Source organism: Limnoraphis robusta BA-68 BA1 (assembly GCF_034932365.1).
Classification (GTDB): Bacteria; Cyanobacteriota; Cyanobacteriia; order Cyanobacteriales; family Microcoleaceae; genus Capilliphycus; species Capilliphycus robustus.
Window position 1 is genome coordinate 145,034 of record NZ_JAYGHR010000003.1, and the last position, 57,671, is coordinate 202,704.

Below are 57,671 nucleotides of genomic sequence, written 5' to 3' on the forward strand. Positions count from 1 at the left end.
ATGTTTACAACTTCTTTGTGTCTTTGTGTCTTGGTGGTCAATTCAAGGCTAGACCCTAATGAGCAGGTTAATGTTTACAACTTCTTTGTGTCTTTGTGTCTTGGTGGTCAATTCAAGGCTAGACCCTAATGAGCAGGTTAATGTTTACAACTTCTTTGTGTCTTTGTGTCTTGGTGGTCAATTCAAGGCTAGACCCTTGTAAACAAGCCAGCGCGACCTGCTATATTATCTGTTAGTCCTCTTAAAAGGACATTAATTTTTAGATGGGGATTTTAATCCCAGACTTGCCCAAACATTGATAAGATTAACAATATGGTGCGTCAATTGTTCTGGTTTTTTGTTGGGAATTACAACCCTAATTGTTTGACGCACCCTACTGATTTGTGTTTACCGCTCAACAATTTTCAATCTTTGCGTCACTAATGTAATCCCACCCGGACGCATTAAAATAGCAGAAATCCAATTATTTCCTGGTGTATTGGGTGCAGTTCCGAGTTTAAAAACACCACCCGAAGCTAAGAACTCTAACTCCAACGGAAAGTCTGTTAAATAGGCTCTGGGTGTGACTCGTTCTTCAATGGCTGTTCCGATCATAATCTCATTCCCCAGAGGTTCTTCAACGATCGCATCAATGCTATATTCTTGACCTGCTTTTACCTGTTCTGGTACACTTAATATTACCGTTGGCGGTTCTTCTCCGCTTGTTAATTGATTGCGTTCGGTTAATACTTCTTGCTGAACAACTTTTTGATTTTCCACCCGTTGCTGTGAGGTAATGCTGGAACTCAGTTGAAATTCTCGACCCCCAAACTGTTGAGTTCCGGTAATTTCAGTGACTGTTGTTGCCAGAATAGCCGAGCCGTCTTGTTGCCAAGATTGCAATTTTGTCTGATAACTTATATTAGAATAATCTTGCCAAAGCTGAGTTAAAACTTGCTCGTAACTGCGACGATCTAAACCATCCGTTGTGGTAAACTCTTGACTATAAAATGCCATCACTCCGGCAACATCTTGACGATTGGCTGCGGCTTCTATTCCTTGAATTAAACTTGTTAACTCTGGAGGTGCGGTTTCTGGCGGTTCTTGGGCGCGAACCCGACTAGAAGCAACCCCTGTCAGCCCCCACAACAGGACACCCAGTAGAACAGAAAGCATCAAAGAAGGTTCTCGACGGCGACGAGATAGAATAGCCGGACGTTGCAGAGAAGGAAAAATCGTCATAATTAACGGTTTTGTTGTCAATAATGGGAACAATAAAGGTTTAAATCAAGGTCTGTACAACTATTAACCTCAATGCACAGTTGCAAGTTTTCCGGGAATAGTCCCCAATAATGGTAACTTAAAACTTATAGCTCTATCAGGATACACCCAACTCTAAACATCCATGCGATTATTAATTGCAGCGAGTGGTACAGGCGGACATTTATTTCCAGCGATCGCAACCGCAGCACAGTTACAGGATTATCAAATTGAATGGCTAGGCGTACCTGACCGCTTAGAAACTCAACTTGTTCCTCAGCAATACCCGCTTCATACGATCAGCGTTCAAGGGTTTCAGCAACGCTTCGGTTTAGGAACCCTACGAACCTTCAGCCGTTTAACGGGTTCCATTCTACAAGTTCGCCGTCTCCTCAAACAAGGAAACTTTCAAGGGGTTTTCTCAACAGGCGGTTACATCGCCGCCCCTGCTATTTTAGCGGCTCGTTCGTTAGGTTTACCAGTAATACTGCATGAGTCCAACGCCAAACCTGGAAAAGTCACCCGTTTACTGAGTGGATGGTGTGACTTGGTAGCCTTGGGGTTTGACTGTTCAACCCAGTATTTACCTCGCGCCAAAAAAATGGCGATTGTGGGAACTCCTGTCCGTTCTGCCTTTTTAGCCCAAACTGAACCCTTATCCGTTTCTATCCCCGAAAACGCGCCGCTTATTGTGGTTGTCGGGGGGAGTCAGGGGGCGGTAGCGGTGAACCAGCTTGTACGAGAAGCCGCATCCGCTTGGTTTAATTTGGGGGCTTGGGTGGTTCATCTAACCGGAACGAATGATCCCCATAGCGAGAGTTTAAAGCATCCGCAATATTTAGCGATGCCCTTTTATGACAATATGGCGGCGTTACTCAAACGAGCCAATTTAGCCATTAGTCGCGCAGGGGCGGGAACCCTCACCGAATTAGCCGTAACTCAGACACCTTCGATATTGATTCCCTATCCCTACGCCGCAGAAGATCATCAAACCTATAATGCCAAAGTATTCGCGGAGGCGGGTGCAGGATTATTACTGCCACAAAACGATCTAACAGGCGAAATCCTAAAAAGCAAGGTGTTGCATCTGCTCAAATCTCCTCAAGAATTGCAACAAATGGCGGAAGCAACGGCATCCTTAGCCGTGATTAATAGTGCTGAACAATTAGCAGATTCTATTGATCAAGTTTTGAGTCGTCCGGGCAACGGATGAGAAACAAAGAAAAAATTACTAATTCTTGGGGTTGCCCTTAGTTGGGTTTAACGGCTTTGATGCGAATGCGTTTATAGTCAGCGATCCAGCTTCCATTTTGACAGAGTTTCGAGTGCAACTTCTTCTCAATTCGCTTTAAAATTTTCTCCTGTTGTTCAGCCGGAATATTCTGAAAGAAGCAACTCGCAAACATTTCAATCCAATTTCGCAGACCATTTTTTCCTTCATCTAAAGGAGTCGGTCGATCAAACAAAGTCGCTAGTTTTAATTGAAAACCTTGACGTTCCAACAGTGTGGCATATTCTGCGATACTGGGAAAATACCAAGGATTGAAGCTTTGATTTTCTGGATATCCAGCCTCATCTAACGCTTCACAGATGCCATTAATAATCGTTTCAACATTTCCTTTACCGCCAAATTCTGCCACAAACCGTCCGCCCGGTTTCAAGGCAAGCCAGACTCCTTCGATGACTTTTTCCGGCTGTTTTAACCAATGTAAAACGGCATTGGAAAACACGCCATCAAATTGTTCACTCATTCCTAACGAAGCGGCATCAACGACGGCAAATTTCAGAGTAGGATAAGAATGACTGGCTCGCTCGATCATGGAAACGGCGCTATCGACTCCGACGACTTCTGCTCCGCAAGCGGTGATCCGATAGGTCAGATGACCCGTTCCACAACCCAAGTCGAGGATGTGTTCTCCATTCTGGGGATGAAGCAGTTTCAGCAGATCAGTTGCCAGGTGAGAGACATAACGGTGACGATGGTCGTAAAGATGGACATTCCAATCATTCACGAAGGGGGTCGGTGTGTTGTTGGCTGTCTGGATGCTCATTAGACGCTTAGGAGTTGGGTCTTTCCTTAACAGTATGCAGTATTTATTGATGAAATTTTTTTAAGTTTAACAAAGTTTAAACGGCTAAGTCATGGGGTCGCTTCGGTAAGGGAGAAATCCTGATTGAGTATACAAGAGGTTTTCCTCGGTTTCACGACAATTTAGACAATTTAATCCTGATGCTGATCACTTTCTTAAACAAAATCAGTATGAATACTTATGGATTTCAGAAATTCTTTAGTATTGAGAAACTGAAAAAAAGTGCTGAACCAGCAGTGTGTTGGTGTAGATTTTACCCGATCGCTGAAACGGATGCCCAATCAAAGCTTTTAACAAATTTTACAATTGATTTGGGCAATTTCCAACAGTAGAGAGATTGAATTCCCGCTCATTTTGTGATAAAAACTACAGATTGTTGGCTAGATGGGAATCTAATTGCTCGAACGGGAGGCGCTTCATGTCAGGTAACGAACTTCAAGCCGATTTTTGGATCACGGAGTACATCACACCCTGGGATATTTATGCTCACGGGGTTACGAACGTACTAGCCTACAAAAAAACAGAATTTCAAGAGATGTACATCGTGGAAACAGGGGCCTATGGTAAAGGCTTGGTTCTAGATGGCAAATGGCAGTCTTGTACCGGAGATGAGTTTCTCTACCATGAACCTCTGGTTCATCCGGCGATGATCGCTCACGCTTCACCCCGTCGGGTGTTGGTTTTGGGGGGCGGAGAAGGGGCAACCATTCGGGAAGTCTTGCGTTGGAAAACCGTTGAACAGGTGGCGATGGTTGATATTGACGGAGAAGTGGTTGACGCCTGCCGAGAATATCTGCCGGAAATGCACGAAGACGCCTTTGATGATCCGCGTCTGCAACTGGTGATCGGCGATGCGTTAGAATTTCTCGATACGAACGATGAGCCTTGGGATGTGGTGATTTCTGATCTGTCTGACCCCATCGAAGAAGGGCCATCTTTCAAGCTGTTCACCAAAGAATATTTTGAAAAAATTCGCAACTGTCTGGCGCCGGATGGTTTTCTCGTCATTCAAGCAGGCCCCGTTTCGCCGGGAAGTATGAAGCTTCATGTTCGCCTGGTTCATACCGTTAACGCGGTTTTTCCTCATGTTGTTCCCTACAGTAGCTATATTTCCACCTATGGGGCGCCTTGGGGGTTTGCGGTGGCGTCTGGCAAACCCATTAATACTCGCCCTGATCCCCAGGAAGTGGATCAACTGATCGCTGAGAAAACGACAGGTGGGTTACGGATGTTTGACGGGGTGGCGCTTCTGGGGATGATGCAGGTTCCTTTGCATATCCGCAAAGCGATCGCAGAGGAAACTCAAGTTTACACCCTCGCTGAACCGCCGAAGTTCTTTGGCAAGGGAAGCGCTCAACAATAAAACCGATAACTCCCCTTTTGATCTCTCCCTAACCCTCTCCACCTCACCGCAACGCCCTCTCTATCCCCCCTGCCCCCCTTTGAAAGGGGGGTTAGGAGAGGGAAAAGGTGTCCCCGACGGGACTATTTATTAATCGAGAGGGGCTGGGGGAGAGGTTCTAAGCAAATGTTTACCGACGAGCGAAACAGCCCTGGGGTTGGGTGAGAGTTGGGCGGGTTTATCAAGGTTAATTGTAATAGACATAGATTTTGACAGAACCCGCCCCTACAACGCAATTTATTGATCTTCTTCTCCCCTCACCAGTTTTTTCTGTAGGGGCGGGTTCCGCAATTATTTGTGTCTCTAACCAATAACCTCAATAAACCCGCCCTTCTTCTTCCCTCAACGCAACCCCTTCAACACCTCATCAGTAAACGGATTTTCACCCTTTTTCAGAGACTCTATCCAACCTTTTCGCTGTGCTTTATTCTCCTCATCACTCGTCCATTCAACGAACGTTTCAAAATCCTGAATCGCCCCCTCAAAATCACCCGTTAACGCCCTGGCAACACCCCGACTATTGATATAATCTTCATTTTTAGGCTTGAGTTGAACGGCATTTTCACAAGCAAACATCACCTTCGACCCTTGCTTATTCAGGCTACCATTCCAACACAGTGTATACCAAGACCTAGCAGAAATTTTTAAATCTGCATCTAATTTTTGAGCCTTTTCAAACTGAGCTAATGCTTCATCTATTTTACCATTTCTTGCTAAATTACTTCCTTCCGAAATCGAAGCAATAGCATTGGCTTTATTCTCCGGGTCAAACGTTAAACTGGGGTCAAATTCTAACGCCGTTTGAAATGCTAAAATCGCTTTATCAACTTTATCATTCCTGGCTAACGACTCTCCACTTCTCACTAAACTCGCTGCGGCTAACTTTAAACTGAAGTTCGAGTCAAGTTTAACGGCCTGTTTAAACCGATCAACTGCTTCATCAATATTACCCCGTCTTGCCGACTGTTCACCCTGCAAAAACCAAGCCGTTGCCGAAGCTTCTACCCCACAAAGACGCCGTTCCTCCTCGGTGACATTGGGGTTATTTTTCAGGTAGTCACTCACCACTGTACAACCTTCTGCGATCAGGTCATCCAGATCAACCGTCCACAGTTTCACGGTGTTGTCATAACTCGCAGTTGCAATCATATCCCCATTGGGGCTGAATGCCACACCGATGACAGAACTCTCATGCCCCTGCAAAGTCTTCACCAAAGTGCCATCGGGCTTCCACAGTTTCACGGTATTGTCCGCACTCGCAGAGGCAATCAATTCCCCATTCGGGCTAAATGCCACAGCGCTGACCCCATCCTCATGCCCCTCCAAAGTCTTCACCAAAGTGCCATCGGGCTTCCACAGTTTCACCGTCTTGTCAACACTTGCAGAGGCAATCAATTCCCCATTCGGGCTAAATGCCACACCCAAGACAAAATACTCATGCCCCTGCAAAGTCCTCACCAAAGTGCCATCGGGCTTCCACAGTTTCACCGTCTTGTCTAAACTCGCAGAAGCAATCATATCCCCATTCGGGCTGAATGCCACAGCGATGACAGTATTCTCATGCCCCTCTAAAGTCTTAACTAAAGTGCCATCGGGCTTCCACAGTTTCACCGTCTTGTCAACACTCGCAGAGGCAATCATATCCCCATTCGGGCTGAATGCCACACCGTAGACCCAATGCTCATGCCCCTCCAAAGTCTTCACCAAGATGCCCTCGGGCTTCCACAGTTTCACGGTATTGTCCCCACTCCCAGAGGCAATCATATCCCCATTCGGGCTAAATGCCACAGCGTAGACAACATTCTTATGCCCTGTGAGCGTCTTCACCAAGATGCCATCGGGCTTCCACAGTTTCACGGTATTGTCCCAACTCGCAGAGGCAATCATATCCCCCTTCGGGCTGAATGCCACACCGATGACAGCATCCTCATGCCCCTCGAAACTCTTCACCAAAGTGCCATCTAGCTCCCACAGTTTCACGGTATTGTCCCCACTCGCAGAGGCAATCAATTCCCCATTCGGGCTAAATGCCACAGCGCTGACAACATTCTCATGCCCCTGCAAAGTCGCGACTTCAGTCCCATCTAGCTTCCACAGTTTCACCGTGTCCCCACTCGCAGAAGCAATCAATTCCCCGTTGGGGCTAAATGCCACACCGTAGACCCAATTCTCATGCCCTGATAGCGTCTTCACCAAAGTGCCATCGGGCTTCCACAGTTTCACGGTATTGTCCCCACTCGCAGAGGCTATCATATCCCCCTTCGGGCTAAATGCCACACCCCAGACAACATCCTCATGCCCCTGCAAAGTCTTAACTAAAGTGCCATCGGGCTTCCACAGTTTCACGGTATTGTCCCAACTCGCAGAGGCAATCATTTCCCCATTCGGGCTAAATGCCACACCCAAGACAGAATTCTCATGCCCCTCCAATGTCTTCACCAAAGTGCCATCGGGCTTCCACAGTTTCACCGTGTTGTCATAACCGGCAGTTGCAATCAATTCCCCTTTCGGGCTAAATGCCACAGCGCTGACAAAACTCTGATGCCCCTGCAATGTCTTCACCAAAGTGCCATCAGGCTTCCACAACTTCACCGTCTTGTCAAAACTCGCAGAGGCAATCATTTCCCCATTCGGGCTGAATGCCACACCCCAGACTTCATCCTCATGCCCATTGATGCTATTCTGCTCTTGGGGTTGATCAAGGACTTTGTGAAGGACATTCATCACCGTCCCCTCTGTATTCACTTTTGACCAGAGAGAAGGTGGGAATTTTTTCAAGTCTTGGCTTGCTTCCAGTGCTTCTACAATTGATTTGAGTCCTTGCTTAGAGGAGAGTAATTCCTTTGCATTCGCACTGATGAGACGGATTTCTGTTAAGTTGAGATTGTCATCGGCTTGTTTGAGATAAAGAGCCGCTATCGCTGAAGATAAACCCAATATTCCTATCGAAATCAAAGCCGAAATAATAGTGGCGCGTTTTTTGGCTTTCGTTAAAACATCATTAGCTTGTTTTAAAATCTCATTGGCTTGTTTTTCTGCGGCTAATGTTGCCTGAATTTCTCGTTTATCCAGTTGTTCACTGGCTGCCAAATACTGATAATCTTGGTCACTCAAACTTTTTCCCGTTGCCCAGGTTTTCGCCTCGGTTAACGCTTCCCCTTTCAACAACCGGGACTCATCGGTTCGACCGGATTTTTCCCAAGCGTTAATGGCTTCGGCGTAGGGTCGTAATTTTGCCAGTTGTTCTTCGACCCAATTGGGGTTAAAAACTGCTTGATAAACTGAGTTATATACTCGCAATTTCCCCCCGGTTTGCACGACTAAACCCGTCAGTCGCAATATCATTTGTTCCGGGCTATTATCGGCGGGAATTTCTTTGTTTTGTAGGATTTGTTGATAGAGTCCTAATAAACGTCCGGTGCGTTTTTCTTCCGCTTTCAACAGGCGATCGCGTAGCGTTCTTAAATGTTCGGGATTGTCTTGATATTCCCACTGATTAATAATTTTTTCCCGCACCAATTCCGCCACCCAGTCAGCCTCATTTCCCGGTTTGATTTCCGCCGAATTTTCCCGAATCAATTTACAAACTTTCTGCGTTAAAAAGGGTTGTCCGTTCGTCCAATACAGCACCGCTTCTAACACCGCTTGGGGATTTTCAGTTAATGAAATAAACCCATTTTTGAGCGGTTCTGCTTCGTTTATTTGAAAGCCATTGAGTTCAATTGCGTGACCAATATTAAAAGGGGTTCGTCGTTGGTCTTGTATTAAATCTGCCGGAGTTGTTACGCCTAATAACGCAAAGGTTAAACGTTGATAAATGGGTTCATCTGCGCGTTTGTTGTAGCAGTCTCGAATAACCGCAAAAAAGTCATCAATATTAAAAGGTAAGCTGAGAATACTATCAATTTCATCAATAAAAATAACAATATTTTGAGAAACAAGTGGTAAGAGTTTATCGCTAAAAAATTTACTAAATCTGCGAATAATAGACAGAGAGTTGAGACTTTCCCACCATTCCTCTAAATCAAATATTTCGTAGAGGTCTAAATTATCTATTATCGCATCAATCACGCTCAAATACCACTGTTCCGGCGTAATATCAAACGTTCCTATTCCGGTAATATCTATTGCCACACAAGCAACATCTTCGCTTTGGAGTCGTTGCATTGTCCGCACTCTCAAGCTAGATTTTCCCATCTGACGACAGTTAAAAACGTAGCAAAAATCACCTGCTTTTAGTTTATTATAAAAGATGTCATCGGCTTGTCTTTTTACATAAGTCGGGGCATCTGGGGGTAGACTTCCTCCCACTTGATAGCTAAAATTCGACTCAGATGAATGAATCATTATATTAGTCCGGTTGATTAACAATTTTACCATATTCGATGAATTAATACTCTTAAAAAAAGTTTTAAGAAAACTTCTGACTTCTGATTCTCCCTAGCCCCCCTTAATCCCTCCGCCTACGGCACCTCCCTTAAAAAGGGAGGCGGGGGGGAAAACAGGGGCAAGATTGAAGTTTAAGTCCCCCTTTATAAGGGGGATTTAGGGGGATTCTTCCAAGGGGAATTTAGGGGGATTCTTCCAAGGGGAATTTAGGGAAATTAAGTCCCCCTTTTTAAGGGGGATTTAGGGGGATTCTTCCAAGGGGAATTTAGGGAAATTAAGTCCCCCTTTCCAATGGGGATTTAGGGGGATTCTTCCAAGGGGAATTTAGGGAAATTAAGTCCCCCTTTCCAAGGGGGATTTAGGGGGATATCTCCGGGGAATTTAGGGAAATTAAGTCCCCCTTTCCAATGGGGATTTAGGGGGATATCTCCGGGGAATTTAGGGAAATTAAGTCCCCCTTTCCAAGGGGGATTTAGGGGGATTCTTCCAAGGGGGATTTAGGGGGATTCTTCCAAGGGGGATTTAGGGGGATTCTTCATTCTGATTAACTGGGAATCGTAATATATTGACCCGGTTCCAAATTTTCCGGTAAAATATTACCATTAGCCGCAGCAATTTTAGTCCATAAATTTCGATCCCCATAAAATTGTTCAGCGATTTTAAATAAAGTGTCACCTGCTTTGATTGTTTTGATAACATAAGTTCGAGACATGAGTTTTCCTTCCTGTGGTCATTGAGGTAGAGGTTGTGTCACTTAAATGAGCGACACTAATATCAACATCACCATTTTTTAGAGATGTTCCCTTCAGGATATTCCGACTTACTGCACCTAAGCAAATCAAGAATTTAAAGGCTGAATGCTTCTTCAGTATTGGGTTTAAGCAGTGGGGGAAATGATTTAACTTCGGGGATTCCCCGAACTTTATAAAGTCGCTTTGCTTAAAAATTCTCGCGCTTCGATTCGACTTGTCTAATATTAACATTCGGGTGGGTATCAGCCAATAATTTGTGTGAAATATCTTTGATAAAATCCTTAAATACTACTTGCTACAAATGATTGATAATATTACCGTAGGGGCGGGTTCTGTACAAATGTATGTTTCCCGCAAGTAACCTATATAAACCCGCCCCCTATTGCTGTTTGTATTTCATCTGTAGGGGCGGGTTGGGAGGTAATATTATTCCTAAAAGCGATCGCTAAAATTGAGTAATGTGCAGAAGTTCGCGAGATTCTTGCTTCACTAAACCATCAATCGCTGCATTTTGCAATTGAATAAACGCCTCAAAGTCTTCTCGACCATATTTAGTCGTTTGTAGAAGATTTCTTAACTGCTTTTCAGCATCTAGCGTTAAATAACCTGTCTCTAAGGTTTTTTGGACTAACTCGTGTATTACACCCATCCCCAAGTGTCTCCTGTATCGGAAGCTTTTCAGATCTACTGAATACAGCTTCTATTCTAGCCTAAGCTGCAAAAAAATTTATAATCTCTGGTATATTTTGCCCGAAAATTTATAATCCGAATTCAAGGAGTTTAGAATTCAGATGTTTTTAATTTTATTCAAAAAAAGATTACGGTTTTTTCCAAATTTTTACCTGACCATCCCAACCGCCACTAATGATTGTTTGTCCATCGGGACTGATATCAACCGCGTTGACATAGCTAGAATGTCCGGTTAAATTCCCTTGTAATTGACCTGTTTCTAGATTCCAAAGTTTAACGGTTTTATCCCAACTTCCACTCACTAACGTGCGATTATCGGCACTAATCGCCACTGACCAAACCCCATCGGTATGACCACTCATTCGACGAATGGGTTGTGCAGTTTGCAGGTTCCACAGTCCAATGGTAGCATCGGCACTCCCACTCGCTAAAATTTGACCATCAGGACTAATCGCTAAGGATAAAACGGGGAGAGAATGACCTTGTAACGTCTGAATTAATTCTCCGGTTTCCAGATTCCAAATTTTAATAGTATTGTCTTTACTGCCACTGACTAATCGTTTACCATCAGGACTAATCGCTATGCTACTGACAAGCTGAGTATGTCCGATTAAAGTCTTTAATAATTCCCCTGTTTGGATATCCCAAATCATCACTGTATTGTCCCAACTTCCACTCGCAAGTTTACGACCATCAGGACTAATTTCTACAGATAAAACTGCGTTTGAATGTTCGCTTAAGGTGTGTAATAAGGGGGAAGTATCGGTGTTTAAAGCCACCATTAGATCCCAGAGTTTAACCGTTCCATCATCACTAGCCGTTGCTAAAATTTGACCGTTTGAACTGACAGCGATCGCATTAATTGAGCTACTATGACCTTTCCAGGTTTTCTTCAGTCCACCTGTGGCTAAATTCCACACTGAAATACTGCCATTACTATTGCCACTAATCGCATAAGGAGCTACAATTTCTACAGATAGAATCTCGCCTGAACTTTCCTCTAAACTGGTCGCTAAAGCATAGGTTTGATTGGCATTAGAAATACTGCGATTAGCCGGAGTTGGAGCGGGTAAATTCGCGGTAGGTTGAGGCGGCGACGAAGGCGGTTCAGCAGCAAGACGTTCAGGAACAGTCGGTAAACTGGTGGCTTTTCGCCATGCTAAAAATCGGTTAATTTCGATTCCGGCTGAGACAATTTGATCGGGATTAACACCTAACTGAACAATCCCATTAATTCCGATGACATTTCCCGCCTCATTTAATACAGGGCCGCCACTCATGCCACTTCTGACTAAATTGTTATAAACTAACGTGTATCCTTGACGGGGTTCCTGTCGATATTCTAGGATGCCTTCTGTACTCAAAAATAATCGATGTCCCAGGGTACTCGCTGAACGAGGCCAACCCGCGACATAAACTACACTACCCTCTTTAACAGTGTTCGCATCGGTGAATTTTGCCAGGGGATAACGTTGGGAACTATTAAAGGGAACAACAGCTAAATCGAGTTCGGGAATTTGACGAATCAGACTATAATAAACCGAGTGACGTTCACCATCAGGAGTGATGACTTCATAATCCCCAACTTGGCTAACGACGTGCCAATTCGTGAGAATATAATAAGTATTTCCTTGCTTTTCAACAATTACTCCTGACCCCCCTTTCGGCCCTTCAATTCTCACCGTAATTTCACTGGCAATTTGATTAATATCTGTCGGAGTTAATGCCAACTGTTGAGGAACATTAGCTAAGACTGAAAATCGCTCAATAGGTTCTTGACTCCAGACGGGAATGGTGAGAACGAGAGTTAAACTGAGTGTGATTGGACTCAATTTGTGGGATAATATTTTTAGGAGAGTTTGGCTTCTCATCTCGATATCAACTGATTCAAAACAATTGTTTTTATAGAGGAAGCAATCCTCATCATATCTTCAGATTTTGAGGCTGGCTTCTGATAAAATTGCACCCTGAAGCTCTGTTTGACTCAAATCTACATGGCTGAGATTTGCCCCTTCTAAATTAGCTTTGTACAGATTCGCTCCTCTCAGGTTAGCATAACTCAAGTCTACTCCTTCTAAGTTGGCTTGCATCAAGTTAGCTCCCCTAAAATTTGCCCCTCTGGCATCAGCCCGGAAAAGATTAGCTTTGCTGAGGTTGCTAAAGCGAAAATCAGCCCGAATTAAGTTGGCTTCGATTAGATTTGCCTGAAATAGATAAGCCCCGTTTAAATGAGCATTCATTAAATTCGCCTTGTACAATTCAGTTTGATAAAGATAGGCGGAAATTAACTCAGCTTGCTGGAGGTTGGCGCTATTAAGATTAGCATCGCAAAGGGTGGCTTGATGCAAACAAACGCCTGTTAAATTGGCTCGTCTTAATTGAGCGTCACTCAAGTCTACTTGTTTGAGATTGGCATGGCTCAGGTTGCTACTAATCAAGTTTCCCTGACTCAAATCGGCTTTGTATAAATTGCTGTGAGTGAGATTCGCGCTAATTAAATTGGCTTCACTGAGATTGACTTCTATCAGGTTAGCATAACTGAGGTCTGTAGCCGCTAAATCCGCAGCTCGTAAGTTAGCATTTTGCAGTTGGGCTTGATGCAAATTAGCACGGCTGAGATGAGTTTGACACAGAGAAGCACCTTGGAGTTGGGTTTGAGAAAGATTGGCAGCTTCCAGGTGAGCGCCTTTCAAATCTAAGCCTTGTAAATCGACTCCTCTGAGGTTGGCTTCGTTCAAGTCGGGTTCGATTTCGGGGTAACGGGTTCTCCAAGTTGTCCAGGTGGTTATACCCCGTTTGAGTAGGGAGAGATGTTCGACATTAACCATACATAAAAAAGATTAACATTGACTCGAAATTGATCCGTATTTAAAAGGGTTTATTCAAAGAGTTTATTCATCCGTTTTCAGGTTAACACGCTCACGGCCGGAAATCTTTTCTAAGGCACTTAAAGCGGCTTTAGAACCTGCGAGGATATCTTGTTCTTCACCGCCGAGATAGAGTCGTCCAAAACTCCCGACGGCTTGAACTTGTAGGATATTAATTAAAGCAGCTTTTTCGGCTTCGTTGGCGGCTAGAGCGGCATAGGCGGCGGGTTCAACTTCGAGAACGTACAAAGTTTGACCCGAAAGCAATAGCTGTCCGCGACGATTTCGGTTGATTAATTGGGCTTGATGGGGATCGATATTACGAATAATTTGACTGGAGATTACTCGCGGTTTGAGGCGATCGCTTTCTTGGACACCTAAAGCCTCTAAAATAGCTCTACCTGCGGTAACAGTATCACCCTGACGATTTGAATGAATTTCTAATAGTCCATAGAGGCGTTCAACGAATAAAACACCTGGACGAACGGAGGTTGATTTGAGTGCGACATCGGTAATTCGGTTAATTTCAATTCCCGGTGAAATTTCAATCCATAAAGAAGCATCGCCTGGTAGGGGCAAAAATCCAAGTGCCACTGTTCCGATATAGGCGGCGTGCTGAGATTGTAGGTTGTCTAGATAGACATAACTGCGTAATTCTACACCCAAGACTGAACTCTCCGTTGATGACGATAAGCCCATTATGCCAGACTCTAAAACCAGAATCTACACCCTGAATAATAAATCTTTTTTTTGGGTTCTACTCTGGCATAAGTTGGGCGTTTTTTTCAGGAAACAGACGCAAAAATTGCTCGAAAATCGCTATTCGATTTTGGGGATTAGTATTGTTGCATTAAGGTTTTTTCCTCTGGGGAGAGAGCCGCCTTTGTTTCTGCCAAATTAGCCGGCTGTTTAGCGGTTCGTTGGGCGATGAATTCAGCTAACTGGGCTTCGATTTCATCTCGAACGGCTTGACGATATTCTAGGAAATGTTCGTTATGGGCGCAAAGGGTGAGATAATGTTCCCAGACCCCGGGATTGTGTTTGAGAATGCCGAATAAATGATGCCAGAATTTCCAGCGAGTATGACGTTTAAAGCCTTGTCGCCAAAAGACAATGGCGATCGCTTTTAAATCGGCTAATTCGGGCTGTTTAAAGGGGGCTTTACAGGGAGAGGGAGCGAGTTTTAAGAAGCAGCGATAAACGCGATCTAGGTAACGTCCGGGTTCGTAGAGTGTCCAAAAAGTGGCAATAAATTCTTGAGCGAGTTCTTCGATAGGGCGAGTCGGAATAAAGTTGATTAATGTGGTTTGATTGATATCTTGTTTGGAGTCTATCAGTAAACGATTTTCGGTTTCTAAACGATTCCATAAGCCCGTATTGGGTAAGGCTTGTAACATCCCAAACATGGCAGTAGGAATGGCAGCATCTTCGACAAACTGAATAATCCGTGTACCTGCTCCTGTTTTCTCACCATCAAACCCGATAATAAATCCCGCCATTGGTCGCAATCCCACCCGCATAATTTTATCGATAGAATCGCTGAGAGAATTGCGAGTATTTTGGAATTTTTTAGTGAGTTTTAGGCTGTCTTCGTCGGGGGTTTCAATGCCCAGAAAAACCGCATCAAAGTTACATTTGACCATCAAATCCATTAATTCGGGGTCTGCGGCTAAATCGATAGAGGCTTCGGTGTTAAAGCGAAAAGGATATTGATGTTCAGCTTGCCAAACTTGCAGATCTTTTAACAGGAGTTTAACGTTGCGTTTATTGCCGATAAAATTGTCGTCAACCATGAAGATTCCCCGACGCCAACCTAGTTCGTAGAGAACATCTAATTCTTTTAAAAGTTGGCTGGGTTTTTTGGTGCGAGGTTTACGACCGTAGAGGGTAATAATATCACAAAACTCGCATTGAAAAGGGCATCCTCGCGAAAATTGAACCGACATCGAATCATAAGCATTCAGTTGTAATAAATCATAGCGAGGAATAGGTGTGAAGGTAATATCGGGTTTTTCGGTTGTCCGAAAGACTCCCGAAGTTTCGCCCCGTTTTAATGCGTCTAAAAATAGAGTTAGGGTGATTTCTCCTTCGTCTAAAATCAGAAAATCTGCCCCAGCGTCTAGGGCATCTTGGGGAACAGATGTGGGATAAGGCCCACCAACTGCGACTAATTTACCGCGTTGTTTGGCGATTTTAACTTGATGAATTAAATCACTTTTTTGAACAATCATCGCTGAGATGATCACTAAATCAGCGCTTTCCCATTCAGATTCGGTGACTTCTCGAACATTGCGATCAACCAGCGTAAAATGCCAATCTTGCGGTAAAATTGCAGCGACGGTAATTAATCCCAGGGGCGGTAATAAAACCTTGCGATTGACTAATTCCAGAATTTTGTCATAAGACCAAAAGGTTTTTGGAAATACAGGATAAATTAATAAAACTTGCATTGAATTTGAAGCCTCCCACAATCCACACTGATTTGGACTGATGATATTTTAACGGATACCAATATTCTGGAATGAGCTAGAATTCCCAATGTAACGAACAAAAACAGGACAGAATGCGTTCCCTGTCCTGCTAAGGCTTGAGCATACTTTCAGCTTGTGCTTTATTGACTCACTGTGAAGTCTTTGCTGATCAAGGCGGGAAACAGACAGTTATGATTAATCATCATTGAACTGAAGCGTTTCATCGCCGGGAGTTTCAATCACTTTGAAAGGTCAGGAATGTTTAGCTGCTATCGAAAACTGACATAATACGCTACAAAACGTATTAATACTTCGTTCCTGCATCACCCCGGACTGTCGGCAGCACCCGGTCAGACAGGCTTAAACCGAATAGCCTCCGGCATCAATTCTAAATTCAGGCTCGCATTCAAATCACGGTCAATGCTTACACCGCAATTATTACAATTGAAAACTCGTTCTTTCAGTGCTATTTCTTGAACGTGACCGCAACTTGAACAGGTTTTAGTTGACGGATAGAATCTATAGCGCAAAAACTACGATTGAACCGTACCACGAGGATTTATACTCGACTTGGCGGCGAAAGTTCGGATTAAGTTATCTGTAGGACAGCATAAATCTAGGCTACTCGCAGTCAAGTTCATCCGTTAAATCCTTATTCTATCCGTTTTTGGTATTGCTCGAATGTCTTCGACTATTTCTGACTGTGGTGAAAGTTCTTTTTGGTTGAGAACAATCAACTCACAATTTCTAAGGTCGTATCTACGCTGTCGATCTGGGGGTTTTGAGGGGGCGCGATCATAGCCTTGTTTCCCCCTACACGCCTAATCCTAACATTTACCCCCAAATATTTAGCGGCTTGTCTTCGCGGCTTCAGGTACTTGGTCATCTAATTGTGGTTATTAACGCACCTAGAGTACCTTGTTGTACCTGAAACTGTCAATTAAGTCTTAGCTCTACTATAGGCTGTTGTGTACATCTTGAAAACCGGAAAAATATAAACCCCGTTTCGTTTTTCTCAGCCGCTCAATCAAAGATGATTACGGGAGTCTGCAACGGGGAAATCAGTTGAACTGACAAATGGGGTTGAAATCTGAATTTCAAAGATCAACAATCATTTTAGTAGCGATCTCGTCGGCGATTTCCTCCAAAAGAGTCTTTCTGTTCCCGAGGTCTTGCTTTATTCACCTTTAGGTTGCGGCCCATCCATTCAGCCCCGTCTAGGGCTTCGATAGCGGCATCTTCTTCAGAGTCTGATCCCATTTCCACAAAGGCAAAGCCCCGCGCCCGACCCGTTTCGCGGTCAGTAGGGATACTGACTCGCCCGACAGAGCCATATTCACGAAACACCGATTTTAATTCATCTTCTGTAACCTCATAAGCGAGATTACCGACATAAAGGGACATAGGGGATCTCCAAAGATACATTGGATTGAGAACATAGGGAGATTGGGGCGGGTCGGCTCTGTCTGATCAAACAGAACAATATTTTTTTACTGAAAGTAAAAATGATAACCCAAACCTAATCTCGAAGGCTATTGTAACACGGGGAGTTCGGAGATGGGTGATCGGCAATTTCCAAGTGAATGCGTTTGTACAAGCGAAATTTGAAGTCAAAGGGGTAGAAGAAATATTAAGATATCAGTTCAGTACCCCAATGGCTGTGCTGGTCTATGAGTTCAATTCAAAAACTGCCTCGCTGGTTTTATATTGGCCTAGCTTTTCCGCTTGTGTTTCTCAACGCTTGGTTTTTACTACTATTGTTTCAGTATTTACAGCCGATTCCGGGCATTGTGTTAACAGCAAGTTTGATTGCATTTTTGCTAGAATACCCGATTGTTTTTCTAGAGCAGCGAGGAGTACCGCGAGGTTTTGCGATTACGGGCGTAATGCTGCTGGCTCTTTTTTTGTTGGGAATTTTGGTGTTTGTTTTGAGTCCTTTGGTTCTGCAACAACTGATTGAATTTGTAAATCGTTTACCGGCTTGGATCGAAGAAGGACGAAAACAACTGGAGACTCTCGATGAAAAAACGATTCTTCAGTATTTACCAATGGATATTAGTGATTTGACGACTCAGATTACCAGTCAATTGTCTCGAGCGATTAAGTCTCTGAGTGCTGAAATTATTGACTTAACTCTGAACACGATTAATAGTGCTTTAAACCTGATTGTCACGGTTGTATTAACGTTTCTTTTGGTTCTAAATGGCGAGAAACTTTGGAATGGTATTTTAAGCTGGCTACCCTCGGAATGGAATAGTCAAATTCAGTTAACGGTTCAACAAACTTTTCGCGGCTACTATGCCGGGCAAGCCATTTTAGCGTTAATTTTTAGCATTGCGTTATCGGTGGCTTTCTTAATTCTCAAGATTCCCTTTTGGTTGCTGTTTGGGTTTGGGATTGGCTTGTCGAGTTTGATTCCTTTTGGGGGAACTTTTACTTTGATAGTGATTAGTACATTACTCGCACTGCATAATGTGTTTCTGGGCGTTAAAGTCTTAATCACCGCCTTGATTATCGGTCAGATTAATGAGAATGTTGTCGCCCCTAGATTAATTGGTGGCATTACAGGGCTTAATCCGGCTTTGGTGATTGTTTCTCTATTAGCTGGGGTGAAAATTGCTGGAGTATTGGGTTTACTTTTAGCTGTACCAACAGCGAGCATCATTAAGAAAACCGCCGATAATTTCCGCAGTTCAGGTGAGATTGAAAAGTCTCATTCTGTTTAACACTTTGAAGGATTTTATCAAGAGATTTATGAAGGATGGGAGTAACGGTTTAAGAGATCAATTCAAGACTCTTTAGGTGACTCAGATTTTTTGATAAAATCACTCCTCACCCCTTCACATAGAAATCTCTATCCAATGGCAATCTGAGTGCAGGATGACTACTTAAATAGTTGAGATTATCACCCGCAAAATCCGGCAAAAAGCGCGGTTTATAGATGTTTTGACGAGAAATTTTATCGGCATCGGGAAATTCACGAGGGTTTGAGAACATTTTTTGAGCAATTTTCTCCTCTAAATTAACGGGTGAACTGCTGTGAGAAGGAGTTGTATCAATCTCTTTTACCGTCGATGAATTTTTCTCATACTGCTGAGAATGACAAGTCAGAAAAGAGACAATGGATGATAAAATATTCATACCTAATCTCCGGTTTGACAGACGGGATGATCAAGGCGGAGAGTTATTGAGGAAAGTCAAACGTTTCTCCTAGCGTCTCAATAGGAATTCGCCCAGCCAGCTTATGCGGTCATTTGTAGGCAGCTATTCTCAACCGGTTCACCTTTCTAAAAGCCTGACTCAGAGGAAAGAGGGTCAGAAGTGTTTCCAAACTGCATGAGTTCAAAATCCCGACATCTATAGATAAAATATAGCCCAAACCGATAATAGGAGGTCACTTGAGGAAATCTATTTAACTCGGTTTCTATTCCCGTTGTTTTAGGAAAAACAAATCATGCGTGATTTTCGAGGTCGTGGTATGACAACAGTTTATCCAGACCCAAACCGCCCAACATCTACCTCCATAAGTTTATTTAATGAGAATTCAGTGTTTATGGGTGTCTTGTCGAGATATTGGAAGATATGCCGAATTCATCCAGCGAGTGAAAAGGCCGGATACAAAAATGAGGAGATTAAATTAGCACAAGAATTTATTCAAGAACATCGGCTAAAATTAGAATATTCATCCTTATCTAAAGAGTCCTTTGAAGCCCTGCTTTTGAGTGATTTTAAAACTGAAAATCCTCAGATAGAGATTCAAACTCGTGCTTTAGCTGGTCTTTGTTTACGTTGTGCTGTTTCTGAACCGATTTTAAGAGCTTGTCAAAGAATTGAGAATTTATTTGGATGCGGAAAAAGTTTTACTTACCGAGATTTATTGCCCTTTGTTTTGAATGATGACGGTCAGAGTCTGATTGTGCTTGATCAAGATGGAAAAACTCAACTGATTCTCAAAGAAGATCGCAGTCTTGGCCTGAACACTTATCCGATTTTTTCAGTTGAAATATTACAAAGTTTTCAAGTCAATCACCCGACTCGTATGAGTTTGAAAAACTGGGTCTATTGGAAAACAAAACAACATCCCGAAATTAAAAATTTTTTATCCGATTATGGATTTAAAAAACTTAGTGATTGGGCGTTGTTAAACCGAACGAGATCCAGACAACTTGAACAGCTTTCAACTCGCGATCGCTTGTTAGTAGAAGCGTTTCATGCAGTTTATCGTCGCGATCGCCGCCAACAACCAAAAGGAACTAAAAAATGTCCTGATCCAGATTTTGAGCAACTGCAAGAAATGTTAAGTCAACTCAAAGAAAACCAAGTCATTATTGGCAGTGAAGCTCAATTACTCAAAGACCTCAAACAAGTTGTAAAGCAACTTAGACAATATGAAATTTGGAGTACAAGACAACCGCTAGAAGTCTATAATAGTGAAAAGGAACAATATGAAATTCGCACCGATATTCAGCAGGAATATGAACCGCAAGTCGAAATTGACCAGCAAGAAATTGTTGAATTTTTACATCAGCAACTCCGAGCCGTTTTAAGCGAAACGATTCAGCAAGAAGTTGAGAAAAAGATTCAACAACTTAATAAAAGCCGAAGATATGCGGATAAAGCTTCTCAATTTCTCCCCGGTTTGCGCCTTTACTACATTCAAGGAATGTCACTGAAAGAAATTGCTCCTCTGTTGGGAATGAGCAGTTGGGATCAAGCCAGACGAATTTTAAATCCGGGTGAACTTTTAAGTAAAGTCAGAACTGTGACGATTCAAAATATTCTGGAAAAAGTATTGACAAAAGCTCACAAAATGGGTTTAACGTCAATTCCCCCAAAACCGGATTATTTAAACACAGTGATGCAAGCCATTGAAGCTTTTACCGATCAAGAAGTTTTTCGGACTGCGGTTGAAGAAATGCGAACCGGAAAGAACCGTTCTTTTAAGAGCATTTATGCTCAATATCTACGTGATTATCTGAGTCAAATTGTTTAGTTTATCGGAGTTTGCTATGTTCGGACAACAAAACGTCACAGAAGATTTAAGATTAACTTTACCGGAAGTAATCAATCTTGAATTTGAAGATTTTGAACAGGCGACGACTTTAAGTCATCTCGTCACCACAGAAGAAAAGCAATGGCAAACTTACTTAAATGCTTTAGCATTGTTGGGTTTAGAGCGCTGGTTTACTGAACGCTTGTCCTCAAAAACGGTTCGTCAAAATCTCGATTCCAGCATCGAAGAAATTGCTGATTTTCAGTTAGGAGAATTCAAAATTGGTATTATTTCTGTTGAACAGGTCTTAGATGAAATTGTTTCTTTCCCCAGAGATATTTTTATGCAGCCGGAATTATTAGCTGACTTTTATGTTGTTGCTGAAGTCATGGAAGAACAGGAAGAAATGATTTTTAGAGGCTCTATCTCTCAACAAAAGCTCTTGAATATTATTCGTGATCGTCATTCTTTTTGTCCCTCATATCAAGATTATTTTATCTCTCTAGATCAATTTGATATTGAACCGAATCATCTGTTGTTCTACTGTCATTTTTTGCAGCCTGAACTGAGAACTGAACCCAGAGAGGTTGTACCGCCAATAGCCGCTCGTCCTCTTGAAAATATTCAAAATAACTGTGCAAAAATTTATCAGTGGTTTCAGGGGGTGTTTGAGTCTACTTGGCAACCGCTCGAAGCCTTAGTTTCTCCCGAACTTAGTTTAGCGTTTAATACTCGCTGTGTCTCCGAAGAAATTCAGCGTGGAAAACTGATTAACTTGGGGATGAAACTCAATAACCGTCGATTTATCATGTTAGTCACCGTCACGCCAGAACCCGATGAAAAACGACGAGTTTTAGTTCAACTTCACCCGACGGGAAATGATCAATATTTGCCTCCTTCCGTGCAATTGACTTTAAAATCGAAAACGGGTAAAATATATCAAGACGTGACATCCCGCAGCTTAGATAACTATATCCAACTTAATCCCTTTAAAGGCAAATCTGGAAAACAATTTATCATAGAGGTCAGTTGGAATGATACCGGAATTACAGAAGAGTTTGAACTCTGAACTGAGCCGAGTTGTCGTGCTGGGGTTGGGAATGGGCAACTTACAAACAGGTTTTCCCCGTGTTTGTGTACAGATTCGCAATCAAGCCTCTTCAGTTTTAGCGCAATTTGTCGCCAGTTTACCGCCCGAACCCGCTTTAATCGAACTTTATCAAAGCTGGAAATTAGTCTATCAAAGCTTGTGTCAACGTCATCCTTTACTGTCGCTAGAGGAGGACGATGAACTTGAGATCGAATTGGGGGGCGTTACTAATGTTTCTCAAGTCAGTTTTAAAGAGTTAAGTCTTCAATTTCACAATCAACTCAATCATTGGTTAACGTCAGAATCTTTTTTACAACTCGAACAACAGTTACGTTCTCATCTTGACGCCAGCCAAGAAATTCGAGTCATTCTCGAAACTCCAGACGAAATCTTGCGACGCCTTCCTTGGCAAAATTGGCAATTTTTTCAAGATTATCCCCTCGCGGAACTCGCCCTCAGTCAACCGGAATATCATATCCCTCAATCTTCTCAACTCAAACCTACAAAAACGGCTGTTAGAATTCTCGCAGTTTTTGGCAATAGTCGAGGCATTGATTTAACAACTGAGCGAAAAATGCTGCAAAATTTAACCGATGCAGAACCGCAGTTTTTAATCAATCCCACTCGTCAACAATTTGAAACTCATCTCGGAGATAGTCGCGGTTGGGATATTCTCTTTTTTGCGGGTCATAGTCAAACCCAAAGCCAAACCGGACGCATTTATTTAAATGACCATCCCACCGACAATAGCCTCACCTTAGAAGAACTCTCAACCGATTTAAAGCTGGCAATTTTTAACGGATTAAAACTAGCTATTTTCAACTCTTGCGACGGTTTAGGACTCGCCAAAGCCCTAGAACATTTGCATATTCCGACGGTCATTGTCATGCGCGAACCCGTCCCCAATTATGTCGCCCAGGAATTTTTAAAACACTTTTTAGAGACCTTTGCGGTTCAACGACTCTCTTTTTATCGCTCTGTTCAACAAGCCCGTTTTCAACTGCAAACCCTCGAAGATGAATTTCCCGGCGCTTCGGGACTACCGATTATTTGTCAAAATCCTTCCGTAGAAGCCCCGACTTGGTTACAACTCGGCGGAACTCCTCCCTGTCCCTATCGAGGTTTATTTGCTTTTAATGAAGAAGATGCTCACTTATTTTTTGGGCGAGAAACCTTTACCCAAACTTTAGTAAAAGCCGTTAATAGCCATTCCTTAATAGCCGTTGTCGGTGCCAGTGGAAGCGGAAAATCGAGTGTGGTTTTTGCGGGATTAGTGCCTCAATTGCGCCAAGATTTAACGCAACAATGGCAAATTATTTCGATTCGTCCGGGTCAAAATCCCATCGAAACTTTAGCCGCCGCCCTAATTCGTTCAATTCACTGGCAACCTGCCAACGATAGCGCCCAGGAAGAACCCTATCATCATCGTTTACTCGAACTCGAACTCGCCGTTGAACTCAAACAAGATAAACAAGCTTTAGCCGAAATTCTCTATCGCTATCTTCAGAACTTTTTACATCGGCGTGTTGCCTTAATTATCGATCAATTTGAAGAACTTTATACCCAAACCTCTGAAGAAGAACGGCAAACGTTTTTAGAGGGATTATTAATTGCAATTAATCTAGTTCCTCGCTTGTCATTAATTCTAACGTTACGAGCCGATTTTTATGGTTATGCCTTATCTTATCGACCCTTAAGTGATGCTTTACAAGGCTCAGTTTATAACCTCGGCCCGATGAGTCGTGAAGAATTGCAAAGCGTTATCGAACAGCCTGCCGCCAAAATGCAGGTTCAATTAGAACAGGGACTTACGGATACTTTAATTGCTGCAACATGGGAACAACCAGGACGTTTACCCTTGTTAGAATTTGCCCTGACACAACTTTGGTCAAAACAACAAAAAGGCTGGCTAACTCATCAAGCCTATGAACAAATTGGTGGTGTAGAAACTGCGCTTGCAAAACACGCCGAAGGAGTCTATAATCAACTCAGTTTACATGATAAATCAAGAACACAACGAGTCTTTTTGCAACTTGTTCAACCGGGAGAAGAAACCGATTGTCGTAGACTAGCAACTCGTGATGAAGTTCATCCAGAAAATTGGGATATTGTCACCCATCTGGCTTCGGTGCGTTTAGTCGTGACCAACCGCAACAATATTACAGGCGAAGAAACTGTTGAAATTGTTCACGAAGCCTTAATTAGAAATTGGCAGAGTTTAGAACAGTGGATTAAATCCGATAGAGAATTTCGCAATTGGCAAGAACAGTTACGAACTTTATTTCATCAGTGGGAAAATAGCGATTCTGATGCGAGCGCTTTGTTACGGGGAAAACTGCTAGCCGATGCTGAATATTGGCAACAAAAACGGCCGAATGAATTAAGTTCAAGTGATCAATATTTTATCGAAAAAAGTATTACGCTACGTGATGCCGAACTTCAGCAGAAGAAACGACGCCGACAGCTTACAATTTCGGGACTGAGTGGCGGTTTAGTGTTGGCTGTGAGTCTCGCAACCGTTGCTGTCGGACAATGGCAAAATTCCCTCGTTAATGAAATCAAAGCGATTACTCAATCTTCCGAATCTCTGTTTGCCTCAGATAATCAGTTAGATGCGTTAGTTGAAGCCCTACAAGCCAAACAAAAATTACAACAATTAAGGTTACTAAATCCTACCCTAAAAACCCGGGTTGAACAAGTGCTTCATCGAGCCATTTATAATGTCGTAGAATCAAACCGTTTAGGCGGACATCAGGACTGGGTTTGGCAAGTTGCTATTAGCCCCGATGGTCAAACCATTGTTTCAGCCAGTTCCGATAAAACCCTGAAATTGTGGAATATTGATGGCAGTTTACGCACCACAATTAACGCTCATCATGCCGAAGTTTATGCGGTTGCTATTAGCCCAGATGGTCAAACGATTGCTTCAGCGAGTCGAGACAAAACGGTTAAATTGTGGAATATTGACGGCAGTTTACGCACCACAATTAACGCTCACGATGCCGAAGTTTATGCGGTTGCTTTTAGCCCCGATGGTCAAACGATTGCTTCGGCGAGTCGAGATAAAACGGTTAAACTCTGGAAATTTGATGGCAGTTTCATTAGCGTTTTAAAAGGTCATCAAGCCCCCGTTAGAGGCGTTGCTTTTAGCCCCGATGGTCAAACAATAGCGTCAGCAAGTGAAGACAAAACCCTGAAACTTTGGCAGATTGAAACCCTGAAAACTCCAACGTTACAAACTACTTTAACCGATCATAGTCGGGAAGTCTTTGGCGTCACCTTCAGCCCCGATGGTCAGACTATTGCTTCCGCGAGTTTGGATGGTACTGTTAAACTGTGGAACCGCAATAGCACCTTGCAAAAAACCCTCACCGGGCATAATAATCAAGTGTATGCTGTGGCATTTAGCCCCGATGGTCAAACAATAGCTTCCGTCAGTGCAGACAAAACCATTAAACTGTGGAACCGCAATGGCACCTTGCAAAAAACCCTGATTGGGCATGATAATGAAGTTTGGAAGGTGGCGTTTAGCCCCGATGGTCGAACCTTAGCTTCCGCGAGTGGAGACAAAACCGTTAGACTCTGGCAGCTTAACAATAGTCTCCTGACTCGACTGAGAGTTTCTGAAGACCAGGTTTGGGGGGTGGCGTTTAGTCGGGATGGTCAAACAATAGCTTCCGCCAGTCGCGACAAAACCGTTAAACTCTGGAACCGAGATGGAACTTTCCGAAGGACTTTGCAAGGTCATACTGCGGAGGTGACGGCGATGGCGTTCAGTCCCGATGGTCAGACCATCGCTTCGACGAGTTGGGATAGAACGATTAAACTGTGGAATGCAGACGGGACGTTACGCACAACCTTGACTGACCATCAAGATTTAGTTTACGCTGTAGCCTTCAGCCCCGATGGTCAAAAAATGGTTTCCGCGAGTTCCGATAAAACGGTGAAACTGTGGAAACTGCAACCCAACAGCCCACCTGTGGTTCTCAAAACCCTCAACGGCTTTGAAAGTGAGGTTTGGGATGTTGTTTTTAGTCCCGATGGTCAGAAGATAGCGGCAGCGAGTCGAGAGGGAACGGTGAAACTCTGGGATACTAACGGTGTGTTGTTAGGGACCTTAGAAGCTCATCAAGCCGGAGTGAAAGCTGTAGCCTTTAGTTTTGATGGTCAAATGTTGGCTTCCGCGAGTTCCGATCAAACGGTCAAATTGTGGAAGTTGCAGACCGATAAACCCCCAACTTTATTCAAGACGCTTAACGATCATAATGGGGAAGTTTCTAGCGTTGCCTTTAGTCCGAATGGTCAAACCATCGCTTCAGGGAGTCAAGATGGAACCGTTAAACTCTGGAGTAATAATGGGGATCTGCTCTCAACCCTTAACGCTCACGATGAAGGAGTTCGGGAAGTCGCGTTTAGTTGGGATGGTTTAACTCTCGCTTCTGCCAGTAATGATCAAACCGTTATTTTGTGGAATTTACCACAAGTTCTCGATCAAAGTCAACTGTTACGTCAAGGATGCGCTTGGGTGGAGAATTATCTTCAATATTATCCTCCAGTTCATCAAAGCGATCGCTCGATTTGTGATTCGATGGAAACGAAACCTTAAAAGGGTGTTGGGTGTTGGGCGTTGGGCGGGTTTATGTCACTTATTTGTGGGAAGACAGACATCTATTGACAACCCGCCCCTACAGAATGTGATCAGGGGTTGGGCGGGTTTATGTCACTTATTTGTGGGAAGACAGACATCTATTGACAACCCGCCCCTACATCACTCCAGGGCTGTTTCATTCTCAACCAGAAATTTTATGACCTAACCCCCCAACCCCCTTCCCTGGAAGGGAAGGAGGAGTAATTAATAGTTTTAGACATTTAATAATAAAAAAAAATACTCCCCTCTCGATTAATAAATAGTCCCGCCAGGGACACTTTTTCCCTCTCCTCGTAGGAGAGGGTTAGGGAGAGGTGGAGAGGGTTAGGGAGAGGTGGAGAGGGTTAGGGAGAGGTGGAGAGGGTTAGGGAGAGGTGGAGAGGGTTAGGGAGAGGTGGAGAGGGGTTGGGGGAGAGGTTCTAAGCAAATGTTTATCGACTTTGAAACAGCCCTGCTGCATCACTGTAAACTGTACTGAACCCGTTGCTTGTAACTCCAGAGGGTATTTTGTAACAGCATGGCGACGGTCATTGGCCCGACACCACCCGGAACGGGGCTAATATAATCCACTAAAGGTTCGACACCTGCAAAATCAACATCTCCAACAATCACTGAGCGCCCTTCATAGTCGGTAATCCGGTTAATTCCAACATCAACCACCACAGCGCCCGGTTTAACCATTTGAGGGGTAATTAGTTTAGGATAACCCGCCGCGACGACTAAAATCTCAGCATCACAGGTGAGTTTTGCTAAATCTCGCGTTTTAATATGAGCAATAGATACGGTACTTTCTGCTTCCAACAACATCAACGCCATTGGTTTTCCCACTAAAATACTCGCCCCAACCACCACCGCATCTTTACCTGCGACCTCTATGTTATATTCCCGTAATAACTGCATCACGCCTGCGGGTGTACAACTGCGAAGTCCTGCTTCTCCTCGTACCAGTCGCCCCATATTTGCCGGATGAAGCCCGTCTACATCCTTATCGGGGGAGATCTCGTATAATAGCGGAATCGCGTTCAGATGAGGCGGTAGGGGGAGCTGAAGCAATATTCCATCAACAGTTGGGTTGTTGTTTAAAGAATGTATGACCTCTGTTAACTCGGCTTGAGAGATATTTGCGGGAAAATGGGAACCAAATGATACAATTCCCACTTGTTCACAAGCCCGTTCTTTATTGCGAACATAAACCGCACTGGCTGGGTTTTCCCCCACCATCAACACCGCTAGCCCCGGCGGACGTCCAACTTTGACTTGCAGAGATTGAATTTCTTGCTGTAACTGGGTTCTAATTTTTTGAGCGAGCGCTTTACCATCTAATACGTTAGCCATAGGAATTTTGGGGCTTAAAAAGACATCATTCACTCATATTCACATAAGCCTGTTTTGTTGGCTATATTCGGAACAAAAGCAATATCACCCACCGTCAATCTTTGTAGATTGAGTTATGTATCATAACTCCTTGCTTAAATTTACAGGTGAGGTGGGAAAATTGCCAAACTTCCCAACTCACCTCTTTAGTTTTCCGAACCTCGATCAAGATGCCAGAATTTGCTGCTATTGTGAATCTGAGGCAAATTTCAAACGGTTCAACTGTTGCCTAAAATTTTACCGGATGTTTTCTGTTCCATGACTACTACAACCCAGCCGAAATTCGTTCAGGTGTCTCCCACTGTGATGTTATTATGTTTAACACCGTTGTTGTTTGGCTGCAATCAGTTGGCGACTTCAACGGCGAAACTCTCTCTCAATGTTACTCCCATTGAAAAGCTGGAGAAACGCAAAGCAGAGGCGAAGGTTTACATTAAAGGAACCGTAGAAAGTCATGCGCCCTTTGTCGGTGCGGCAGCCTATCAGCTTCAGGATAACACGGGTGAAGTTTGGGTATTCACGACTGAGCGTTTACCTGAGTTGGGACAGGAAATCCTCGTTCGCGGTAAAGTAAGTTATGAGAGTATTACCCTCAAAGAACTCCCTGAACAAGATATTGGTGGGGTTTATCTCAAAGAACTTGAACGAATTCAAGAACCTTCACCGGAAAACAGCGACAAAGAAACAAAGCCTTCTATTCCTCAGTCTGAACCAGTTGTTGAGGAAAAAGAATGACAAACTTACCCGTTCATGTGGCTTTGGCTATTCTTTACCGAGAAGGTAAGTTTTTGATGCAACTCCGAGATGATATTCCGGGTATTGTATATCCTGGCGTTTGGGGTTTATTTGGGGGTCATGTTGAACCCGGTGAAACCCCTGAAATAGCAGTCAAACGAGAATTAATCGAAGAAATCGGCTATGAAATCTCTGAAGTTTCAGCGTTTGGTTGGTACAGTGAAACAAACGTCATTCGTCATGTTTTTTACGCCCGTTTAACCGTTGATCTTGATCAATTAGTTCTCAATGAAGGCTGGGATATGGGATTAATCACTCCTGAACAAATTCGCTACAGTCAAGCCTACTCCCAAAAAGCCGGAATGGTGCGATCGCTTGGTCGTCCCCATCAACATATTTTACTCGATTTTCTCGAACAAAAACAAGAAATCCTCTAGGAATAGAACAGTGGCTTGAGTCAAAGTGAGTCACGTAGTTATAAGGGTTTAAAGTTAACTGTCCGCCCACTACGCAGCCAATGTTCTGTTTTTTTGGCGATCGCACTAGACTTCCGCTCAGAGAACGGTATAATAAGGTTGGCATTGCTCCGAAGTTCATAGCAGTTTGTGAGCGAGTCAATTCTAACTTCACTTTTCGAGCGAGGTTGAGAAAAAAACGTTCATCAATAATTGCTGATTCTCGTGAGTTGTTGCTGAGATTTGAGCAAGGAAACATCAATGTCAGAAGAAACAAAAGCGAACGAGACTGATCAAGCTGAATCTAAAAACGCTGCTGCCGCGAAAAAAGAAAAGCCGCCTGCTGTTGAGGATAAGCCTTTTGCTGAGTTTATCGAACAAGATTATCTTCCCGCTTTGAAAAAGGCTTTAGGTTCTCAAGGGGTTGAGGACTTAGACCTAAAGTTTGCCCAAGAAAAGCTTCCGGCTGGGTTAGGGAATTCTGAACAGTGTTGGCAAGTTATAGGTCAATGGCAAAGCGGTAAACGTCAATTTAATGTTTACTTTCCCAATGAAGATATTAAAGCTCAAAAAGTATTTTCCTGTGCTGCAAATGGCAAACCGAGTATAATCGAGCCGTTTTTGGGAGATGAGCGCAAAATTACACTTCCCTTGCTGGTTTTTGGTGTGGTTCAGCGACTCAATGCTCAAAAGTGGTTAAATCGTAATTAAGTCTTTCTATTTTCAACTGGATGTCTAAGTCAGTTTTTAGTAAAATGCTGGCTTATTTTTATGGATTGAGCTAATTGTTAAATTTTGTAAAAATTATTATAATTGATCAAAGAACAGACCGATTAACGACCCTATCTAAAATTATGGTTGAGAAAGTGCAGAAATCCGAACAGGAGTGGAAACAACAACTCACTCCCGAACAGTTCCAAGTCACCCGTAAACACGGAACCGAACGAGCCTTTACAGGCAAATATCACGATAATAAACAACCTGGAATTTACAAATGCGTTTGTTGTGGGACTGAGTTATTCACCTCAGATGCTAAATACGACTCAGGAACAGGTTGGCCAAGTTTTTGGAAACCCGTTACCGAAGCAAATGTTACTTGCAAAGACGATAATAGCCTGTTCATGCGACGTACAGAAGTATTATGTGCGAGTTGCGATGCTCATTTAGGTCATGTGTTTAATGATGGCCCCGCTCCCACAGGTCAACGCTATTGCATGAACTCCGCCGCCCTTGACTTTGTTCCCGCAGAGTCCTAACAAACTGCACTAATTGTTGATTTTTTGCTCAGGAGACTGACCACAAAGACACAAAGGCACAAAGATTAGATGGGGACAACCCTACCTCACGGGTTGCCCCTGATTATCGTTAACGCTTGGGTTTAGTATTAATACTAACCGGGCCATTAACCATTGTTTGGCAAGCCAGTCGATAAGTATCGGGTTTTTTCTTGAGGATGCGTTTTTCGGCGTCAGTAGGGGGTGAGAGATTTTCCATTCCTTCAACGACTTCTACAATACAAGTTCCACATTGACCAAAGCCCCCACAATTCATCATTTTTCCCATAAAGGTATAGAGATCAATTTGCTTTTCTAGGGCTTTAATCCTCAAGTTTGCGCCGTCTGCTGCAATAATTTCCTGATTTTCGTTGACAAATTTAATGTTAGCCATTCGAGATTCCTGAGTTCAATTTCTTTAAACTTATAAAAAAATGTTAACAAAATGAAGAATCATTCGTGATTCTGTGTTAAACATACAGAGTCAAAAAACCCTGATTTGAGATCAGCAACGACACCCGTTTACGGAGTGTCTTGCAGGTTGTTACCGGGAAGATTGCTTACCGCTCGGTGCAAACGAGACAAAGAACGGTTGTAACCAATAATCGCTTGCAGCAACTGGTTTTGAGCGCGAGTCAAGTCGGTTTCTTGGTTAATGACATCAAGCTGAGTTCCCACACCCGCCTGGAACCGCAACCGCGCCAAACGTAACGCTTCTGTTGCTTCTTCGACCCCTAAATTCGCCACCCCAATATTTTCAAAAGTCGCCTGCAAATCATAAAAGGCACTTTCTACTTCCAAGCGAATATCATTACGAAGTTCAGAATACCGTTCTTCTGCGATCGCAATATTAATCTCTTGCTGACGAGCATTCGCTTTCGCCAAACCCCCATCAAAGAAATTCCAGCGCATTTGTAACTGAATTGAATAACCATCGGCCCAACCTTGGTCTGCAAACGGATCACTGTTATCGGATAATATCCCTAAGACATTGTAGTTGGCGACTGTCGTTAAATTCGGTCGTTGTGCAGCACGGGCGTTAATTCGTCTTTGTTCAGCGAGATTGCGGTTAACCAATTCCTGTTCTAATTCCGCTCGGTTTTGGTAAGCCAGTACAATACTTTCGTCTAAAGTGAAATCCCAAGCCCCAGCCAGGGAGATGGCATCGGCGGCGATTAAGTTAACATTTTGACTGACATTCAAAATATTCGCCAGTTCTCGCCGTCGGGTTCTTTGGTTACTAATCGCATTGGTTAAATCCTGCTGAACTCGTGATAACGTGACTCGCGCCTGCAACACTTCAAATCGAGTTCCCACACCTGCTCGTTCTAAAGCTTCCGCATCTTCCAAACTTTTTTGGGAGTTGCGAACCGCAGCCCGTTGAATCTCGACTTCGGCATCAGCTTCTTGCAAATTATAATAGGCTTCGGTGACATCCAAACGCAATTGTTCAACACTGCGTTCAAACTCCAACCGCGCCAAACGCAACTGTTCTTCAGCCGCTCTGATTCGCGCTCCTCGCGCCCCACTCAAGTCAAAATCATACTGAAGTTGGAATGTATTCTCAAACGTAGTCACCCCGTAAGTTCGGGAAAGAGAGATGGCTTGTTCTGGAGTCGCTCTGGCTTCGACCTCACGATTTCTCGCTGAGTTGGCAATATCGCTACTGGCACTAAAAGAGCGAGTTAGGGTTGAGATGTACGCTAGAGTCGGATAAAGATCTGCTTGAGCTGATCTCAAAGCTGCTAAATTTTGTTCGACTTGCAGTTCAAACACTCGGATTCCTTCGTTGTTGCGTCGGGCTAAGTCTACCGCTTGCGGTAAAGTAATCGGTACGGTTTCTTGAATTTCCACATCCCGAGGCTGATTTGGACGATACAAAGGATTAGAACTCGGAAAAGTAATCGGGGGCGGATTTGTTTCTAAGATGCCGCTTGGGGTCGGTTGCGGATAGGGTTCGTTAGGCGGACTGAGATTGGGGACTTCTAAGGTTGGGGTGTCTGTTTCTTGAGCAATTTGTGGGGGAAGATTTGCACCCGGTGGTTGAGGAAGCATTCGAGACAGTTCAAATAAGTTGGGAGTCGGGTTGCTCGATTTTTCCCTATTTTCTGTCAGTGAGACTTCAACCGGATTTGGGGATTGGGGTTGTGATGCGGTTTGTGAACTGTTGCTGGGATTTAAGGCTGAAGGAATGGGACTCGGGTTGCTAGCCGAGGGTTTAACGGGATTTTCCTTAAATACTGTTTCCTCAGTAGGCTGGGAATTTTCAACGGTTGGGCGATTGCGGGCTTTAGGATAGATGAATTTATTGAGAATCCGTTGCACGGTGGAATCTGTTGGCGTCGGTTTAGTCGGATTTTCCTTAAATACTGTTTCCCCAGAAGACTGAGAATTTTCAACTTTTGGCGTTTGTGAACGACTCGTTGTGAAATGATTGAGAATTGACTGTTGGGCGGTGGAATTTGTCTGAGTCGGTTTAGTCGGATTTTCCTTAAATACTGTTTCCCCAGAAGACTGAGAATTTTCAACAGTTGGCGTTTGTGAACGACTCGTTGTGAAATGATTGACAATTGACTGTTGGGCGGTGGAATCTGTTGGCGTCGGTTTAGTCGGATTTTCCTTAAATACTGTTTCCCCAGAAGAGTGAGAATTTTCAACAGTTGGTGTTTGTGAACGACCCGTTGTGAAATGATTGAGAATTGACCGTTGGGCGGTGGAATTTGTCTGAGTCGGTTTAGTCGGATTTTCCTTAAATACCGTTTCCCCAGAAGAGTGAGAATTTTCAACAGTTGGCGTTTGTGAACGACTCGTTGTGAAATGATTGAGAATTGACCGTTGGGCGGTGGAATTTGTTGGCGTCGGCTTCACAGGATTTTGCTTGAACGCCCTCTGCACTGAAGACTCAGCCTTATTCAGTGTCAGTTTCTCCGTTGCAGTTGAGGGTGTCAAACGATTGAGAATCCGTCGTTGTGAAGGTTTAGTCGGATTTTCCTTCCAAGAAGCCTCTAAGGGGTCAGAATCCGCCTGTGAGGGTTGGTGTAAAAGTTCTGAGGGTTGATTTTTGGCTTGGGCTGCATCGGCGGTAGATTGGGCTGATTGAGATTTAGCCAAATTTTGCTTAAAACTCCTCTGAGAAATAGAGTTTTCAGTCGATGTCTTCTCGGTGGATTCAACCGAGACTGGGACTGCTATCCCTTGTCCTAAATAGGTAAATGTAATGGCACCGCTCACTCCCACAGCCATTAAATTGTGAAAAACAGGCATAAGTTTTTTTACTGCGTCTGCAAGTCCAGAAACAATTTTAGAGCAATCAGGGTATGCTGCTACACAGAATCAAGTGGGGAAAGTAGAACATAATCAAGAGTCGCAGTCTGAGAAAACGACAATCACCCTATTTGAGAGTTAGGCATCACAACCCCTAGTCGCTCAAGGCCATTGAGATCAACTCCTCGACATCAGTTACAGGTAAAATCGGGACGTTTAGCTGTGCAGAAAGTTCCCCTACACTCATATCATCCAGAAATAATGTGTCTTCGTGTTTCAGCATAACCGAGGGAAGCAATATTCCATCGCCTAAATCTTTCCCTTTGAGACTCTCAAGTAAATCTTGACCCGTAAGCAAACCAGTAACGCTGATGGTTTGTCCCCAGTATTGACTGCACAATGGGACCATCTCAACGGTTAATCCCGAAATTTGATTCAATCGTTGAACGACCGGACGAAAGGCGACTTCGACTGCATTTCCCACAACCCAAGTGAATTTTCGAGGGGTTTGTCTAGAGTTGGGAAATTTAGCGATCGCTGTTTCAAATTCTTGCAGAAATTTGCGAATTGATCCCACTCCATTGCCAATTTGAGGATAATCTTCATAATGGCTCGTTGGCGGTAATTCTTGACGCGCAATCAAAAACCATTCATCGGCTAGCCAAACACTATTTTTCCTTTGTTTTTGCTGTAGTTTTTCTTGTATCGTTTGCACTTGAGCAATCACTTCTGCGGCTTTTTCTGGAGTCACGGGAATGAGTTCATCTTCAACGGGACGAAACCGCGTTAACCCCACAGGAACCACTGCAACTGAGGCGACTGTCGGAATTTCTCCCCTCGTAAATTGAGTTAAATCTTGTAAGGTTTTTTCTAAATGTTGACCATCATTAATTCCCGGACAAACGACAACTTGAGCGTGAATTTGCAGGCGGTTTTCTTGGAACCATTGCAGTTGTTTTAAGATGTCTCCCGCACGGGCATTTTTCAACAAACGAATTCGCACATCGGGTTCTGTTGCATGAACAGAAACATAAAGCGGAGAGAGTCGCATTTGTGCAATGCGTTCCCATTCTCGTTGAGGTAAATTGGTTAAAGTTAGATAAGAACCGTATAAAAAACTTAGGCGATAATCATCATCTTTGAGATAAAGGGTTTCTCGTTTTCCGGGGGGTTGCTGATCAATAAAACAAAACGGACAGCGATTATTACACTGTATCAAACCATCAAATAATGCGGTTTCAAACTCTAATCCCAAATCATCATCGTAGTCTTTTTCTATTTCGATCTGATGAACTTTTCCGCGACTATCCAGCACTTTTAATTCGAGAATTTCATCCGCACATAAAAATTGATAGTCAATTAAATCACGGGGAGGCTGTCCGTTAATGGAAATAATTGCATCTCCGGGTTCAAAGCCAATTTCAGAGGCTATCGAATCAGCAAGAACTTTAGTAATTTTAGCAGGACGAATGGAACGGGTACTCATCTTAACTTTTCCTCTGGGATGTTAGGCGTTAGTAGAAATTTCTCCCAACCAACACCTAACGACTGAATCATGTACTCAACTTATATATTATCTAAAACTCCTCCACTGACTGCCACTAAGATAGCGACACCAAAAGCCAATCGATACCAAACAAACACCCAGGTATTTTGAGTTTGTAAAAAACGAATTAACCAAGCAATGGCGAGGTAGGAAAATACAGCCGATGAAATGACTCCAGCAACTAGGGAGACTGCGCCAATATTACCCAATCCATTCTCTAATAATCCTTTTAATTCGACTAAACCTGCTAGAGTAATGGCAGGAATTCCTAAAAGGAAGGAAAAACGAGCCGCAGTTGCGCGTTCAAGTCCCATAAAAAGCCCGGCGGTAATGGTTGAACCGGAGCGAGAAACGCCAGGAACTAAAGCTAAAGCTTGAGCCAATCCCATTAATACACCATCTCGCACATCAAGCTGTTCATAATTTCGCTTGCGAGTGCCAGTTTTTTCGGCTAATCCTAATAGCAATGCCATCACAATTGAAGCCACAGCAATAGAAATGGTATTGCGTAAAGGGGAGTTATCAAAATCGGGAATAAAGATTTTAATTAACAACCCAAAAAAAACGATAGGGATTGTTCCCAAAGCAATTCCTAAAGCAAGGCGAAACTCAGAAGATTGATAATTTGAATGCCTGATTGCCTTAAATGCACCAACTGTAACCTGTGTCAAGTCATTCCAAAAATACCACAGCACTGCGGCGATACTTCCGAGTTGAATCACGGCGGTAAAGGCAACACCGGGATCTCCCCAACCCAATGCTACGGGTACAACCTTCAAGTGTGCCGTACTACTAATTGGCAAAAATTCGGTTAGTCCTTGGACTATCCCTAAGATAATTGCCTGAAATACATTAATCTCTGTTGTTGTCAGTACAGTTGATGGTTCCACGAGGTTTTGACTGAAAATTTTGAACGATTGGTAATGAACCCTTCCTACGGTGCATCACCTAGTAACAGTGTGGCATTCTCACCTAGCAACGGCAAGTCTAGTCTCAATTAAAGCTACTCGTCAATTTCACCTCTTTTCCCTTGTACCCCTTCAATAATACGGGAAAGTTCGCTTTTTTCATTGATACTAATGCGAGTGGGAGAGCCACTAATAATTCGTTCATAATCCCTAAAGGAATCGGTAATCCGAGGGCCTCTTTCGGTAATTGTATATTCTCGGATGCCTTTATCGTGCCATGAACCTCTCATTTTGAACACGTTGAGCGCTCGAGACATTTCTCCCCGAATTTCTACATATTGCAGCATCAAAATGGTATCGGTGATGGTAGAAATATGAGAATCAGTAATCGAGTGAGAACCCATAAATTGATCGGTTGTATTGGTAAAAAATCCAGTAATTTCTTCTTGTTTGGCGTATCCGGTTACTCCAATGACAAACTGTCGAAACGCATTATTACTAACCCCTCTTGCTAGAGCTGATAAAGAATCAATGGCAATCCGAGCGGGTTTAAATTCCTGAATTTCTGATTTAATAATTTGCAGATGATCTTCGACTCCGGCTGATTCGGGATAACTACACAAAATTCTGAGTAATCCTTTGCGTTCCATGCCTTCAAAGTCAATGCCCCAAGAGTTGGCATTTCTCAGCAATTGAGCGCGAGATTCTTCATAGGCAAATAATATTGCCCGTTCACCGTTTTGGCAAGCATTATTGAGAAAAACACTAACCAATAAAGTTTTTCCGGTTCCTGTTGCTCCGGTTGCCAAAATAATCGAGTCTTTAAAAAATCCACCCCCACACATTTGGTCCAGGGTTTCATCTCCAGAAGAAACTCTCGCATTTGATGAACGTTGAGTCAGTCGCATGGCTCCTAATGGGAAGATACTAATACCGTTATTCGTAATGGTAAAGGGGAATTCTCCTTTCATGTGAGTGGTTCCCCGCAGTTTGAGAATTTCCATCGTCCGACGACGACGTTCTCCTTCTAAAACGTTGCGGACAATCATCACATTATCCGAGACGAATTCTTCGACCCCAAAACGAGCAACCGGGCCATATTCTTCTTCTCGTTCTGTTGTCATAATCGTCGTGGCTCCGACTTGTTTTAAACGAGCCACTAACCGAAAAATTTCCCGTCTGACGACGCCTGCGGCTTCGTATTGTTGGAAAACGGCTGTCACGGAGTCAATGGAAACTCGTCGGGCTTTATATTTGCGAATGGCGTATTGAATGCGTTCAATCAGGGCGGATAAGTCAAAGTTTCCGACAATATCTTGACCTTCGGGATCGGGAGAAGCATCCAAAATAAAAAGTTTCCCCTGCTCGACTAATTCCTGTAAATCCCAACCGAAACTAGAGGCGTTTTTAATAATATCATTAGGAGATTCTTCAAAGGTAACAAAGATACCGGGTTCATCAAAATTTATAATTCCGTTGTAGAGAAACTGAACTGCAAACAGAGTTTTACCTGTGCCTGATGTACCACTGACTAAAGTTGTTCTTCCTAAGGGCATTCCGCCATGACTAATGTCATCAAAGCCTTCGATCATCGTTCGGATTTTTTGAACGCCAATAAGTTTACGTCCATTGGTGTTCGCGTCTTGACTGTTTTCACTCATAATCTTTAGGTTGAAAAATCCACCTCTAATGCTAGAATATTATTTCCCTATTGCTACATTTACCACAAAATAGGGATTGGCTGTGCAGATTGTTGGCAGATGTCAAAGAACAGTGGGTGTTCTCAGTCACGGGCAAACTGGGGATAACTGTTACTTTTGTCAAGAAAGATCATTGAAAGGGGTTGTTGATGTCCTGCTACACCGAACACTTCAGAGGTTCAGTCCATCATCACCTAACTCTTCATAGAGCAAGTCTAGCCCAATTAAGACTTTTTCTCGATCTGAAAGGTCTCCTATAATTTTTCGGACTGGTGGAGGTAGAATTTTCGACAGCGTGGGTGTCGCCAGAATTTTATCCTCTTCTGCCAGTTGAGGGTTTTTGAGAACGTCAATCACTTTCAACGCATAAACTCCCTGAAACTCTTGTTCTAAGATTTCTTTAAGCGTTTTCAAGGCTCGCACAGAGTTCGGGGTATTCCCGGCAACGTAGAGCTTGAGAACATAGGTTTTTTTTAATGGACTCATAAACTTTCAGGGATAGCTTGACAGATAAATTTTATCGTGAATGGCTTTCCTCTCCGGCTTTGTTTCCCTTTTGTTAAAGGTTATTGCAAATCTTAATTCAGTGTTTACTAAACGTTTTATTTTTTGACGTGAAAATCTGATCTTGAGTTTTATTTTCTCAACCCTAAGAATCTCTCGGAATTGAGCGTCGATACATTTCACATAAATGCGCCACCATATCAATTAGAGTGAGGCGGTAATCGAGTAAGACATCTTCACTGCGTCCTTCGAGTTTCAGTTGTTTGGAGAAATTATCCATCAATTCCATGTGAATTTCGACGATACGAGTTACCGGAACATCGGCAAAAAACGCAATGTTAACATATTCATCGATTTTATTATTCAGGGTTTTATCTGCTGAAAAATAACTCAGAACGATTTGACGATATTTCAATTTAAGCTGATCGAGCAATTCCTGTCGCTCGGCGGGAGGCAAATTTCGCAGGAAGTTCTGAGGACTTCGTTTGTAGTAAACTCCTAAATATCCTAAGCGTTCATGTAGTTTCTCAGCCAGTCGTCTCTGCTGACGCATGATAAAGTTGGTCAACTCCGTCGGTTCATTGGCGTCTAGGGAGTCATCCGTCAGACGAGTCGTAACGGCTTGAGTAATAAATTGACTGATGGCTTTGTCTACATAACCGTTGATTTGATTGAGTTGATTCACATTGATATGAACTTCACTATTGTGATAGATGTAGTTCGTTGTTAGTGTCGGTGTCTGAGTTGATTGGGAAGAATCACTCGGTTCGGGTGTCTGTTGAGTCTGAGGCGGCTTGATATGAGCATCCAAGATGACGGTTGGTAAAGAGATATTTTGGTGTTGCAGTTGCTCGACTAATAGAGTCAGATCGATTTCCTCCTGCACAATTAAACAGTCGAGTTGCTCTCTTTCCTGACTGACGTATTGGAGTAACTCTTCGATCGAATGGACCAGAACGACAGCATAGCGATCGCTCTGCAAACTAGACATAACCGATTCAGCCATCTGTGTTGATGGCACAAACAAACAAATTGAGAGCTGTGGACGCCACACGGTCGTTGAGGTTGAAGTTAAGTTACCCGCCAAAGAGTCACTCAGAGATCCAGTCTCCTTTACTAATATTTCGTGAGTCTATAAAAGATTTAATCATAAATTGTAACTAATCGTGAACTACCCGACGCTGATACGATCGTATAAAGGGTGAGCTTGTGTTCTCAACGGGGAGTGCGGAAGAAATTGGACTTCCCCCTAAAACACCAACAGACGGCGGTTCCATCCGTCTTGATCGTTGTGATCCCTTGATTGTTGGCTTGGCTGAATCGGGCGGCTTTCATCCCGACACTCACCTTTGAGGTAGAGCGCGGGACAACAGCCTAATCGTTAAAAGTGTTTTCAGGAAGTCAATTGAGTTTGAGAGTTTAATAAGCTAATGTTTCTAAGGTTTCTCGCAAATAAGTGCGAACCAGGCGATCAAGATTGATCTGAGGCTGCTGTTCGGGGTAATCTTGGTGTTCGAGCTGCCAGCGTTGAAATCCCGAACTAGAAGCAATGGCTTGTTTGAGACTGTGCCAAATTTGAGAGTCTTCTTGTAATCGGGGAGTGGCCACCGCGTCATTTTCTGGGAGGGTGGAAGTTGATTTAGCCATAATCGGTCACCAAATAAACAATAAAGTTGGAATGATTTGCAAGCTTCACTCTATTTTTACAAATTATTACGGCAAATGCCTGTAGCTGTGAACACCGTCTAAGGCTTAGGTGGGCTGGGTGGGTTCTGAACTGTTAACGTTCTGAGGGTTCTTTGGAGTCAAGCGATGGCAAAGAATTCTCTGTTATTTGGGGTATCAGTGCCGCAGGTAAGATGCGATTCACCCGTAGTCCTATCCGGGTAAAACCTTGACGAATTTGTTCAATCGTTAAAGGTTCTGTTGCTGACCATTCTGCTTTTCGAGTCAGTAAAACTCCAATCACACTCACAGGAACTTGAGCAAATAAATTACAGCCTAAAAAGGCGATGCTAGCTAGGAATAATCCGAGCAAACGCCCTTGCAAGGGTAATGAAACGACATGAGCTGCTAGAGGAGCAAGACGATAAAGTTGCCAAAGAATGGGTAAAAATAGGAGCGGTGCAATTAAAGCTAATCTTTGATTGAGTGGCGTTTTGAACCGAGCCAGAATAGTCCGTTGCACAGGTGTCAGTTGTTCAGGTTTCATCGCCATGACTAAGACGCTGAAAATGTAAAACGGCTGAAACCATTGCATCCAAAAAATGGGGAGGATGCCGACGATAGCAACGATAGCGATTTCCACCCCGACAGGCCAGATCGGATAACCGACTGCTAATCCTAACAGGCAAAGTGCTAACCATAGGGGGAGTACCGCTAAACCAGAAAGATGAATCCAGAGATAGGGATCTAATCGGAAATTCGACATTTTTACGGGCGGTCGGGGGCTAGCTTGATCATACTCTAAAAAGATTAAGCGATCGCTGCGTTCTTAAGATTGAAGCGATCGCGTTGGGTGTTTTGCAGGAAGGAGGGTTTTTCTTCTTCCTCTATTTAACTGACCTAGACAGAAAGAGTCCGTCGCTTGGTAGCCATGCGGTAGGCTTCGATGATGTCTCCTTCTTCCCAGTCATGGAAGGTATCGAGACCCATGCCACATTCATAGCCGGCGTTGACCTCTTTGGCATCTTCTCGCATCCGTTTGAGGGAAGAGAGTATGCCTTCGTGGATGACATTGCCTTTGCGTAGGACTCGGACTTTGCAGTTCCGAACGGCTTTGCCTGTTTGGATATAGCATCCTGCCACCTTGTTTCGACCCACGGGGAAGACGGCTCGGACTTCGGCTTGACCGAGGGCTTCTTCAACCAATTCGGGTTCAAGCAGACCTTCCATCGCGGCTTGTACATCATCTAAGAGGTTGTAAATGATGTTGTACTCGCGAATATCAACCCCAGCTTGATCGGCTGCTTGTCGGGCGCCGTTTGCCAAGGTGGTATTAAAGCCTATCAAGACCGCATCGCTAGCGGCGGCAAAATCGATGTCCGTTTCAGTGACTTCTCCGGGGGCTGCCAAGAGTAACCGCAGTTGCACTTCTTTTTGAGGAAGTTTCTTGAGGGCGTTGACAATGGCTTCTACAGACCCTTGAACATCTCCTTTGAGGATGATATTCAGTTCTTTGAGTTCTCCTTCTTGAACGCGAGCTGACAGGGCGCTGAGACTGATGCGGCCTTGGAGGAGACGAGACTTCCGTTGAGCCTGGGCGCGTTCGTCGGCTAGGGCTGCGGCTTCTTTTTCGTTCTCGAAGACCTCAAATTCATCTCCGGCGGCGGGAACGTCTCGGAGTCCGAGGATCTCAACGGCAAAGGAGGGGCTGGCGGCTTCTACCCGTTGGCCTCGGTCATCGACCATGGCTCGGACTTTACCAAGAGCTGATCCGGCTACCACGATATCACCGACGCGCAGAGTTCCATTTTGAACTAACAGTGTGGCAACAGGGCCTCGGGCTTTATCGAGGTGAGCTTCAATGACTGAGCCTCGAGCGGATCGATCAGGATTGGCTTCTAAGTCTTCAACTTGTGAAACGAGGATAATCATTTCGAGAAGCAGATCCAGGTTTTCTTTCTTGATGGCGCTGACCGGAACCATGATGGTATCACCGCCCCATTCTTCCGGAACGAGATTGTGTTCCATCAGTTCTTGTTTGACCCGATCGGGTTGGGCGCTTTCTTTGTCGATTTTGTTAATGGCGACAATAATTGGCACTCCGGCAGCTTTGGCGTGGCTGATGGCTTCGATGGTTTGGGGTTGAACGCCATCATCTGCGGCAACGACTAAGATTGCAATATCTGTTACTCTAGCTCCCCTTGCCCGCATGGCGGTAAAGGCTTCGTGACCGGGGGTATCCAGGAAGACCACCTGCTGCATTTTGCCTTCGTGTTCGACATCGACGTGATAGGCACCAATATGCTGGGTAATGCCTCCGGCTTCCCCTTGAGCGACTTTGGTTGCTCGGATGGAGTCGAGTAGGGTGGTTTTCCCGTGATCGACGTGACCCATGATGGTGACGACTGGAGGACGTCGTTGCAGGTGATCTAAATCGGCTTCATTAAAGATGTTGTCGGGTTTTTCTGCACCGGATTTCTGCTGTTCGGTTTCCAGTGGTACTTCCAACTCTTGACAGACCATCTCAATGATGTTGAAATCAAGAGTTTCAGTAATGTTAACGGCAATTCCTCGAGCAAACAGCCTGCGAATAATATCCGTTTCAGGTATAAACAGGGCATTGGCTAGCTCTTGTACGGTTAGTGAGCCGGAAATTACCAGTTTTTCGGGACGCGGAGGTTGTTTGGACTCGGCACTGTTGTTGCCGCGAGAAGAACTGCTGGAGTCTTCCGATGAACCGCCCCGGTTGCGGGTCGGCTTTTTGGCTTTTGAAGGCCCCGCACTGGCTGCCGTTGGTTTTGTTGGGGATGATGCGCTCTTTTGTTTGGGGGGACGAGCCAGTGATAGACTCACGGCTGCATCTAAGTCAGACTGACCGTTGAGGGAGCCGTCCAAGTCCTCATCCTCTTCATCTTCAATGGGAGGTTTAACGCGAGGACGCTTGGCTTTGAGTTTGGCGGCTTTGGCGGCCTTGTCTTCTTCTTCCTCATCCCATCCTGCACGTTTGGTTGTTGTGCTGCGAGTGGACTGGGGCTTTTTGAGTGCGGTGAGGGTTTTCTTCGGTCGCTTGATCTCCAGGTCGAGGTCGTCTGTCGGGGTGATGATTTCGTCATCGGTTTCGCTGTCGCTTGCCTCGGGTTCGGGTTCACTGCCTCTACGAGCGGGTGGCGGCTGAAGTTCCGGAAGCGGCTTGGGTTTGAGGGCTGTAATTTCTTTGCGAGGCTTGCGAACAACCTCTTTTTCCCTCGGCTCTTTGATGTCGGAGGTTTTGGGTTCAGAACTGCTCGGACGCTGATTTTTGGTCGGTTTGCTGGGGCCCGGCTTGTCCGGCGTTTTAGCCACTGTTGGCTGTACCTCTGGCTCCGCCGACTTAGGCGTTGGTTTATTGGATTTTAAAATCGGTTTGTTCTTCACAACGGCAGGGTCGGAGGAACTCGCCGAGGGCCGCACTGGAGGAGAGACCAATTGGGGAGCTTCCGCTAGCTGGGATGCTTGAGCGGTGTCCGGGTGATTGGACTCATCGGAAGAGGTGACTGTTGATCGCTCCGGAGGATTTTTCGCGGAACTGTCAACTGCCGGTTGGTTTACGGATTCTGATGGAGATTGAGGGGCAGAATTGGGCTTCGATAGCACAGGCCGATCTAGTAGTGGTGGTTTCTCAGAAGGCTGGGAGGGAACTGAGGGTTGGGGTTGAGTGGCTGTTGGCACGGATACTGAGTTGTTCTGTTGAGTGGGAAATCGGTTCGAGTTGGAGTTGACCTGAAGTTTGGGTTTACGAACTTCTAGGATTTGTTGTTTTTTCTTGTGATCGGCTTGAGAATCGGACAGTTTTGATGGATGGCTTGCCCGCTCGGAGTTGGAATCATGATGACTCTCGATGGGGTGGGTTGCCACATATTTCTCAATCCGTTGAGCATCTGATTCAGTAATTGTACTACTATGGCTTTTGACTGCAATGTTGAGCCGTTCACATACGGCTAAGATATCTTTGTTGTCCAAATTCAGTTCCTTTGACAACTCGTAAATTCTGACTTTGGTGTTGTTCATCCACTTTGCCCTCTTCGTACCAACCCGTTATCTACATTAGTTTATCTTGACATTTTTCTTCCCAAATTAACAATTGTAACCTGTTGTCGAGCTGACAACAGTAGCTAAACTCGCGAAGATAGCCTTGGCTCTCAAGATGAGTCTATTCTGAGGTGGCACGCTGCCAGAGGATTTGATAAATTTCTTCCGGTATGGCAGCTTTGAGCGATCGCCCCAGACGATTCTTCTTTTGAGCGGCTTTGAGACATTCGGCATTCCGACAGAGATAGGCGGAACGACCCATGCCTTGATCTAATTGTACCTGATGGGACGAGTAGACTCGAACCACTCGCCAAAACGTCTCTTTGGGAGCAGCTTGGCGACAGGCGACACAACGACGACAGTTGGGTGACATGATCAATCAGCATCTTGAAGGACATTGGGGGTCTATCTGACTCGGGTTTTTGGGTGTGAGCGGGATCAGGGCTTCACAGCCCAATCTCTCTTTTATTTTTATTTTAGAGACTGTTCCCCGATTTATGAATAACCATGACCTGATGTTCGCCTGATTATTCGGTTTCTAAGTCCTCCTCATCTTCAGAGTAATATGCTTCTTGATCCTGCAACTGTTCTGCTATTTTTTGATCTTCTGCAACTGCATCATATTTTGCAGTATCTTTGATGTCAATTTTCCATCCGGTCAGCCGAGCCGCTAAACGCACATTCTGACCTTCTTTACCAATCGCTAAACTGAGTTGATCTTCTGGGACTAGGATGTGAGCGCGACGTTCTTCGGGGTTCATCAGACGCACTTCATCAACTCGGGCTGGACTCAAGGCATTGGCAATGTAGGTTGCGGGATCGGGAGACCAACGGATGACGTCGATTTTCTCGCCTCGTAATTCGTTGACGACGACTTGAATGCGTGATCCTCTCGCTCCAATACAAGCCCCAACGGGATCAACATCGCGATCGAGGGTATCAACGGCGATTTTGGTTCGTGGGCCTACATGAGAGGAGGGCGGATTGGCTTCTCGGGCGACGGCGACAATGCGAACGACTTCATCCTCGATTTCGGGGACTTCGTTGGCAAAGAGGTATACCACTAAACCCGCGTCGGCTCGAGAGACGATCAGTTGTGGTCCTCGTTGCGATCCTTGAGAGACGCGCTTGAGATAGACTCTAAAGGTGGCATTGGCTCTGTAATTGTCGTTAGGGAGTTGCTCTCGTTTGGGAAGTTCGGCTTCGACTTCTTGATGACCGAAGCCACTGGCGACGGACATGATTACAGATTGTCGTTCAAAGCGCAATACTCGGGCTTGTAAAACTGTTCCTTCTAAGTCTTTAAACTCATCTTGAATCATTTTACGCTGCTTGTCTCGCAGCTTTTGAGCCAGGACTTGTTTGGTTTGAATGGCGGCCATCCGACCAAAATCATGTTGATCGGGTGTGACATCGAGGGTGACGGTATCGCCGAGTTGGGCTTCGGGTGCTACTTCCTGCACGTCTTGCAGGGAAATTTGATGATCTTGGTTCGTAACTTCTTCAACAATGGTTAAATTTTTAGCCAGGACGCGAAATCCTTCTTCTTCGACATCGAGTTCGACATCAAAATTGTCGAAATAGTCTTCGCTAAACGGGGTATTAATCTCAATGGTGCGACGGTAGCGTTCGTATCCTTTTAACAAGGCTTCCCGTAAGGCATCTTCAACGGCTTGCTTGGGTAAGTTCCGTTCTTGAGAAATGTTCTGGATCATGTCTTTGAGTCCAGGTAAACTGACCATTGACATAGGCTGATTCTCCTGTGTAAATGAGATCTGAATAACGAGAAATGAAGAAGAAAACTAAGAATAAAAAATAAAAAATCATTATTTTCAATTCTCAAGCCGGGTCTGAGTCGTGATCGCTTTCCCATTCCAAGGGATGCAAATGGCAATCCCCTGGAGCTGATCACGAGTGTAAAAATGCTCAGGTTTCACTCTTCTTCTTGAAGGAGAACTTCGGCAATCAGCGTGCGAGGAATTGCTATTTGTCGTCCTTTCTGATTAAGATAGACGGCTGTTTCATCGCGACGAACTAACTTTCCCAGCCGCTCCTTATAGCCTTTATAGGGTTCTGAAGTTCTGATAAGTATGGGAAATCCTTTGAAGGAAATAAAGTCGCGATCGCTCGTGAGTGTTTGAGAAATTCCGGGGCTAGAAATCTCCAACACATAAGCATCGGGAATCAAATCAACGGTATCTAATTGTTCTTCCAACGCTCGACTCATTTGTTCGCAGTCGTCTAAACCCGTGTCTCGGTTGGGGTTGCGGATATCGACGCGCAAAACAGGGGGGGCTTGGTTGGTATAAAAGACTGCTCCCACCACTTCTAATCCCAGTGCTTCAGCAACAGGGGTGGCTAGATCGATGATTTTTGGGACAAGGGGGTGAGCCATACTTCGATAGCAGAAAATTAGACTTAAGACTTCAAACTGACTCCTAGATCGGTAAACAAGATACCGAAGGAGGTGGGACTGCTGGCTGTAGCATTTCCTACAAGCTTACAGGTTGAACTGAACCCTGCCACTAAAAAAAGTGGGCTTCACCCACTTCACAGTGTCTTCCACAAGAAGTCAGACAGACAAATCCCGTTCAGAATTTATCTCTGACCTTAAGTCTACCTCAGATCTGCTACTTTTGTCAGGTGGGGGATGTCAATTTCCTTTCGTCAGTTGGCGCAGTTCTCGGGCTTCGGCGATCACTTGTTCAAAATTTTCTTCATCGACTCTTTGGACGTAATTGATTTTAAATTCTTCTAGAAAATCGACGAGGAGAGATTCAATTTCATTGAGGCTTTGTTCTTTTTGAATTTCTTGGCCGAGAGCGCTGCCAAAATGACGAACCAGTTCGTTTGATAACCGAGTTCCTACGGGATCTTCCATCGCGGTTTTAACCGTTTCATAGGTGGTTTGTGGCCCTTCAACGGCTAATTTTGATAACTCAGTAACCAGACGTTCGGTCAGTTGTGTCGGTAGATCTTGTAAGCCCGGAATTTGCTTGAATCTTGTGGAAATTGGAGACTGTTGAACAGCACTTTGAATACTATGACGGAGAATGGCTTCGATTTCGGGTTGAACTTGGGGAATGGCTTTGTATACGGTCATCTGAACTAAACGAGTGGCAAGAACTTCGATTTCATTAATATTATTGATATCGATGTAGCGACGGTTTTGAGCTTTAAAAAACTGTTTGATAAATTCTCCACTTTCGATATCATTTTGCAATTGATTAATCGCTTGAATCACAACAATTTCTGTGAGTTCTTGAGCAAAACTGCTGAGGATTCCCCGAATGGCTTGCAAACGAACTCGTTCGATATCAATCCATCCCACTTGTTCTAAACGAATCATCACCGGAAGAATTCTGAGCGATCGCCAGACGGGAATAAACAAAAAGACATCATACCAACGCCACAGCACCGCATCAAACCAGGTAAACCGCGAAAAACGGCGACCAATTAGATAAGTTCGCAGGATAAATTCGGTGATAAAAATAATGACAAAGGGTAAATCTATTTTCCAAAATTCATCGATCAACCTTCCTCGTTCACCAATTCCGCGATAATAGTTCACTTCCATAAAAGGAATGATTTCTTCATCAAACCATGCTAATTGTTGTTGGAAGCCTTGTTTTGTTAAATAGGTTGGAGTCCAAAAAATACGAAAGGCTTCTTTTGCCGAATCTTGTTCACCTGGAACTTGATCTCGCATTTTGTTTTTGATTTTTTCTAATGAACCGCTTTTGTTGGCAATGGAAAAAGGATCTTCGTTAATCAAGTTAATACTTTTGGTTTGCAAGTCTTCTAGGGTTTGATTCACCTGAGATGAATTGATCCCAAACTCTGAGTATTGCTGTTGAAGTTGTTCTACAGTTTCGATATATCCTTTGGTGGCGCGGTGGGGTTCAATTCCTTTGATTGGATCATACAATTGTATAATTTTAGGGGTGTAGCGGAAATAAAAATCGCGCAGGGGGATATAACTTAGATTAAACAAGACTAAAATAAAATTAATCACGGTTAGCAGTGTCATTAATTGTTCAAACAAAGGAACTTTTTTCTTTTTCTTACGGAATCGGGATTTTGAGGTTTGCATAAATCAGGAAAAATGAAAATTTATAGGGCTACTTTAGTTAGACTCTACTAACTTTCCATCAACACTTCGACAGATTTTTACGGAAATTTAACCATGTCAACTGCTTCTAAATTACCCCGGATCAGTGTTGTTATTCCAGCTTACAACTGTGATCGCTATGTTGCACAGGCGGTTGAGAGTGTTCTTCATCAAACTTATTCTTCTGTTGAAATTATTGTGATTGATGATGGTTCTCAAGATAATACTCGTCAAGTTTTACAGCCTTACAGCGCCCAAATTCGCTATGTTTATCAAGACAACCAAGGGGTATCTGTGGCTCGAAATCATGGCATTCATCTCGCACAGGGGGAGTTTGTAGCGTTTCTGGATGCGGATGATGTATTTCTCCCAGATAAACTGGCGGTGCAGTTAGCAGTCTTTGAGGCGAACCCGAAACTGGGAATTGTGCATAGTGGTTGGCGGCGCATTAACCAACAGGGGGAAACGTTGATGGATGTTCAGCCTTGGGAGACGGTGCCTGAGTTGAACTTAGAATCTTGGTTGCGCTGGAAACCTTTGGGAACGATGGGAACTTTGATGTTTCGTCGGAATTGGTTAGAGGAAGTTGGGGGTTTTGAACCGGGGTTAACTCATGCTGAGGATGTGGATTTAATATTACGTTTGGCGTTAAAAGGTTGTGAGGCGGAGTGGTTACGTCAATCAACGGTTTGTTATCGACAACATGATCAAAATACGATGCGAGATGGAATTTCCCAAGCGAAATCTATTAATTGGGTGTTAGAACGATTTTTTAGTCGAGAAGATATTCCTTTGGAAATTCGCCTCATTGAAAAATGGGTGCGTTACAGCACGTTGGTTTGGAGTTCTTGGTATTTATATTATACAGGTTTTCCGCGAGAAATGGTACAATATTTGCAGAAATCTTGGCATCATAGTCCCTATTTAGCAGTGGAAACCCTGATGAATTGGATGGAGAGTTTTACACAATATTCGATGAATTTGGGAGATGATTTTGATGCGGATAAACTGGGTGAAATTCCAGAGTGGAAAATGTTGATGGAATGGGTTGTTGAAAAAATGTTCCAGCCCCATCAAAATCATTAAGTTTTTACAGTCCGGCTTTCTTAATCATCTGTTCAAGTTGATTAAGATTGACGCAAATATTACGAGTGACTGGGCTAATTTTGGGATTGTCATCATCGGGTAATCTCTCCCCGAATAAGTAATAATGTTCTAAGCGACAAATATTACTGAGAAACCAATAGAGTGGGGTAACATAGCCGGGTGAAAAAATCTCAATTACTTTCGTTCCGGGGTTACAAAATGTCAGGTTAGTTAAACCTGCACCATGAGGCGCAACAACGACTTCCGCCGCATTCAGATAATGAGCTTGTTCAACGATAGACAAAGATTCTAAGTAAACTCGTTGAAAGCCATATTTTTCTAAAAGTTGAACTACGGCTTCATTATTAATTGTTTTACGATAACCGGCTTTGTTTCTATCAATATAAATTCGTTTGTAGTTCGGAATTTCGGGGCGAAGTTTCGGGTTGAGAAATGCTCGTCTGAGATATTGACATTTCCATTCTGAAATGCCAAATTCTTGGGTAATATTAGGAACTATCACTTGTTTGGCTTTCAGATGGGGATAATCAAAGCTTTCTATAATTTGATCAGCAGGAATTCCCACCGCTTCTAAAGAGTCTATTTGATATTGATTCGGACAGTGAGTGAAGACAAATTTATCAACTTTAATCTTCTCAATCTCGGATACTTTTTGAACAAGATCAAGACGAGCCACCACATCAAACATCCAATGAAAATATCCACCATTTCCCCAACGAACCGATAGAAAAGCCAGAGTTTCATCGATTTCGTGAACAGAAGAATGATGATTAGATGAGATTAAAAACTCGGGATGTCCGCTACAAAGTTCGGGAATTAATTGATTTTTTGCGTTTAAAACAGCGCTGGTTAAAATCGGATCGGCTAATACCTGTCCTTGGGGAAGGATACTCGCAAAAGCCGCAGAGGATCGAAAATAATTATGTTGGAAATCTTGATGAAGATTGTCATCTAATATAATGGGTGGTACACATTCAGTTAGACTTTCTGAATAAAGGTTAATTGTAATTACATCAGAAGCTGATTCTAAGCTAACAACTTGCTCTTTTGAATATTGACAAAAGGTTTCAATGACAATGGGGGGTAAGAGTTTATAATGGCGACAAACAATGGCTGATCCAGGATAGCCTTGATGTTCAAATATATTGGCGAGTTCATCATAGGCCTCAAAACAATGGGTTTTTAGTTCGATAGCTTTGATAAAAGCATCAATGGCATCATCCCAATTTTTTTGCTGTTGTAACGCAGAACCGAGTTTGAGATAAAGTTCGTATACATCTGGATTGACTTGAACTGATTTTTTATATAAAGCTATGGCTTCTTCCCATTGTTGTTTTTCCTGTAATAAATCACCTAGTTTTTCGTACAAAAATGGAAGATCTGGATCGATTTCTAACGCTGTTTTGTAGTGGGCAATGGCTTCATCTTGTTTGTTATTTTGCTGTAAGGCATCTGCTAATTTATAGTAAGATGCTGAAAAGTTAGGATTGATTTTTTGTGCCTCACGATAGATCGCGATCGCTTCTTCTATGTTATCTTGTTCAATTAAAGCATCTCCTATTTTAATATAAGGCCAATAGTTTTCAGGGTTGAGTTGGAGTCCTTGACGGTAGGTTTTGATAGCTTTTTCCCATTCTTGGCATTCCATCCAAGCATCTGCTAATTTAAAATAAGACCAAGATAAATTCGGGTTAATCTGGATACTTTGTAAATAACAATTAATTGCTTCTTCCCACTGTTGTAATTGGGTGAATACATCTCCTAAGCTGTTATAATAATGGCTAGCACTAGGATTGAGTTCAATTGCTTGTTGGTAGTTGAATATTGCTTCTTGCCATTGTTCTTGTTGACTCAACGCTTTACCCAACAGATAATAAAGTTTTGCTTCTTTGGGATAAAGTTCTTTCGCCTGGGAATATAAATTAACGACTTGTTCAACTAGATTCTGTATTGATAACGTTTTACCTAAGCTGAAATAATCTTCAAGTTGGAGTTTTTCTGGTTCTAATAGAGAGGCTTGATATTGACAGTTTGCTGCTTTTTCCGGTTGATTATTTTTTTGCCAAATTCGGGCTAAGTTGCGGTAAACTCCGGCTAAATTGGGTTGAATTTCCAGGGCTTTTTCATAGGAAGTTATTGCTTGTTCCCACTTGTGTTGAGACGCATATAAACTTCCTAAATTGGCATGAACTTCAGCAAAGTCGGGTTGATATTCTAAGGCTTGATGATACCAGTATTTAGCCTCATCTAGTTGTCCTTGTCGTTGCATCACAACACCCAGGATTTTGTAAGCGGGTGCAAAATTCGGTTGGATTTTCAAAGCTTGATGACACAAGGAAACAGCTTGTTTCCATTGTTGTTGAGCGATGTACAAATTTGCTTGTTGACAAAGCTGACTCGCTGCTGTTTCTGAGTTAGCCGCCAGGTTCATATTCAACGACTTTATAGGGGACTGTTTATTTATATCATTGAATTGCCGGCTTTTCTGCGGTATCAACTTAAAATTTGACGACTGTGGCTATCTTAATAGTAAGCTGTCTCTTGAAACTGGATGAGGTATTTTTCACGGATTTAACTCTCTCAGACCTGCCGCTTTGTGGCAGTAGACACAAAAAGCCCACAATATCAATGTTACTTTATTTTACTCAAAATGGGTTTTAATGTCAACCCCCTGATTAATTCCAATTAAATTCTCTCCGTAAAAACGCCTCTAATCTTTGATTAGTTGGATGAAAAAAATCCCCTAATTGTGTGCGAACATTCTCAGGTATTGGCTGATAGTATCCTTGATTGTAAGGTTTAAATTCACTCAACGAATGATCCGGTAAATTCAAAAACTCAAAAACCTTTTCAAGTGTGATTTGAGGTTTTTCATACAAGTCTTCACTTTTTAAAATCAGAAAATTTTCAGCCGGAAAGTGCATCATCCAGTTTTGTATAAATTCCACATACATTCCCCGCCAAATATATTTATAAGTTTGTTCCCAGTAGTTGGGATTAATAGAAGTTTCGGGATAATTTCCCAAGAGTTCTAATTCTAAGGAAATCGCTGCTTCGAGAGATTGTTGTTCTAATCCTAACCTAACCCAGTGATAATATTGAGAAACCGTTCTTTCAATGGGATTTCTGAGTAAAATAATTAACTTCATCTGTGGAAATGTTTTAGCAATGCGGCGAGCAACTTGTTCATCTTCTAGATAGCTAGGTGTTGATTCTCCGGTTACAAAGTTTGCAGATGACTTGAGACTCGGAAAATGAGAAAAATACCAATCAAATCCTCGTTTATAATGATGATTCCAAAAATAAATCTCTTTCTTGATTGCCGGTAAAATTTGGGGGTGTTCTTCCAAATAACGATAGAGCGAAGTCGTTCCGCCCTTCTGAGTTCCAAGAATAATAAAACTGGGACTGAGTGTTTTTTCGTTATCCCAATACTGTTCAACAATCTCAGGATGAGAACGTTTAGTTTTTTTATAAATTGCTCTTTTATAAGCAGCAATAGCAGGTTTTATTTTTCCAGATCTCGTTAAAACTTCCCCGAAGTTTAATTCAACTAAAGGAGCATCTGGATAGCGTTGAACAGCATCTTGATAAAGCGTTAAAGCATCATTCAGTTTATGGTGTTCGGCTAAAATATTCCACAAGTTCCAGTAAGACCATTGATAAAAAGGTTGAAGTTCTATCGCTCTTAGATAAGCTTGGAGAGCGGGTTCATATTGTTTTTGCTGAAAAAGAAGTTGAGCTATTTTTTGATGAGCTTGAAAGGACTTCGGATCGATTTCTATCGCTTTGTGATAATTTATAATGGCTTCATCCTGAGATTTTACTTGAAAAAAAGCATCTGCCAATCTCTGATAAGTAATTGCTGAATTTGGGTTGATTTTTAAGGCTTTTTGGTAGGTATCAATGGCTTCTAGCCAGCGTTTCAGTTGGCTGAATGCTTCACCTAAGTTATGAGCGGCTTCAAAAGAATCCGGTTGAACTCCAATTATTCTTTGATAACATTCGATTGCTTGTAAGGGTTTCTCCTGCTTAAGCAGCATATTTCCTAATGTTAGATAGTCCTCTGGGGTTGCCCAGTTTGGTTCTAATTGCAAAGCTTCATACCAATATTGTAGTGCGTCTGCTTGTCGGTTAAGCTGAGTTAATATTTGAGCAATATTGCGATGAGCAATTGCTAATTTGGGTTGAATTTCAAGAGCTTTTTGGTAAGCCTCTATCGCTTTATCCCACTGCTGCTGTTTCGTGTAAATATTCCCAATATTTGCATAAACTTCTGCCAAGTCGGGTTGAATTTCAAGAGCTTTGAGATAGTATTTTTTAGCTTCTTCTTCCTGACCTTGAACTTGTAGAGCTACTCCTATTGTTTTATAAGCGAGTGCAAATTCAGGCTTATATTTTAAAGCTTGCTGACAAGAAATAATTGCTTCCTGAAATTGCTGCTGACGCAAGTAAACCAGGGCTTGTTGATACAAGTTCATTGCCGTTGTCGTAGATTGCTCCGAATCATTCATAATGAAGATAGCTGTAATAGGTCAGGACTTTTTATTATACTCGATTCTTCAACCTGATTCGGTTGCCGAAATTGAAATCACTTCAGAATAGGTGTCAATTTCTTCATCTTTTAATCCAGTCGCTGTTTTTCTAATCATCAATTGGTAGCCTTTGTGAATAACTGTAATGGCATCAGACACCCAGTTCAAAAAACAATCAATACCCACTTTTGCCTGTTGCTCTGGATTATCGGATTCATTCACTTCATAGTCATCAAAAATAATAATTCCTCCGATTTTAGTTAAACGCCAGGATTGTAAAGTATCCTGCAATGCAGGCACCGCTTGATGGCATCCATCAATGTAAACAATATCATAAAAATTAGGTTGTAGTGAACTGAGAATATCTTGAGAATAGCCAATCATTTTAATCACTTTCTCCGGGAAACCAGTTTGATTAATATTTTGCTCAAACTCAGGCTTAAAATACGGATCGATACAGGTAATTTTCGCGGTAGGATGAGTTAAAATATAATCTAGAAACCAACAAGTAGACATTCCTTGATAGCTGCCAATTTCTAAAATCTTTAATTCCGGACTATTGCTTAAAAACTTTAAATGTTCTTGCCAGGTGCGAATATTGTTACTAAACCAGTCTTGAGTAAATTGATAGCTTCTCTGTTGACAGAGATCCCATCCTTTTAAAACAAGAGCTTTTTGGTGATATAAAATCGCTTCTTTTGCTTGACCTTTTTGAGTTAAAAGATTACCGAGTGTTGTGTAGGCATCAGGAGAATTAGGATTTTTCTGGATACTCTGATAGCATTCAGCCATAACTTGCTGAAATTTTTGTTGTTGATGCAAAACTTGTTGAATTTTTATGAAAACTTCTGGATGATTCGGTTGAATTTTATCAGCAAGCTTATGAAAAATGATCGCAGCTTCAAACTGCTGGCATTGAACTAATGCTTCCCCAAGCTGTAAATAAGGTTCAGCATGATTTGGGGTGAAGCCAAGTTCAGCAATATTGATAGAATAATTAATTGAAAGCTTTTCAGAATTCATTTGAAAAACTTGATAATACCTGTCGATAACCTTCTCAAAACTTGACTGGTTAATGTGCTGACGAATGGCATATCCCAATCGTTCATAAATGGTATTTAGAAAACTTGCGTTAAAAGGATTTTCTCTAATTTTAATGGCATAAAGATAAGCAATAACAGCATCATGCCACTGTTTTTTCTCCGAAAAAGCATCTCCTAAGTTATTATATGACCAAGCCGCTTTAGGATTGATTTTGATTGCCTGATGACAAGCTGCTATTGCGTTATCCCACTGCTGTTTTTGAATATATATTTTTCCTAAGTGAAGGTATGACCATAAGCAATTTTGGTTCAGTTCAAGGACACGACGAAAAGCAAAAATTGCATCATCCCATCGTTTGAGTTGAAATAAAGCATCTCCTAATTTTTGATAAACTATTGCTAAATTAGGATTAAGATTAATCAGTTGATGGTAACAGGCTATAGCTTCTTCAAGTTGACCCAATTTTGCTAAAACATTTCCTAAGTTTAAATAATTTTTCTCATCTTTTGGATCTAAACGAAGTGCGACTTGATAGCTAATCATTGCATCTGGCCACTGTTTTTTTTGAGCGTATATGCTAGCAATTTTGTGATAAACTTCTGCATCATCTGGCTGAATTTCTAACGCTTGAATATAAGGCTGCAAAGCGGTTTCAAGTTGTACTTTCATTGGTGTCTATGGGTTGTCTAATGGATGAATTTAAGAATAAAATTTTATCACTGTTGTTCCAGTGTTTTCGATTTTAACATAAGCACTCTGATCTGAGACTAAGCAATGCCCGCCAACTGAATTATTGTAGCAAGAGATTGTAAGTTAACACAGATGTCTTCTCCAAAATCAATAGTTGAAGATGCCTTATTTAAAGGTTCTCCAATCAAGTAGTAATACTCTAAATTACACATACTACTTAGTTCCCAATAGCAAATGACTGGATAACTCGGAACAACAAACTCAATCACCTTAGTTGCTGGAGAACAAAAGATGAGATTTGTGAGTCCGGAACCATGAGGAGCAATAACAACTTCAGCATTTCTCATACAACTGACTTGTTCTTTTATAGTCATAGACTCTAATCTAACCGATTCAACGTCAAATTTGTTAAGAAACTTAATCACTTCTTCTTCATTAATAACTTTTCTCGAGTTTGATTTTTTTCGACTAATATAAATCCGTTTTTGATTCGAGTGCCTGAAATTATTGTGAGGTAAGAAGCTATTTCTAAGAAAGTTAATACTCCATTTAGGAGTTTTTAATTCTAGAGGGCCAGGTAGAGGAGAAGGAACAATCAAGTTGGAAGCTTTAATGTAAGGAAATTTACAACTTTCAATGATCTTATCTTCGGGAATCCCGAGTATTTTTATCGTTTCCTTTTCATAGGATGTTTGATATCTATTGACAATAATTTTATCGATATTATTAAAATCAATAGAACTTCTTAGAATTAAATCGATTCGAGCCAGTATGTCAAAAAACCAATGGTAATAAACCAAACCAAATTTAACAGATAAGAACAGGACATTTCCTTCAATTTTTAGAAGATTAGGAATATTTTTTAAACCCCAAAATAATTCTCCACAACCTGTTGATAAATTGGAAACCAATTGATTCTCTGAGGTTATCACCGCGCTACTTACCGAACTATACCATGCTCTCCCATCAAGAATAGAAGCAACAAAAGCTTCTGTTGATTTAACTTTAACTCTACTAAAATTAACGTGAATATTAGAGTCAATCGTTTTAGGTGGCTTGAGCTGAACTTCAGTAGCCGAGTAAATAGAAGAATATTGTATTCTAGTATTGTGAGTTTCAGTATTAACCCACAGATTATCTGGTAATTTTAAGTATAAACTTAGCCATACTTTTGGAACTATTGCTAATCCTTTACAATCCAAATACTCTTGAAACATCCCTTGTTTTTCAAGGATTTTACTAAGCTCTGCATAAATTTCAAGATTATCGGGTTGTTCACGTAGAGCCTCAATAAAATATGGAATTGCAGCTTGATATTGATGCTGTTGAATTAAAATTTTACCAATAACGATAAAATAATAACTACAAGAATTAATTTCGGCGGCTTTTTGATAGGCAGCGATTGCTTCTGAAAACCGACTTTGTTTTTCTAGAGAATCTCCTAAATTTTTATACGAATAATCGGAATTTGGGTTAAGTTTGATCGCTTTGGTATAAGCAAGAATTGCTTCATTCCAACAATTTAGTTGTCTGAATAAATCTCCAAGCGTATGAAAGTACCACCAGCAAGTTGAATAAAGTCCTATCATATGACGATAAACTTTAATTGCTTCTTGGCATTTTTGATACTTTATCAAAAATTTTCCCAGATTAAAGTAAAATTCAATGTTATTATTTTGCTGATTTATTTTGTTGTATATCCTGATAGCTTCTTCAGGTTTTTCTAAGTGCATTAAAATTTCTATAAGCTTAAAATATGCAGGTTGAAAATCTGGTTGATTATCAACCAAGTAGATATATATTTTTTTTGCTTTTTTCCATTGATTTAGCTGTATTAATGCTTGACCTAGCTGATAATAAGACCAACAAAAATCAGGATTAATTTCAATAGACTTTTTGTAACTTTTAACGGATCTTTTCCATTGTTTAAGCTCAACAAAAATTTTGCCTAAATGATTGTAAAACCAGCAATAATTCGGAAAAAATTCTAGACCTTTTTGATAAACTTTTACCGCAGCTAACCATTGTTTTTTTTTTCTCAATAAATTTCCTAATTTTTG

The 57,671-nt window shown here is 42.7% G+C and carries 43 protein-coding genes (1 of these 43 cut by a window edge); 12 read left to right on the forward strand and 31 right to left on the reverse strand.

The features are described 5' to 3' along the window. Window positions 1–387: 387 nt before the first annotated feature. A complete protein-coding gene (locus VB836_RS02845) occupies window positions 388–1,221 on the reverse strand; it encodes a nuclear transport factor 2 family protein (protein WP_323217901.1) in 834 nt (277 codons plus the stop codon). A gap of 163 nt (window positions 1,222–1,384) precedes the next feature. Between VB836_RS02845 and murG the strand changes: the two genes are divergently transcribed. Next, on the forward strand, window positions 1,385–2,452 hold the full coding sequence (gene murG, locus VB836_RS02850; RefSeq protein WP_323217902.1) for an undecaprenyldiphospho-muramoylpentapeptide beta-N-acetylglucosaminyltransferase: 1,068 nt from the start codon (window positions 1,385–1,387) through the stop codon (window positions 2,450–2,452). A 37-nt stretch (window positions 2,453–2,489) separates the two neighbouring features. Here murG and VB836_RS02855 read toward each other — a convergent pair whose 3' ends face one another. Next, the gene (locus VB836_RS02855; protein WP_323217903.1) at window positions 2,490–3,290 is read right to left on the reverse strand and encodes a class I SAM-dependent methyltransferase; all 801 of its coding nucleotides are present in this window, start codon (window positions 3,288–3,290) and stop codon (window positions 2,490–2,492) included. Between the two features lie 457 nt (window positions 3,291–3,747). Between VB836_RS02855 and speE the strand changes: the two genes are divergently transcribed. Continuing rightward, window positions 3,748–4,692, forward strand: coding sequence for a polyamine aminopropyltransferase (gene speE, locus VB836_RS02860; RefSeq protein ID WP_046277934.1), 945 nt, complete (start codon window positions 3,748–3,750; stop codon window positions 4,690–4,692). Window positions 4,693–5,073: 381 nt separating this feature from the next. Here speE and VB836_RS02865 read toward each other — a convergent pair whose 3' ends face one another. From VB836_RS02865 to VB836_RS02905, 9 genes are all read right to left on the reverse strand, one after another. After that, a complete protein-coding gene (locus VB836_RS02865) occupies window positions 5,074–9,078 on the reverse strand; it encodes a WD40 domain-containing protein (RefSeq protein ID WP_323217904.1) in 4,005 nt (1,334 codons plus the stop codon). Window positions 9,079–9,664: 586 nt separating this feature from the next. Then, window positions 9,665–9,832 (reverse strand): LysM peptidoglycan-binding domain-containing protein, encoded by a 168-nt coding sequence (locus VB836_RS02870; protein ID WP_323217905.1) that lies wholly within the window; start codon window positions 9,830–9,832, stop codon window positions 9,665–9,667. A gap of 485 nt (window positions 9,833–10,317) precedes the next feature. Continuing rightward, entirely contained in the window at window positions 10,318–10,521 is a 204-nt protein-coding gene (locus VB836_RS02875) for a hypothetical protein (protein ID WP_046280663.1), read from the reverse strand. 169 nt (window positions 10,522–10,690) lie between these two features. Beyond that, window positions 10,691–12,433, reverse strand: a complete 1,743-nt coding sequence (locus tag VB836_RS02880; protein WP_323217906.1) for a trypsin-like peptidase domain-containing protein — start codon at window positions 12,431–12,433, stop codon at window positions 10,691–10,693. Window positions 12,434–12,493: 60 nt separating this feature from the next. Further along, window positions 12,494–13,390: a pentapeptide repeat-containing protein gene (locus VB836_RS02885; protein WP_323217907.1), complete on the reverse strand. Its 897-nt coding sequence runs from the start codon at window positions 13,388–13,390 to the stop codon at window positions 12,494–12,496. A gap of 63 nt (window positions 13,391–13,453) precedes the next feature. Further along, a complete protein-coding gene (locus VB836_RS02890; protein WP_046280668.1) occupies window positions 13,454–14,095 on the reverse strand; it encodes a hypothetical protein in 642 nt (213 codons plus the stop codon). 170 nt (window positions 14,096–14,265) lie between these two features. Beyond that, window positions 14,266–15,879: a B12-binding domain-containing radical SAM protein gene (locus VB836_RS02895; RefSeq protein ID WP_323217908.1), complete on the reverse strand. Its 1,614-nt coding sequence runs from the start codon at window positions 15,877–15,879 to the stop codon at window positions 14,266–14,268. A gap of 371 nt (window positions 15,880–16,250) precedes the next feature. After that, window positions 16,251–16,430, reverse strand: coding sequence for a zinc ribbon domain-containing protein (locus tag VB836_RS02900; protein ID WP_323217909.1), 180 nt, complete (start codon window positions 16,428–16,430; stop codon window positions 16,251–16,253). Between the two features lie 586 nt (window positions 16,431–17,016). Further along, on the reverse strand, window positions 17,017–17,304 hold the full coding sequence (locus VB836_RS02905; RefSeq protein WP_046281686.1) for an RNA recognition motif domain-containing protein: 288 nt from the start codon (window positions 17,302–17,304) through the stop codon (window positions 17,017–17,019). Between the two features lie 266 nt (window positions 17,305–17,570). Between VB836_RS02905 and VB836_RS02910 the strand changes: the two genes are divergently transcribed. Beyond that, window positions 17,571–18,626 (forward strand): AI-2E family transporter, encoded by a 1,056-nt coding sequence (locus tag VB836_RS02910; RefSeq protein ID WP_046281687.1) that lies wholly within the window; start codon window positions 17,571–17,573, stop codon window positions 18,624–18,626. Window positions 18,627–18,732: 106 nt separating this feature from the next. Here VB836_RS02910 and VB836_RS02915 read toward each other — a convergent pair whose 3' ends face one another. Further along, window positions 18,733–19,041 carry a hypothetical protein gene (locus tag VB836_RS02915; RefSeq protein WP_323217910.1) on the reverse strand — a complete coding sequence of 103 codons (309 nt, stop codon included), beginning with the start codon at window positions 19,039–19,041 and terminating at the stop codon, window positions 18,733–18,735. Window positions 19,042–19,354: 313 nt separating this feature from the next. Between VB836_RS02915 and VB836_RS02920 the strand changes: the two genes are divergently transcribed. The 3 genes from VB836_RS02920 to VB836_RS02930 are packed head-to-tail and all read left to right on the forward strand — an operon-like array spanning window position 19,355 to window position 26,589. Beyond that, window positions 19,355–20,893, forward strand: a complete 1,539-nt coding sequence (locus tag VB836_RS02920; RefSeq protein ID WP_323217911.1) for a sigma-70 RNA polymerase sigma factor region 4 domain-containing protein — start codon at window positions 19,355–19,357, stop codon at window positions 20,891–20,893. 16 nt (window positions 20,894–20,909) lie between these two features. Then, the gene (locus VB836_RS02925; RefSeq protein ID WP_323217912.1) at window positions 20,910–21,962 is read left to right on the forward strand and encodes a DUF1822 family protein; all 1,053 of its coding nucleotides are present in this window, start codon (window positions 20,910–20,912) and stop codon (window positions 21,960–21,962) included. A 31-nt stretch (window positions 21,963–21,993) separates the two neighbouring features. Further along, on the forward strand, window positions 21,994–26,589 hold the full coding sequence (locus VB836_RS02930) for an nSTAND1 domain-containing NTPase (RefSeq protein ID WP_323217913.1): 4,596 nt from the start codon (window positions 21,994–21,996) through the stop codon (window positions 26,587–26,589). Window positions 26,590–27,090: 501 nt separating this feature from the next. On the opposite strand, the gene folD is transcribed toward VB836_RS02930, so the two are convergent. Continuing rightward, window positions 27,091–27,966 (reverse strand): bifunctional methylenetetrahydrofolate dehydrogenase/methenyltetrahydrofolate cyclohydrolase FolD, encoded by an 876-nt coding sequence (gene folD / locus VB836_RS02935; protein WP_323217914.1) that lies wholly within the window; start codon window positions 27,964–27,966, stop codon window positions 27,091–27,093. Window positions 27,967–28,263: 297 nt separating this feature from the next. Between folD and VB836_RS02940 the strand changes: the two genes are divergently transcribed. The 4 genes from VB836_RS02940 to msrB all read left to right on the forward strand — a co-directional run bounded on the left by VB836_RS02940 (window position 28,264) and on the right by msrB (window position 30,451). Then, window positions 28,264–28,740 (forward strand): hypothetical protein, encoded by a 477-nt coding sequence (locus VB836_RS02940; protein WP_323217915.1) that lies wholly within the window; start codon window positions 28,264–28,266, stop codon window positions 28,738–28,740. Next, window positions 28,737–29,177, forward strand: a complete 441-nt coding sequence (locus tag VB836_RS02945; protein WP_323217916.1) for an NUDIX hydrolase — start codon at window positions 28,737–28,739, stop codon at window positions 29,175–29,177. The genes VB836_RS02940 and VB836_RS02945 overlap by 4 nt, the downstream gene beginning before the upstream one ends. Before the next feature lie 279 nt (window positions 29,178–29,456). Beyond that, window positions 29,457–29,906 (forward strand): DUF2996 domain-containing protein, encoded by a 450-nt coding sequence (locus VB836_RS02950; protein WP_323217917.1) that lies wholly within the window; start codon window positions 29,457–29,459, stop codon window positions 29,904–29,906. A 143-nt stretch (window positions 29,907–30,049) separates the two neighbouring features. Next, window positions 30,050–30,451 carry a peptide-methionine (R)-S-oxide reductase MsrB gene (msrB, locus tag VB836_RS02955; RefSeq protein WP_046281812.1) on the forward strand — a complete coding sequence of 134 codons (402 nt, stop codon included), beginning with the start codon at window positions 30,050–30,052 and terminating at the stop codon, window positions 30,449–30,451. Between the two features lie 109 nt (window positions 30,452–30,560). On the opposite strand, the gene VB836_RS02960 is transcribed toward msrB, so the two are convergent. The 7 genes from VB836_RS02960 to VB836_RS02990 form a co-directional block, all read right to left on the reverse strand. Beyond that, window positions 30,561–30,863 carry a 2Fe-2S iron-sulfur cluster-binding protein gene (locus VB836_RS02960; RefSeq protein ID WP_046281811.1) on the reverse strand — a complete coding sequence of 101 codons (303 nt, stop codon included), beginning with the start codon at window positions 30,861–30,863 and terminating at the stop codon, window positions 30,561–30,563. 128 nt (window positions 30,864–30,991) lie between these two features. Continuing rightward, entirely contained in the window at window positions 30,992–33,733 is a 2,742-nt protein-coding gene (locus VB836_RS02965) for a TolC family protein (protein WP_323217918.1), read from the reverse strand. Window positions 33,734–33,887: 154 nt separating this feature from the next. Next, window positions 33,888–35,219 (reverse strand): TIGR03279 family radical SAM protein, encoded by a 1,332-nt coding sequence (locus tag VB836_RS02970; RefSeq protein ID WP_323217919.1) that lies wholly within the window; start codon window positions 35,217–35,219, stop codon window positions 33,888–33,890. Between the two features lie 80 nt (window positions 35,220–35,299). Continuing rightward, the gene (locus tag VB836_RS02975) at window positions 35,300–36,169 is read right to left on the reverse strand and encodes an undecaprenyl-diphosphate phosphatase (protein ID WP_082172341.1); all 870 of its coding nucleotides are present in this window, start codon (window positions 36,167–36,169) and stop codon (window positions 35,300–35,302) included. A gap of 113 nt (window positions 36,170–36,282) precedes the next feature. After that, window positions 36,283–37,848: a circadian clock protein KaiC gene (gene kaiC, locus VB836_RS02980; RefSeq protein ID WP_046281807.1), complete on the reverse strand. Its 1,566-nt coding sequence runs from the start codon at window positions 37,846–37,848 to the stop codon at window positions 36,283–36,285. Window positions 37,849–38,058: 210 nt separating this feature from the next. Next, entirely contained in the window at window positions 38,059–38,373 is a 315-nt protein-coding gene (gene kaiB / locus VB836_RS02985; RefSeq protein WP_009782897.1) for a circadian clock protein KaiB, read from the reverse strand. A 163-nt stretch (window positions 38,374–38,536) separates the two neighbouring features. Further along, window positions 38,537–39,445: a circadian clock protein KaiA gene (locus VB836_RS02990; protein WP_323217920.1), complete on the reverse strand. Its 909-nt coding sequence runs from the start codon at window positions 39,443–39,445 to the stop codon at window positions 38,537–38,539. Between the two features lie 155 nt (window positions 39,446–39,600). Between VB836_RS02990 and VB836_RS02995 the strand changes: the two genes are divergently transcribed. Then, the gene (locus VB836_RS02995; protein WP_323217921.1) at window positions 39,601–39,744 is read left to right on the forward strand and encodes a hypothetical protein; all 144 of its coding nucleotides are present in this window, start codon (window positions 39,601–39,603) and stop codon (window positions 39,742–39,744) included. A 66-nt stretch (window positions 39,745–39,810) separates the two neighbouring features. Here the strand turns inward: VB836_RS02995 and VB836_RS03000 are convergent, their stop codons facing one another. From VB836_RS03000 to VB836_RS03030, 7 genes are all read right to left on the reverse strand, one after another. After that, on the reverse strand, window positions 39,811–40,038 hold the full coding sequence (locus VB836_RS03000) for a hypothetical protein (protein WP_046277837.1): 228 nt from the start codon (window positions 40,036–40,038) through the stop codon (window positions 39,811–39,813). 133 nt (window positions 40,039–40,171) lie between these two features. Beyond that, window positions 40,172–40,822 carry a low-complexity tail membrane protein gene (locus VB836_RS03005; RefSeq protein ID WP_046277838.1) on the reverse strand — a complete coding sequence of 217 codons (651 nt, stop codon included), beginning with the start codon at window positions 40,820–40,822 and terminating at the stop codon, window positions 40,172–40,174. 134 nt (window positions 40,823–40,956) lie between these two features. Next, the gene (gene infB / locus VB836_RS03010; protein ID WP_323217922.1) at window positions 40,957–44,103 is read right to left on the reverse strand and encodes a translation initiation factor IF-2; all 3,147 of its coding nucleotides are present in this window, start codon (window positions 44,101–44,103) and stop codon (window positions 40,957–40,959) included. A gap of 142 nt (window positions 44,104–44,245) precedes the next feature. After that, complete coding sequence (locus VB836_RS03015; protein WP_323217923.1) at window positions 44,246–44,497, reverse strand: YlxR family protein; 252 nt, start codon at window positions 44,495–44,497, stop codon at window positions 44,246–44,248. Between the two features lie 154 nt (window positions 44,498–44,651). Further along, window positions 44,652–45,872 (reverse strand): transcription termination factor NusA, encoded by a 1,221-nt coding sequence (nusA, locus tag VB836_RS03020; RefSeq protein WP_046277841.1) that lies wholly within the window; start codon window positions 45,870–45,872, stop codon window positions 44,652–44,654. 185 nt (window positions 45,873–46,057) lie between these two features. After that, a complete protein-coding gene (rimP, locus tag VB836_RS03025; RefSeq protein WP_323217925.1) occupies window positions 46,058–46,519 on the reverse strand; it encodes a ribosome maturation factor RimP in 462 nt (153 codons plus the stop codon). A gap of 258 nt (window positions 46,520–46,777) precedes the next feature. Further along, window positions 46,778–48,217 (reverse strand): hypothetical protein, encoded by a 1,440-nt coding sequence (locus VB836_RS03030; RefSeq protein WP_323217926.1) that lies wholly within the window; start codon window positions 48,215–48,217, stop codon window positions 46,778–46,780. A 93-nt stretch (window positions 48,218–48,310) separates the two neighbouring features. Between VB836_RS03030 and VB836_RS03035 the strand changes: the two genes are divergently transcribed. Then, window positions 48,311–49,321: a glycosyltransferase family 2 protein gene (locus VB836_RS03035; RefSeq protein WP_323217927.1), complete on the forward strand. Its 1,011-nt coding sequence runs from the start codon at window positions 48,311–48,313 to the stop codon at window positions 49,319–49,321. Window positions 49,322–49,325: 4 nt separating this feature from the next. Here the strand turns inward: VB836_RS03035 and VB836_RS03040 are convergent, their stop codons facing one another. The 4 genes from VB836_RS03040 to VB836_RS03055 all read right to left on the reverse strand — a co-directional run. Continuing rightward, window positions 49,326–51,773, reverse strand: a complete 2,448-nt coding sequence (locus VB836_RS03040) for a tetratricopeptide repeat protein (protein ID WP_323217963.1) — start codon at window positions 51,771–51,773, stop codon at window positions 49,326–49,328. A gap of 244 nt (window positions 51,774–52,017) precedes the next feature. Continuing rightward, window positions 52,018–53,856 (reverse strand): tetratricopeptide repeat-containing sulfotransferase family protein, encoded by a 1,839-nt coding sequence (locus VB836_RS03045; RefSeq protein ID WP_323217929.1) that lies wholly within the window; start codon window positions 53,854–53,856, stop codon window positions 52,018–52,020. 48 nt (window positions 53,857–53,904) lie between these two features. Further along, window positions 53,905–55,590, reverse strand: coding sequence for a tetratricopeptide repeat protein (locus tag VB836_RS03050; protein ID WP_323217930.1), 1,686 nt, complete (start codon window positions 55,588–55,590; stop codon window positions 53,905–53,907). Between the two features lie 98 nt (window positions 55,591–55,688). After that, a protein-coding gene (locus tag VB836_RS03055) for a tetratricopeptide repeat protein (RefSeq protein ID WP_323217932.1) crosses the window boundary here: on the reverse strand, window positions 55,689–57,671 show its 3' portion. Its footprint extends 555 nt past the window's final position; only the last 1,983 of its 2,538 coding nucleotides appear in the window; its start codon lies beyond the right edge, outside the window — the gene reads right to left on this strand; the stop codon is at window positions 55,689–55,691.

What these genes read in the sequence shown, in the direction of transcription:
- VB836_RS02845 (WP_323217901.1), bottom strand. Translation starts at nt 1,221, where the DNA reads ATGACGATTTTTCCTTCTCTGCAACGTCCGGCTATTCTATCTCGTCGC.
- murG (WP_323217902.1), top strand. Translation starts at nt 1,385, where the DNA reads ATGCGATTATTAATTGCAGCGAGTGGTACAGGCGGACATTTATTTCCA.
- VB836_RS02855 (WP_323217903.1), bottom strand. Translation starts at nt 3,290, where the DNA reads ATGAGCATCCAGACAGCCAACAACACACCGACCCCCTTCGTGAATGAT.
- speE (WP_046277934.1), top strand. Translation starts at nt 3,748, where the DNA reads ATGTCAGGTAACGAACTTCAAGCCGATTTTTGGATCACGGAGTACATC.
- VB836_RS02865 (WP_323217904.1), bottom strand. Translation starts at nt 9,078, where the DNA reads ATGATTCATTCATCTGAGTCGAATTTTAGCTATCAAGTGGGAGGAAGT.
- VB836_RS02870 (WP_323217905.1), bottom strand. Translation starts at nt 9,832, where the DNA reads ATGTCTCGAACTTATGTTATCAAAACAATCAAAGCAGGTGACACTTTA.
- VB836_RS02875 (WP_046280663.1), bottom strand. Translation starts at nt 10,521, where the DNA reads ATGGGTGTAATACACGAGTTAGTCCAAAAAACCTTAGAGACAGGTTAT.
- VB836_RS02880 (WP_323217906.1), bottom strand. Translation starts at nt 12,433, where the DNA reads ATGAGAAGCCAAACTCTCCTAAAAATATTATCCCACAAATTGAGTCCA.
- VB836_RS02885 (WP_323217907.1), bottom strand. Translation starts at nt 13,390, where the DNA reads ATGGTTAATGTCGAACATCTCTCCCTACTCAAACGGGGTATAACCACC.
- VB836_RS02895 (WP_323217908.1), bottom strand. Translation starts at nt 15,879, where the DNA reads ATGCAAGTTTTATTAATTTATCCTGTATTTCCAAAAACCTTTTGGTCT.
- VB836_RS02905 (WP_046281686.1), bottom strand. Translation starts at nt 17,304, where the DNA reads ATGTCCCTTTATGTCGGTAATCTCGCTTATGAGGTTACAGAAGATGAA.
- VB836_RS02910 (WP_046281687.1), top strand. Translation starts at nt 17,571, where the DNA reads ATGAGTTCAATTCAAAAACTGCCTCGCTGGTTTTATATTGGCCTAGCT.
- VB836_RS02915 (WP_323217910.1), bottom strand. Translation starts at nt 19,041, where the DNA reads ATGAATATTTTATCATCCATTGTCTCTTTTCTGACTTGTCATTCTCAG.
- VB836_RS02920 (WP_323217911.1), top strand. Translation starts at nt 19,355, where the DNA reads ATGCGTGATTTTCGAGGTCGTGGTATGACAACAGTTTATCCAGACCCA.
- VB836_RS02925 (WP_323217912.1), top strand. Translation starts at nt 20,910, where the DNA reads ATGTTCGGACAACAAAACGTCACAGAAGATTTAAGATTAACTTTACCG.
- VB836_RS02930 (WP_323217913.1), top strand. Translation starts at nt 21,994, where the DNA reads ATGGGCAACTTACAAACAGGTTTTCCCCGTGTTTGTGTACAGATTCGC.
- folD (WP_323217914.1), bottom strand. Translation starts at nt 27,966, where the DNA reads ATGGCTAACGTATTAGATGGTAAAGCGCTCGCTCAAAAAATTAGAACC.
- VB836_RS02940 (WP_323217915.1), top strand. Translation starts at nt 28,264, where the DNA reads ATGACTACTACAACCCAGCCGAAATTCGTTCAGGTGTCTCCCACTGTG.
- VB836_RS02945 (WP_323217916.1), top strand. Translation starts at nt 28,737, where the DNA reads ATGACAAACTTACCCGTTCATGTGGCTTTGGCTATTCTTTACCGAGAA.
- VB836_RS02950 (WP_323217917.1), top strand. Translation starts at nt 29,457, where the DNA reads ATGTCAGAAGAAACAAAAGCGAACGAGACTGATCAAGCTGAATCTAAA.
- msrB (WP_046281812.1), top strand. Translation starts at nt 30,050, where the DNA reads ATGGTTGAGAAAGTGCAGAAATCCGAACAGGAGTGGAAACAACAACTC.
- VB836_RS02960 (WP_046281811.1), bottom strand. Translation starts at nt 30,863, where the DNA reads ATGGCTAACATTAAATTTGTCAACGAAAATCAGGAAATTATTGCAGCA.
- VB836_RS02965 (WP_323217918.1), bottom strand. Translation starts at nt 33,733, where the DNA reads ATGCCTGTTTTTCACAATTTAATGGCTGTGGGAGTGAGCGGTGCCATT.
- VB836_RS02970 (WP_323217919.1), bottom strand. Translation starts at nt 35,219, where the DNA reads ATGAGTACCCGTTCCATTCGTCCTGCTAAAATTACTAAAGTTCTTGCT.
- kaiC (WP_046281807.1), bottom strand. Translation starts at nt 37,848, where the DNA reads ATGAGTGAAAACAGTCAAGACGCGAACACCAATGGACGTAAACTTATT.
- kaiB (WP_009782897.1), bottom strand. Translation starts at nt 38,373, where the DNA reads ATGAGTCCATTAAAAAAAACCTATGTTCTCAAGCTCTACGTTGCCGGG.
- VB836_RS03000 (WP_046277837.1), bottom strand. Translation starts at nt 40,038, where the DNA reads ATGGCTAAATCAACTTCCACCCTCCCAGAAAATGACGCGGTGGCCACT.
- VB836_RS03005 (WP_046277838.1), bottom strand. Translation starts at nt 40,822, where the DNA reads ATGTCGAATTTCCGATTAGATCCCTATCTCTGGATTCATCTTTCTGGT.
- infB (WP_323217922.1), bottom strand. Translation starts at nt 44,103, where the DNA reads ATGAACAACACCAAAGTCAGAATTTACGAGTTGTCAAAGGAACTGAAT.
- VB836_RS03015 (WP_323217923.1), bottom strand. Translation starts at nt 44,497, where the DNA reads ATGTCACCCAACTGTCGTCGTTGTGTCGCCTGTCGCCAAGCTGCTCCC.
- nusA (WP_046277841.1), bottom strand. Translation starts at nt 45,872, where the DNA reads ATGTCAATGGTCAGTTTACCTGGACTCAAAGACATGATCCAGAACATT.
- rimP (WP_323217925.1), bottom strand. Translation starts at nt 46,519, where the DNA reads ATGGCTCACCCCCTTGTCCCAAAAATCATCGATCTAGCCACCCCTGTT.
- VB836_RS03030 (WP_323217926.1), bottom strand. Translation starts at nt 48,217, where the DNA reads ATGCAAACCTCAAAATCCCGATTCCGTAAGAAAAAGAAAAAAGTTCCT.
- VB836_RS03035 (WP_323217927.1), top strand. Translation starts at nt 48,311, where the DNA reads ATGTCAACTGCTTCTAAATTACCCCGGATCAGTGTTGTTATTCCAGCT.
- VB836_RS03040 (WP_323217963.1), bottom strand. Translation starts at nt 51,773, where the DNA reads ATGAACCTGGCGGCTAACTCAGAAACAGCAGCGAGTCAGCTTTGTCAA.
- VB836_RS03045 (WP_323217929.1), bottom strand. Translation starts at nt 53,856, where the DNA reads ATGAATGATTCGGAGCAATCTACGACAACGGCAATGAACTTGTATCAA.
- VB836_RS03050 (WP_323217930.1), bottom strand. Translation starts at nt 55,590, where the DNA reads ATGAAAGTACAACTTGAAACCGCTTTGCAGCCTTATATTCAAGCGTTA.